General features: G+C 58.6%; 54 protein-coding genes and 2 rRNA genes (1 of these 56 running past the window's edge). 24 read left to right on the forward strand and 32 right to left on the reverse strand.

The window, feature by feature from the left end; genetic code table 11:
- Positions 1-342: 342 nt before the first annotated feature.
- A 23S ribosomal RNA gene (locus ACL2XM_RS00005) occupies positions 343-3335 on the forward strand.
- A gap of 124 nt (positions 3336-3459) precedes the next feature.
- Positions 3460-3575, forward strand: a 5S ribosomal RNA gene (rrf, locus tag ACL2XM_RS00010).
- A 189-nt stretch (positions 3576-3764) separates the two neighbouring features.
- On the opposite strand, the gene ACL2XM_RS00015 is transcribed toward rrf, so the two are convergent.
- The 6 genes from ACL2XM_RS00015 to trxC form a co-directional block, all read right to left on the reverse strand.
- Positions 3765-4244 (reverse strand): GNAT family N-acetyltransferase, encoded by a 480-nt coding sequence (locus tag ACL2XM_RS00015; RefSeq protein WP_413732048.1) that lies wholly within the window; start codon positions 4242-4244, stop codon positions 3765-3767.
- A gap of 166 nt (positions 4245-4410) precedes the next feature.
- Positions 4411-4779 (reverse strand): YfiM family lipoprotein, encoded by a 369-nt coding sequence (locus ACL2XM_RS00020; RefSeq protein ID WP_410013746.1) that lies wholly within the window; start codon positions 4777-4779, stop codon positions 4411-4413.
- A 158-nt stretch (positions 4780-4937) separates the two neighbouring features.
- Positions 4938-6293 carry a CDP-diacylglycerol--serine O-phosphatidyltransferase gene (gene pssA, locus ACL2XM_RS00025; protein ID WP_410013747.1) on the reverse strand — a complete coding sequence of 452 codons (1356 nt, stop codon included), beginning with the start codon at positions 6291-6293 and terminating at the stop codon, positions 4938-4940.
- A 136-nt stretch (positions 6294-6429) separates the two neighbouring features.
- Complete coding sequence (locus ACL2XM_RS00030; RefSeq protein WP_410013748.1) at positions 6430-9102, reverse strand: bifunctional acetate--CoA ligase family protein/GNAT family N-acetyltransferase; 2673 nt, start codon at positions 9100-9102, stop codon at positions 6430-6432.
- A 42-nt stretch (positions 9103-9144) separates the two neighbouring features.
- A complete protein-coding gene (locus tag ACL2XM_RS00035; protein ID WP_410013749.1) occupies positions 9145-9852 on the reverse strand; it encodes a tRNA-uridine aminocarboxypropyltransferase in 708 nt (235 codons plus the stop codon).
- Between the two features lie 148 nt (positions 9853-10000).
- Complete coding sequence (gene trxC, locus ACL2XM_RS00040; protein WP_410013750.1) at positions 10001-10438, reverse strand: thioredoxin TrxC; 438 nt, start codon at positions 10436-10438, stop codon at positions 10001-10003.
- A 222-nt stretch (positions 10439-10660) separates the two neighbouring features.
- Between trxC and ACL2XM_RS00045 the strand changes: the two genes are divergently transcribed.
- A complete protein-coding gene (locus ACL2XM_RS00045) occupies positions 10661-11821 on the forward strand; it encodes a tRNA/rRNA methyltransferase (protein WP_413732050.1) in 1161 nt (386 codons plus the stop codon).
- 118 nt (positions 11822-11939) lie between these two features.
- Here ACL2XM_RS00045 and mprA read toward each other — a convergent pair whose 3' ends face one another.
- From mprA to ACL2XM_RS00105, 12 genes are all read right to left on the reverse strand, one after another.
- A complete protein-coding gene (gene mprA, locus ACL2XM_RS00050) occupies positions 11940-12458 on the reverse strand; it encodes a transcriptional repressor MprA (RefSeq protein ID WP_413732051.1) in 519 nt (172 codons plus the stop codon).
- Between the two features lie 94 nt (positions 12459-12552).
- A complete protein-coding gene (gene ygaH / locus ACL2XM_RS00055) occupies positions 12553-12888 on the reverse strand; it encodes an L-valine transporter subunit YgaH (RefSeq protein ID WP_410013753.1) in 336 nt (111 codons plus the stop codon).
- A gap of 3 nt (positions 12889-12891) precedes the next feature.
- Positions 12892-13632: an AzlC family ABC transporter permease gene (locus tag ACL2XM_RS00060; RefSeq protein ID WP_413723490.1), complete on the reverse strand. Its 741-nt coding sequence runs from the start codon at positions 13630-13632 to the stop codon at positions 12892-12894.
- Positions 13633-13712: 80 nt separating this feature from the next.
- Positions 13713-14912 (reverse strand): MFS transporter, encoded by a 1200-nt coding sequence (locus ACL2XM_RS00065; RefSeq protein WP_413732052.1) that lies wholly within the window; start codon positions 14910-14912, stop codon positions 13713-13715.
- Positions 14913-15038: 126 nt separating this feature from the next.
- Positions 15039-16040, reverse strand: a complete 1002-nt coding sequence (gene proX / locus ACL2XM_RS00070; protein ID WP_413729544.1) for a glycine betaine/L-proline ABC transporter substrate-binding protein ProX — start codon at positions 16038-16040, stop codon at positions 15039-15041.
- A gap of 80 nt (positions 16041-16120) precedes the next feature.
- Positions 16121-17323, reverse strand: coding sequence for a glycine betaine/L-proline ABC transporter permease ProW (gene proW, locus ACL2XM_RS00075; RefSeq protein ID WP_413732054.1), 1203 nt, complete (start codon positions 17321-17323; stop codon positions 16121-16123).
- Positions 17316-18518, reverse strand: a complete 1203-nt coding sequence (proV, locus tag ACL2XM_RS00080; RefSeq protein ID WP_410013757.1) for a glycine betaine/L-proline ABC transporter ATP-binding protein ProV — start codon at positions 18516-18518, stop codon at positions 17316-17318. The genes proW and proV overlap by 8 nt, the downstream gene beginning before the upstream one ends.
- 479 nt (positions 18519-18997) lie before the next feature.
- A complete protein-coding gene (nrdF, locus tag ACL2XM_RS00085; RefSeq protein ID WP_413732055.1) occupies positions 18998-19969 on the reverse strand; it encodes a class 1b ribonucleoside-diphosphate reductase subunit beta in 972 nt (323 codons plus the stop codon).
- A 20-nt stretch (positions 19970-19989) separates the two neighbouring features.
- Entirely contained in the window at positions 19990-22140 is a 2151-nt protein-coding gene (gene nrdE, locus ACL2XM_RS00090; RefSeq protein ID WP_413732057.1) for a class 1b ribonucleoside-diphosphate reductase subunit alpha, read from the reverse strand.
- Positions 22122-22535, reverse strand: coding sequence for a class Ib ribonucleoside-diphosphate reductase assembly flavoprotein NrdI (gene nrdI / locus ACL2XM_RS00095; protein WP_413729549.1), 414 nt, complete (start codon positions 22533-22535; stop codon positions 22122-22124). Before nrdI ends, nrdE begins: the two co-directional genes overlap by 19 nt.
- A 6-nt stretch (positions 22536-22541) precedes the next feature.
- Positions 22542-22781 (reverse strand): glutaredoxin-like protein NrdH, encoded by a 240-nt coding sequence (gene nrdH / locus ACL2XM_RS00100; RefSeq protein ID WP_410013761.1) that lies wholly within the window; start codon positions 22779-22781, stop codon positions 22542-22544.
- A 325-nt stretch (positions 22782-23106) separates the two neighbouring features.
- A complete protein-coding gene (locus tag ACL2XM_RS00105) occupies positions 23107-23421 on the reverse strand; it encodes a YqjD family protein (RefSeq protein WP_410013762.1) in 315 nt (104 codons plus the stop codon).
- A 272-nt stretch (positions 23422-23693) separates the two neighbouring features.
- On the opposite strand from ACL2XM_RS00105, the gene ACL2XM_RS00110 reads away from it, so the two are divergent.
- The 12 genes from ACL2XM_RS00110 (at position 23694) to ACL2XM_RS00165 (ending at position 35948) form a co-directional block, all read left to right on the forward strand.
- Entirely contained in the window at positions 23694-24029 is a 336-nt protein-coding gene (locus ACL2XM_RS00110; RefSeq protein WP_410013763.1) for a DUF2002 family protein, read from the forward strand.
- 344 nt (positions 24030-24373) lie between these two features.
- Positions 24374-25270, forward strand: coding sequence for an ABC transporter substrate-binding protein (locus tag ACL2XM_RS00115; protein WP_410013764.1), 897 nt, complete (start codon positions 24374-24376; stop codon positions 25268-25270).
- A gap of 11 nt (positions 25271-25281) precedes the next feature.
- Positions 25282-27012: an FAD-dependent oxidoreductase gene (locus tag ACL2XM_RS00120; protein ID WP_413732059.1), complete on the forward strand. Its 1731-nt coding sequence runs from the start codon at positions 25282-25284 to the stop codon at positions 27010-27012.
- Entirely contained in the window at positions 27009-27782 is a 774-nt protein-coding gene (locus tag ACL2XM_RS00125) for an SDR family NAD(P)-dependent oxidoreductase (protein WP_413732061.1), read from the forward strand. Before ACL2XM_RS00120 ends, ACL2XM_RS00125 begins: the two co-directional genes overlap by 4 nt.
- Positions 27783-27795: 13 nt before the next feature.
- Positions 27796-28578 (forward strand): amino acid ABC transporter ATP-binding protein, encoded by a 783-nt coding sequence (locus ACL2XM_RS00130; RefSeq protein ID WP_410013767.1) that lies wholly within the window; start codon positions 27796-27798, stop codon positions 28576-28578.
- A gap of 184 nt (positions 28579-28762) precedes the next feature.
- Positions 28763-29671, forward strand: a complete 909-nt coding sequence (locus ACL2XM_RS00135) for an amino acid ABC transporter permease (RefSeq protein ID WP_410013768.1) — start codon at positions 28763-28765, stop codon at positions 29669-29671.
- A 47-nt stretch (positions 29672-29718) separates the two neighbouring features.
- Positions 29719-30777, forward strand: coding sequence for an LLM class flavin-dependent oxidoreductase (locus ACL2XM_RS00140; RefSeq protein ID WP_413721310.1), 1059 nt, complete (start codon positions 29719-29721; stop codon positions 30775-30777).
- A 55-nt stretch (positions 30778-30832) separates the two neighbouring features.
- A complete protein-coding gene (locus ACL2XM_RS00145) occupies positions 30833-31996 on the forward strand; it encodes an aromatic ring-hydroxylating oxygenase subunit alpha (protein ID WP_410013770.1) in 1164 nt (387 codons plus the stop codon).
- A 43-nt stretch (positions 31997-32039) separates the two neighbouring features.
- A complete protein-coding gene (locus ACL2XM_RS00150; protein WP_413727774.1) occupies positions 32040-33026 on the forward strand; it encodes an aldo/keto reductase in 987 nt (328 codons plus the stop codon).
- Between the two features lie 38 nt (positions 33027-33064).
- Complete coding sequence (glnT, locus tag ACL2XM_RS00155; protein WP_410013772.1) at positions 33065-34423, forward strand: type III glutamate--ammonia ligase; 1359 nt, start codon at positions 33065-33067, stop codon at positions 34421-34423.
- A 91-nt stretch (positions 34424-34514) separates the two neighbouring features.
- On the forward strand, positions 34515-35501 hold the full coding sequence (locus tag ACL2XM_RS00160) for a PDR/VanB family oxidoreductase (RefSeq protein WP_413721307.1): 987 nt from the start codon (positions 34515-34517) through the stop codon (positions 35499-35501).
- Positions 35502-35522: 21 nt separating this feature from the next.
- Entirely contained in the window at positions 35523-35948 is a 426-nt protein-coding gene (locus ACL2XM_RS00165; RefSeq protein WP_413721306.1) for a VOC family protein, read from the forward strand.
- A 73-nt stretch (positions 35949-36021) separates the two neighbouring features.
- Here ACL2XM_RS00165 and ACL2XM_RS00170 read toward each other — a convergent pair whose 3' ends face one another.
- Positions 36022-36657 (reverse strand): TetR/AcrR family transcriptional regulator, encoded by a 636-nt coding sequence (locus ACL2XM_RS00170; RefSeq protein ID WP_410013775.1) that lies wholly within the window; start codon positions 36655-36657, stop codon positions 36022-36024.
- Positions 36658-36816: 159 nt separating this feature from the next.
- Between ACL2XM_RS00170 and ACL2XM_RS00175 the strand changes: the two genes are divergently transcribed.
- Entirely contained in the window at positions 36817-37824 is a 1008-nt protein-coding gene (locus ACL2XM_RS00175; protein WP_413732062.1) for an alpha/beta fold hydrolase, read from the forward strand.
- On the opposite strand, the gene ACL2XM_RS00180 is transcribed toward ACL2XM_RS00175, so the two are convergent.
- From ACL2XM_RS00180 to ACL2XM_RS00190, 3 genes are all read right to left on the reverse strand, one after another.
- A complete protein-coding gene (locus tag ACL2XM_RS00180; protein ID WP_162366696.1) occupies positions 37814-38239 on the reverse strand; it encodes a hypothetical protein in 426 nt (141 codons plus the stop codon). The genes ACL2XM_RS00175 and ACL2XM_RS00180 overlap by 11 nt on opposite strands.
- A 44-nt stretch (positions 38240-38283) precedes the next feature.
- Positions 38284-38760, reverse strand: a complete 477-nt coding sequence (locus tag ACL2XM_RS00185; protein ID WP_410013777.1) for a hypothetical protein — start codon at positions 38758-38760, stop codon at positions 38284-38286.
- A gap of 193 nt (positions 38761-38953) precedes the next feature.
- Positions 38954-39769 carry a shikimate 5-dehydrogenase gene (locus tag ACL2XM_RS00190; RefSeq protein WP_410013778.1) on the reverse strand — a complete coding sequence of 272 codons (816 nt, stop codon included), beginning with the start codon at positions 39767-39769 and terminating at the stop codon, positions 38954-38956.
- Between the two features lie 332 nt (positions 39770-40101).
- On the opposite strand from ACL2XM_RS00190, the gene glgX reads away from it, so the two are divergent.
- The 3 genes from glgX to ACL2XM_RS00205 all read left to right on the forward strand — a co-directional run bounded on the left by glgX (position 40102) and on the right by ACL2XM_RS00205 (position 43998).
- Complete coding sequence (gene glgX, locus ACL2XM_RS00195) at positions 40102-42399, forward strand: glycogen debranching protein GlgX (protein ID WP_410013779.1); 2298 nt, start codon at positions 40102-40104, stop codon at positions 42397-42399.
- 274 nt (positions 42400-42673) lie between these two features.
- Positions 42674-43507: a hypothetical protein gene (locus ACL2XM_RS00200; protein ID WP_410013780.1), complete on the forward strand. Its 834-nt coding sequence runs from the start codon at positions 42674-42676 to the stop codon at positions 43505-43507.
- A 20-nt stretch (positions 43508-43527) separates the two neighbouring features.
- A complete protein-coding gene (locus tag ACL2XM_RS00205; RefSeq protein ID WP_410013781.1) occupies positions 43528-43998 on the forward strand; it encodes a GNAT family N-acetyltransferase in 471 nt (156 codons plus the stop codon).
- A 92-nt stretch (positions 43999-44090) separates the two neighbouring features.
- Here ACL2XM_RS00205 and speG read toward each other — a convergent pair whose 3' ends face one another.
- The 7 genes from speG to ACL2XM_RS00240 all read right to left on the reverse strand — a co-directional run bounded on the left by speG (position 44091) and on the right by ACL2XM_RS00240 (position 50384).
- Positions 44091-44636: a spermidine N1-acetyltransferase gene (gene speG, locus ACL2XM_RS00210; RefSeq protein WP_413732064.1), complete on the reverse strand. Its 546-nt coding sequence runs from the start codon at positions 44634-44636 to the stop codon at positions 44091-44093.
- A gap of 62 nt (positions 44637-44698) precedes the next feature.
- Positions 44699-45028, reverse strand: coding sequence for a DMT family transporter (locus tag ACL2XM_RS00215; RefSeq protein ID WP_410013783.1), 330 nt, complete (start codon positions 45026-45028; stop codon positions 44699-44701).
- A 193-nt stretch (positions 45029-45221) separates the two neighbouring features.
- Positions 45222-46337, reverse strand: a complete 1116-nt coding sequence (locus tag ACL2XM_RS00220) for an ABC transporter ATP-binding protein (RefSeq protein WP_410013784.1) — start codon at positions 46335-46337, stop codon at positions 45222-45224.
- 33 nt (positions 46338-46370) lie between these two features.
- Positions 46371-47198 carry a carbohydrate ABC transporter permease gene (locus ACL2XM_RS00225; protein WP_410013785.1) on the reverse strand — a complete coding sequence of 276 codons (828 nt, stop codon included), beginning with the start codon at positions 47196-47198 and terminating at the stop codon, positions 46371-46373.
- Positions 47191-48051, reverse strand: coding sequence for a carbohydrate ABC transporter permease (locus ACL2XM_RS00230; protein ID WP_410013786.1), 861 nt, complete (start codon positions 48049-48051; stop codon positions 47191-47193). The genes ACL2XM_RS00225 and ACL2XM_RS00230 overlap by 8 nt, the downstream gene beginning before the upstream one ends.
- Before the next feature lie 19 nt (positions 48052-48070).
- Positions 48071-49336, reverse strand: a complete 1266-nt coding sequence (locus tag ACL2XM_RS00235) for an ABC transporter substrate-binding protein (RefSeq protein ID WP_410013787.1) — start codon at positions 49334-49336, stop codon at positions 48071-48073.
- 34 nt (positions 49337-49370) lie between these two features.
- On the reverse strand, positions 49371-50384 hold the full coding sequence (locus tag ACL2XM_RS00240) for a Gfo/Idh/MocA family protein (protein WP_410013788.1): 1014 nt from the start codon (positions 50382-50384) through the stop codon (positions 49371-49373).
- A 372-nt stretch (positions 50385-50756) separates the two neighbouring features.
- Between ACL2XM_RS00240 and ACL2XM_RS00245 the strand changes: the two genes are divergently transcribed.
- Together ACL2XM_RS00245 and ACL2XM_RS00250 are read left to right on the forward strand one after the other, a co-directional pair.
- Entirely contained in the window at positions 50757-51440 is a 684-nt protein-coding gene (locus ACL2XM_RS00245; protein WP_410013789.1) for an N-acetylmannosamine-6-phosphate 2-epimerase, read from the forward strand.
- A gap of 2 nt (positions 51441-51442) precedes the next feature.
- The gene (locus ACL2XM_RS00250; RefSeq protein ID WP_410013790.1) at positions 51443-52330 is read left to right on the forward strand and encodes an ROK family protein; all 888 of its coding nucleotides are present in this window, start codon (positions 51443-51445) and stop codon (positions 52328-52330) included.
- A gap of 33 nt (positions 52331-52363) precedes the next feature.
- Here the strand turns inward: ACL2XM_RS00250 and ACL2XM_RS00255 are convergent, their stop codons facing one another.
- Entirely contained in the window at positions 52364-53125 is a 762-nt protein-coding gene (locus ACL2XM_RS00255) for a GntR family transcriptional regulator (protein ID WP_410013791.1), read from the reverse strand.
- A gap of 256 nt (positions 53126-53381) precedes the next feature.
- On the opposite strand from ACL2XM_RS00255, the gene ACL2XM_RS00260 reads away from it, so the two are divergent.
- Positions 53382-54938 (forward strand): methyl-accepting chemotaxis protein, encoded by a 1557-nt coding sequence (locus ACL2XM_RS00260; RefSeq protein ID WP_413721296.1) that lies wholly within the window; start codon positions 53382-53384, stop codon positions 54936-54938.
- Positions 54939-55081: 143 nt separating this feature from the next.
- Here ACL2XM_RS00260 and yedA read toward each other — a convergent pair whose 3' ends face one another.
- Complete coding sequence (gene yedA, locus ACL2XM_RS00265; protein ID WP_410013793.1) at positions 55082-56029, reverse strand: drug/metabolite exporter YedA; 948 nt, start codon at positions 56027-56029, stop codon at positions 55082-55084.
- A 150-nt stretch (positions 56030-56179) separates the two neighbouring features.
- Between yedA and ACL2XM_RS00270 the strand changes: the two genes are divergently transcribed.
- Both ACL2XM_RS00270 and ACL2XM_RS00275 read left to right on the forward strand, forming a co-directional pair.
- Positions 56180-56641 carry an Lrp/AsnC family transcriptional regulator gene (locus ACL2XM_RS00270; RefSeq protein WP_413732067.1) on the forward strand — a complete coding sequence of 154 codons (462 nt, stop codon included), beginning with the start codon at positions 56180-56182 and terminating at the stop codon, positions 56639-56641.
- A 433-nt stretch (positions 56642-57074) separates the two neighbouring features.
- Complete coding sequence (locus ACL2XM_RS00275; protein WP_410013795.1) at positions 57075-57590, forward strand: DUF1097 domain-containing protein; 516 nt, start codon at positions 57075-57077, stop codon at positions 57588-57590.
- Here ACL2XM_RS00275 and cho read toward each other — a convergent pair.
- Positions 57587-57671, reverse strand: the 3' end of a protein-coding gene (gene cho / locus ACL2XM_RS00280; protein ID WP_410013796.1) for an excinuclease Cho. 779 nt of this gene lie beyond the right edge of the window; 85 of the gene's 864 nt are visible here — the last part of the coding sequence; the start codon falls outside the window, past its right edge; it ends in the stop codon at positions 57587-57589. The two genes, ACL2XM_RS00275 and cho, sit on opposite strands and share 4 nt — an antisense overlap.

Genomic DNA, 57671 nt, shown 5'->3' on the forward strand with positions numbered 1-57671 from the left:
CCGCTGTCTATTTCAGAGCACACTCTTATGAGTATGCTGCGAAATACATGCTCTTTAACAATCCGGAACAAGCTGAAAATTTGAAAAAAAACATGCTGAGCAAAATCAGTATGCGATTCTCTCAAAGCAAGCAAACCTAATGATTGCCGTGTCGATGGCAATCTCTGTAGCTCAGGCGAGGGTTTACCCTCACCAGGGTGAGACTGTGCGAACAGTGTCAGGGCAAGGCGCACGGCGCGCAGCCAGCGGAGTGGACTCAATGTCCATGAGCATGGCGAGCACCGCGCAACGATGCCCTGGCAGTGTGCAGCCAGTCGCAACACAGACACTTTAGGGTTGTGAGGTTAAGTGAATAAGCGTACACGGTGGATGCCTAGGCAGTCAGAGGCGATGAAGGACGTGCTAATCCGCGAAATGCGCCGGTGAGCTGATATGAAGCGCTATCAGCCGGCGATGTCCGAATGGGGAAACCCAGTGCAATTCGTTGCACTATCATTACGTGAATCCATAGCGTATTGAGGCGAACCGGGGGAACTGAAACATCTCAGTACCCCGAGGAAAAGAAATCAACCGAGATTCCCCTAGTAGCGGCGAGCGAACGGGGAACAGCCCAGAGTCACCATCAGCATTTGCATCAGGAGAACGGTCTGGAAAGTCCGGCAACACAGGGTGATAGCCCCGTATCCGAAGGTGCAAGTGCTGTGAGCTCGATGAGTAGGGCGGGACACGTGATATCCTGTCTGAAGATGGGGGGACCATCCTCCAAGGCTAAATACTCCTGACTGACCGATAGTGAACCAGTACCGTGAGGGAAAGGCGAAAAGAACCCCGGCGAGGGGAGTGAAATAGAACCTGAAACCGTGTACGTACAAGCAGTGGGAGCCTTGATTTATCAGGGTGACTGCGTACCTTTTGTATAATGGGTCAGCGACTTATATTCTGTAGCAAGGTTAACCGTTTAGGGGAGCCGTAGGGAAACCGAGTCTTAACTGGGCGTTAAGTTGCAGGGTATAGACCCGAAACCCGGTGATCTAGCCATGGGCAGGTTGAAGGTTGGGTAACACTAACTGGAGGACCGAACCGACTAATGTTGAAAAATTAGCGGATGACTTGTGGCTGGGGGTGAAAGGCCAATCAAACCGGGAGATAGCTGGTTCTCCCCGAAAGCTATTTAGGTAGCGCCTCGTGAATTCATCTTCGGGGGTAGAGCACTGTTTCGGCTAGGGGTCCACCCCGGATTACCAACCCGATGCAAACTGCGAATACCGAAGAATGTTACCACGGGAGACACACGGCGGGTGCTAACGTCCGTCGTGAAGAGGGAAACAACCCAGACCGCCAGCTAAGGTCCCAAAGTCATGGTTAAGTGGGAAACGATGTGGGAAGGCACAGACAGCCAGGATGTTGGCTTAGAAGCAGCCATCATTTAAAGAAAGCGTAATAGCTCACTGGTCGAGTCGGCCTGCGCGGAAGATGTAACGGGGCTAAACCATGCACCGAAGCTGCGGCAGCGGACATATCACTTAAGACAATTGTACGGAAAACGATTGACGGAGCGCAGCGACGTCAATGCGTTCATCACGTCGAGTTGACTTAAGGATATGTCCGTTGGGTAGGGGAGCGTTCTGTAAGCCTGCGAAGGTGGCCTGTGAGGGCTGCTGGAGGTATCAGAAGTGCGAATGCTGACATAAGTAACGATAAAGCGGGTGAAAAGCCCGCTCGCCGGAAGACCAAGGGTTCCTGTCCAACGTTAATCGGGGCAGGGTGAGTCGACCCCTAAGGCGAGGCCGAAAGGCGTAGTCGATGGGAAACAGGTTAATATTCCTGTACTGGGTGTGACTGCGAAGGGGGGACGGAGAAAGCTAGGTTCGCCGGGCGACGGTTGTCCCGGTTTAAGCGTGAAGGTGGAAAGAGCAGGTAAATCCGCTTTTTCATTCAACACTGAGGCGTGATAACGAGCCACTACGGTGGTGAAGGAATTGATGCTACGCTTCCAGGAAAAGCCTCTAAGCTCCAGGTCACATCGAATCGTACCCCAAACCGACACAGGTGGTCAGGTAGAGAATACCAAGGCGCTTGAGAGAACTCGGGTGAAGGAACTAGGCAAAATGGTGCCGTAACTTCGGGAGAAGGCACGCTGGCATTAGGTGGAGGGACTTGCTCCCCGAGCTGAAGCCAGTCGCAGATACCAGCTGGCTGCAACTGTTTATTAAAAACACAGCACTGTGCAAACACGAAAGTGGACGTATACGGTGTGACGCCTGCCCGGTGCCGGAAGGTTAATTGATGGGGTTATCCGCAAGGAGAAGCTCTTGATCGAAGCCCCGGTAAACGGCGGCCGTAACTATAACGGTCCTAAGGTAGCGAAATTCCTTGTCGGGTAAGTTCCGACCTGCACGAATGGCGTAATGATGGCCAGGCTGTCTCCACCCGAGACTCAGTGAAATTGAACTCGCTGTGAAGATGCAGTGTACCCGCGGCAAGACGGAAAGACCCCGTGAACCTTTACTATAGCTTGACACTGAACATTGAGCCTTGATGTGTAGGATAGGTGGGAGGCTTTGAAGTGTGGACGCCAGTCTGCATGGAGCCAACCTTGAAATACCACCCTTTAATGTTTGATGTTCTAACTCCGGCCCGTAATCCGGGTCGAGGACAGTGTCTGGTGGGTAGTTTGACTGGGGCGGTCTCCTCCTAAAGAGTAACGGAGGAGCACGAAGGTTAGCTAATCACGGTCGGACATCGTGAGGTTAGTGCAAAGGCATAAGCTAGCTTGACTGCGAGAGTGACGGCTCGAGCAGGTGCGAAAGCAGGTCTTAGTGATCCGGTGGTTCTGAATGGAAGGGCCATCGCTCAACGGATAAAAGGTACTCCGGGGATAACAGGCTGATACCGCCCAAGAGTTCATATCGACGGCGGTGTTTGGCACCTCGATGTCGGCTCATCACATCCTGGGGCTGAAGTAGGTCCCAAGGGTATGGCTGTTCGCCATTTAAAGTGGTACGCGAGCTGGGTTTAGAACGTCGTGAGACAGTTCGGTCCCTATCTGCCGTGGGCGTTGGAAGATTGAGAGGGGCTGCTCCTAGTACGAGAGGACCGGAGTGGACGCACCACTGGTGTTCGGGTTGTCATGCCAATGGCATTGCCCGGTAGCTACGTGCGGAAGAGATAACCGCTGAAAGCATCTAAGCGGGAAACTTGCCTCGAGATGAGTCTTCCCTGTGGCTTTAAGCCACCTGAAGGGACGTTAAAGACGATGACGTTGATAGGTCGGGTGTGTAAGCGCAGCGATGCGTTGAGCTAACCGATACTAATGACCCGTGAGGCTTAACCTTACAACACCTAAAGTGTTTGACGCGAAGAGAGCGTCGCCCCCAGGGGCGGCGAGAGAATTTTCAGCGAAGTTCCGGATAAACGGACGTGGCATAGAAGGATATGCGGCGGACGGTAACGAATTTGCCTGGCGGCACTAGCGCGGTGGTCCCACCTGACCCCATGCCGAACTCAGCAGTGAAACGCCGTAGCGCCGATGGTAGTGTGGGGTCTCCCCATGCGAGAGTAGGGAACTGCCAGGCATCCAATTGACGAAGCCCTCTGTGAAAACAGAGGGCTTTTTCATGTGCGTAACCCTGGCGGTTCGCTACTCGAGTAAGAGAGTAGGACCACCGGCAACGCCGGTGGAACGGAGCCGCAGGCGACGGCCCACGGTGATCTGGAAAGCGCTTAGTTTACCGTGGCGAGGTAATTTGAATGTATAATAGACATTAAACTGACTTCTCAAATCGAATATCACCATCCGCTAAGTATTCCTTAGGGTGCCACCCGAGCTGGCGATAAAAACCGCTGGCGCGGCTGTTGCCGTCTGTTACCAGCCATATTTTTTGATGGTGCTTGAAAAGATAGGATTCGGCGTTGGCCAGCAGAACGCGGCCTAGTCCAAGCCCTTCAAATTCAGGGCGTATGAACAGGGCAAATACGCTTGCTTCAGCGGTGCAGGCCATAGAAAAACCAGCAGGAATTTGCCCTATCTCGGCAATCCAGACGCAGGGGGAGGCAAGAATCGCGTCCCTGATGGCAACAGCAGTAATTCCCATTTCCGTAAGCTGAGCGCGTGAGATCTGGTTCTCTCTTACGCTTAAGCGAATAGCAAAAATAGTATCGATATCCGTGATCTTGGCCAACCGGACACGTATTTTATCATGATTTTCGCCAGGTAAATTGTCTGGCGTTTCATGTCGCGACATCAATGCCTCCCTGCGGATTAATCCAAATATGAACTTATTATAATAGAAGTCTTAATTTGCGGTCCGCGCAGACGAAAATTGCTGGGAACAGGTCCAGATGCAACGTCTTGGCCTGTTAGCATACGGCAATATCCTCGGTTATTGAGTATACAGTTATTTTAGTTAATCATTTATTGAGATAATACAGACTATAACCCGCCGAAGCCCCCGCCACATCCCAGGCGAAGTCCTTCCAGCTCCAGCCGCTGCCGGCGGCGCGGCTGTCGAACGTTTCCTTCAGCGCGCCCAGCGAAAGGGCGAAGGCAAACCCGATATTGCGGCTGCGGGCCGGGGAGGCATTTTGGTGTTCCGCCACCGCGCTACCCGCATAGGCCAGTGTGGCGGAAGAGATAAAATGCGCTGTTTTATCGCGCCCTGTCCAGTTGTCCTGCGCCATATGGGCGCAGGCGCTGCAAAAAATCAGCGGAAGAATAATAACCGTGCGACAAGCGAGATGACTGACGTGATGAAATGGCTGCCTGGGGCTTTTTGACATGGTTGCGTTCCGCTGGTTCAAACCGTCGGCCTGGCGGACACTACGGCATCCCTGAACTGACGGCGCCGATTGGGTCCACGGCGGGTCATTGTAAGGCGGCCGCCGGGGACAAACCGCTATGATGCCGGAATGACATTACTGCGTGCCCAAGGGCGAATCTATAAAATACGGCTGATAAGGCGATCGATACGGATACGCCGCAGCCGGCGGATCAGCTTGCGTACTTTGACCGGATAGTCGCCGATACCTTGCAACTCGGTATAGTGCGTGACCACTATGGTATGGGTACGGATAAGTTCGAGTTCATGCTCGCGCTGCGCGCGCAGTTCGCCCTTCGGGTCGTGGATCAACAGCGCGTTTTCCAGATCCAGGCGCCATGCGCGGGGATTAAGGTTATTGCCGGTCAATAACTGCCATTCGTCGTCAACCCACATGCCTTTGAGGTGATAGGTATTATCGCCGTCTTTCCATAACCTGACCACCAGTTGCCCATTGTCCACATAACGCTGCAACCTTCCGAGAAAACGGCGCAGGTTGATTTCATATAAATAGGGCAAGGCGCCGATAATCTTAAACGGCTGATCTTCGGGAATATAAAAATCATTGGCCGTTTTATCGCCGACGATGATTTCCACCTGCCTGTTCTGGCGCAGCAGAGAAATGATATTGCGCACCAGCAGCGCCGGCATATTAAAATAGGGGGTGCACAGGGTCAGTTTACTGTCGGCGCACGACATCAGGTGATGAATGGTTTTATTCAGCGGACTTTGCTTGCCTAATCCCACCAGGGGCGTGATGGTCAGTTCGTCATCGCCGGCCGAGCCGTTGCAGGCATAATCGGCATCGCGCAAAGACTGGCGGAACATGCGCGTATCGTTTTTGATTTCAATACTTTTGGGACGATTTGGATTATCCAGCCGGTTGACCGCGGGCGCCGTCAGCAGGTGTCGCTTAATATAACCCAGCATGCACTCGGCAAGCTGAGGGTTGTGGATCAGTTGATAACGATCGTAGCGGTATTTATCCAACTGATGCAGGTAGACATCGTTCAGGCTGGCGCCGCTGTAAATAACGGTATCGTCGATAATGAAGCCTTTGAGATGCAATACGCCCAGGGCTTCGCGGGTATTGACCGGTACGCCGTACACCGGTACCGACGTGCCGGGATGATCCTGCGCCATGCGGCAATACCAGTCGGCGTTGGTGTTTACCGCCGCCGCGCCTATGCGCCCACGCTGCGCGCGATGCCAGTCGACCAGCACACAGATCTCAAGCTCCGGCCGCAGCTCGCGGGCCTGGTAGAGGGCCGAGAGCACAGCCTCGCCACCTTCATCCTGCTCAAGATACAGCGCCACCAGATAAATACGCTTCTTGGCACCCGCAATGGCGTTAAGCAAGGCGATACGGAAATCTTCAGGACTGTACAGCGTTTGTACGTCAGCAACCGTCTGGGGAATTTTGGGCAGTTGTGCAAGGTGTTGTTGGTGTTTGGTACGTCTAAAGTTTGACAACATCACAGTGCGCTTCTTCTCTTGTCATCGTATGGTGGAATGACCATATGCAAAAACACAAATGTGTGGAATCGGCCATAATAACATTACTTTTCTCCATTGTGGCTATGTTTCGCCGCAGGTTGATGCGCGCTTGATGTTAGACCGGGGGTGGTTGCCGGGTTTCGCCCGCAAGCGACAGCGATAGCGCGACAATGCCGTCTTCCAACTGCAGATCGACGGTAAATCCCAGTTTTTTTGCCAGTGAAATCATGCCGTGGTTGCTGGGCATGGTGATGGCGTTCAAGCGTCTGAGCCCGTGATCGCGGGCGTAGGCAATCATTTTTTGCAGCAGCAGGCGGCCTAAGCCCATTTTTTTGAGATCGGACCTGACCAGTACCGAAAACTCGGCCTCGGTATTGTCCGGGTCGGAAAAAACGCGCGTGACGCCGATAATGGTGTTTCCCGCGTCGTTTTGTCTGATCGCGACAAACGCCATTTCTCGATCGTAGTCGATTTGGGTCATATAAGCCAAATCTTCATGGGTAAATTCTGTGATCTCACTGAAGTAACGATAATAAAGATCTTCCGGCGTGACCGCGCCGATAAACTGCTTTAGCAGCGGTTCGTCTTCGGGCAGGATGGGCCTGAACAGGCATTGCTCGCCGTTTTTCAGCGTGACCACCGATTCCAGCGCCTGCGGATAAGGACGGATCGCCAGGCGCGCCTCGGGGTCGCCCGGGCGTTCGGCCAGTTCAAGGCTGACATCCAGCACCGTCATATCGCCGCCGCAGGCCAGCAGCGGATGGATATCCAGATGGACGATTTCCGGGCAGTCAAGCAGCAGGTTGGAGACCTGCACCAACAGGCGGCTTAACGCGACAATATCCAGCGAATAGAGCGGACTATGGGTGCGGATAGCGCCTTTTTTCAGGCCCTGGCGCACCATATTCTGCGCCAGCGTCATATTAAGCGGCGGCAGGGCTACCGCCGTTTGGTCGGCCTGTCGCCATTCATGCCCGCTTTCACCCAGCAGGATTAGCGGGCCGAACACCGGATCCTGTTCGACCAGGATGCGCAGTTCCTGGGTGCCGGCCCGGCTGGCCATGCTTTGTACCAACATGCCCTCGATGCGCGCCTGAGGAAAGGTTTGCGCCACGCGTTCCGCCATGGCGTTGGCCGCCTGGGCCACTTCCTGCGCATTGCGCAGCGACAGCATCACGCCCTGGACCTCGGATTTATGGGGGATGTCCGGCGAGCGCAGCTTCAGCGCCACAGGGTAACCAATACGGTCGGCAACGGCGACGGCCTCGGCGGTGTCGCCGGCGATCCAGGTGGGCAGGGTGGTTAAGCCATAAGCCTCGATAATGGGGCGCACCTCGTGGGTCGCCAGCCGGGTAATGCCCTGTTCCAACGCCTGGCGGATCAGGGCGTGCGCCTGGGCGGTATCCACCGTCAGGCCGACCGGCAGGGCCGGTGTTTCCATCAATTGCTTTTGATTGCGCCGGTATTCCGCCATATGCATAAAAGCGGTGACCACGCCTTCAGGGGTGCGATAGGTGGGTAGCCCCGCCTCCGTGAACAGGCGTCTGGCCTCCCGGGAGGAAAATTCGCCGCTCCAGTTGGTCAGCAGGGTGACCTGCCGGCCGCGGGGGTGAAGCTTGGCCAGCTCGATAACCTGCTGCGCCGTCTCGCTGCTGGGGGCGGCGGCGCTGGGGGCGTGGATAATCAGCAGCGCGTCGTAGTCGGTGCTGTCAAGCAGCGCCGTCAGGGCGGCGCGATAGCGGGCCGGAGTGGCGTCGTCCGCCAAATCAAGCGGGTTGGCGGCGGGCAGGCCCTCCGGCAATACCGCCTGCAGGGCCTGACGGGTCGCGGTGCTCAACGTCGCCAGCTTGCCATGACGGCTGAGCAGCTCATCCAGCGCCAGGGCGGCCGGGGCAATGCCGTTGCTGACGATCATCAGCCGTTCACCGCGCAACGGGCGCATATGGCTTAGGGTTTCCACCGCTGAAAATAATTCGTGGGTATCTCGCACCCGCAGCAGCCCGGCACGCTGGATTGCGGCGTCGTAGGCGGCATCCCTTCCCTGGGGATAGTTCAACAGGCGCTGCGCCTGCGGGCTGCGCCCGCTTTTGATGACCAGTATAGGCTTGTTGCGCGCGGCGCCCCGGGCGGCCGACAGAAAGCGCCTGGCGTCGCTGAGGTGCTCCAGGTGCAGTAAAATGGCGCTGGTTTTGCCGTCGCGCGCCAGGAAATCAAGCACATCGTCCACATCGATATCGATACTGTCGCCGAGCGCGATAAAATAGGAAAACCCGATTTCGCGCTGCTGCGCCCAGTCCAGCACGGTATTGGATACCGCGGCGGACTGGGAGATAAATGCCAGCTTGCCTTTATGGATGGGCACCGGGGAAAAACTGGCGTTCAATCCTTGCCACGGCGCCAGTACCCCCAGGCTGTTCGGCCCGAGCAGACGCATGCCGTGACGGGCGGCGCAGGCTTTCAGCTCGGTAAACTGGGCCGGTGGCGCGGAGAGGATAATCGCCGTTTTGCAACCCAGCCTGCCGAGGTCGTCGAGCAAACCGGGATTGCGGCTGGCGCGGGTGCACAGGATCGCCAGGTCCGGCGCCAGGGGCAGGCTCGCCACGTCCGGATAGCTTAAAACGCCGCAAACCGCGGGATAGCGCGGCGTTACCGGCAATATCGGGCCGCCGAACCCGCCGTTCAGCAGATTACGCATCATCAGGTTCCCGGCCCGGCCCGGTTTGTCGGACGCCCCCAGCACGGCGATGGATTTTGGTCTTAGCAGCGCTTCCAAACCTCGTTGACTCATCGGTGGTCTCCTATCCAGCCGCATCCGACAAGTGTAAGCGCATTAAGGCCGGGGTGTTGTGATGGCGGAAGATATTTGCGCGGTGTTATGGTGCGATTTACCCAATAGGTAGCGGCTGCGAAACAGCGCAAAATGCGCGCCCAGGCGATCCGCCGCCGCCGCGTCCCCCGTCTGGCGCAGCAGGGTGGCGGCCACCTCGGCGGTGCAGTGGTGGCCTTCGCCGTGCGCTTCCCGCAGACGATAGGCGGAGACGGTAGCCAGGTTAAGGGATAATATCGGAAAATCCGCCAAATAGGGGCTTTTGCGAAACATCTTGCCGGCCTCGGACCAGGTGCCGTCAAGCAGAATAAACAACGGCGGCTTGCCGCAGGCATCGATTTGCGGCACCACGCGCCGGTCCGGGGCGACGTTGTGCGCCGGGAATACCACATAAGGCTGGCGGGCGGGGTCGGCAATAGCCGATAGCAGTGCCGTATCCGGCTCGGTGCGCGACCAGAGAAAAGCCTGGGTATCCGGCAAGATATCGGCGATCAGGCGTCCGGTATTGCTGGGTTTCAGGGGCTCGGAGTCAAACATGATCAGGCAGAAACGGCTGACCGACGTCATGGGGATAATGCGATCGCACAGGCAAACGGGCTGCGGCAGCAGGCAGTGTTCGCAGCGCACGACCCGGCAACCGCGCGCGCGGTACGGCCGGGTGGCGCGATCGAGACGATATTGGCGTAGCGCCAGCACGGCGTTGTTTGTCATGGGAAGCCCGCAAGAAAAGAGAGAGTTTACCGGAGCGGGCGGGGAAAGCGGACAACTATTTACCGACGGAGCTGTCGGGAAACGCAGTGTCGCGGCGCGCCGGGCCACCCGCCGCCACAGCATGTGCGGGTGGCCCGGCGGCGGCCGCTTAAGACGGGCTCGGAATGGACAGGCCTTCGTCCAGCCACTCTTCAAACGGCCCTTTGGGCATAGCGCCGTGCAGCGAATCCACCATTTTACCGTGCCTGAACACCATGATGGTGGGAATGCTGCGGATGCCGAAACGGGTGCTTAACTGGGGCTCCGCTTCGGTATTCACCTTCAGGAAACGTACCGAGCCGCGGCGCTCCGCGGCAACCGCCTCGAAAATCGGCGCGAAGCCGACGCAGGGGCCGCACCAGGGCGCCCAGAAGTCGACCACCACCGGCAGATCGTCTTGCAGCAGCTTATCGAGGGAGTCGGTGGTGGCATGCACCACTTTGCCGTCCAGCAGCGCCTCGCCGCAACGGCCGCATTTCGCGCCGTCGTTGACCTTCTGTTCCGGCAGCCGGTTGGTGGCCAGACAGGATGCACATACTGTATTCATACAATTGCCTCTTATGGGTGGAGGTTAAACCGGCAACAGGGCGGCCGGGCGATGAGATCCACGCTTTATCGAAATGATGTTCTGAAGTATGGTGAAAGAAATGTGAAGGTACAAAATGATTTATCCGATGGCTTCGATAGTTGCTGGCTTTTACCTCTACCCGGTAGCTAAAAAAGACAAGATCAGGTAATCTTCGCGCCCAGCATATGGGTGGAGAGACAAATGAGCGATTCATTAAAGGGTAAAAACGGCAAGGTCCGTGTTATGTACGTGCGCAAAGAAGAAGAAGAGCAGCCTCGTCGTCCTTCTCGTCCACCCCAGCCGGGCCGCGATGCGCCCCGGGGCGATGCCCGCCGCGGCGACGCACCCCGCGGTGATGCCCGCCGTGGTGACGCGCCCCGCGGTGATGCCCGCCGCGGCGACGCGCCCCGCGGTGATGCCCGTCGCGGCGACGCGCCCCGGGGTGACGCCCGTCGTGGTGACGCGCCCCGCGGTGATGCCCGTCGCGGCGACGCGCCCCGCAGGGACAGACCGTCCACCGCGCCGGACTCCCCCTGGAAGACCCTGTACCAAAACGATGAGACCCCCGCGGTGGCCGATCACGGCGGCATCAGCGGTAAAAGCCTGATCGACCCCGAACAGCTGCGGCGCCAGCGGGCGGAAGAAACCCGGGTTTACGGCGAAAATGCCTGCCAGGCCTTATTCAAAAGCCGTCCCGATTCCATCGTGCGCGCCTGGTTCGTGCAATCCGTTACGCCGCGCTTTCGCGACGCCCTGCGCTGGATGGCCGCCAATCGCAAAGCCTACCATGTGGTGGAAGAGGACGAGCTGGCGCTGGCATCCGGCACCGATCATCACGGCGGCGTCTGTTTCCTGATTAAAAAGCGCATCGGCCTGGATGCCGTTACCTATCTTGATAAAGCCCTGGATAAAGATTGCGTGCTGGCGCTTGAGGATGTCTCCAATCCCCATAACCTCGGCGCAATGTTGCGCAGCTGCGCGCATTTTGGCGTGAAAGGCGTCATGACCACCGACAGCGCGGCGCTGGAGTCCGGCGCCGCGGTACGTACCGCCGAAGGTGGCGCGGAGCATATCAGCGCCATACATACCGATGATTTATTCGGCGATTTGGACCGTTTCCGCCAGGCGGGTTATACCATCGTCACCACCTCGAGCCACAAAGGCGCGTCGCTTGGCCGGGTCAATATGCCGGTGAAGATGGTGCTGGTGATAGGCCAGGAGCGGGCAGGGTTGTCCGACGCCATCGTGGAACAGGCGGATCTGGCGATTTCCATCGGCGGTACCGGGCGGGTGGAAAGCCTGAACGTGTCGGTGGCTACCGGCATACTGCTGGCGGAGTGGTGGCGGCAAAACCACGCTTGAGTGTGCGGCGGGTTTGCCGGGCAAAAAGAATAACGCGTAGCGCGCAGGGACAAAAACGCCGCACTCATTGACGCGCAGGGAGGCTCACAGGGAAGTGAGCCATAATCGCGCGCGCAGGTCAGGCTTTTTCGTCTTCGACAATTAATTCGTCCAGTTTGGTCAGCAGCTTGCGCGTGAGCGTTTCAAGCTGCTTCTGCTCGTCGGTATTGAGGGTAGACCAGAGCGTTACCAGGCACTTATGCTGCGGCGGCAAGAGATTATTAAGAAAGTTTTCGCCGGCGTCGGTCAGTTGCAAATGCAGGCAGCGGCGATCGTTCTCACTCTCTTTACGCACAATCCAGCCCCGTTTTTCCAGCTCATCCGCGATGCGGGTGGCGTTGGTGCGCGACGATCCCAGGGCGGAACTGAGTTCAGAGGGCTGGATACTGTGATTTTCCTGGGACTCCAGGGTCAGCAGGGCCATAAACAACGTTTCATTGATGCCCTGGGCTTTCAGCATGCGGTTTCTGTTTTCCAGCAATTTACTCTGCATATGCATGCATAGCCGGGTCAGCAGGATTTCCTGGTAGGGAAACTCGGGACGCTGCTTAGCGCGTTGCGCCAACATTTGCTCAATGGGGGTGAAGGAACTGTCCATGATGATTTATGCCTCATTAGTTTCTATGGATATAATAACTAATGTAATCACTCGAGTAAATATTGTCGTCCTGAAAAGTTTAGAGAGCTATAGATTAGGGCATGACTAATTTATATACCAAGCCAAAGCACAGCGCCCCGGCCAGGGTGGCGATGACGATGCTGCGGGTGCGGTAAAAACAGGCCGCCAATACCGCGAAACCCGCCAGGGTAGGCAGTAGTTTCGCCGGCGCGCGCAGCACCTCCGGCACACTGGAGACCACCAGTAGCGCGCATATGGAGGCCAAACCTATGCCGTCCAAAAGACGTCCGGCCCAGGCGCCGGCGGGGCCGGCTGATTTACGCCCGCCGCCAAAACGCAGGGGCAGGTAACGGAACAGATAATTCGCCGCGCCGACCACCAAACCGATGATAATCACGCTGGTATGCATTTATTATTCCTCCCTGGCGGCGCGCGCCGGGCCCAGCAAGGCCCCCAGGCACCCGCCGCCGATGCCGGCCAGGATCGCCATCGGAATCGACAGCAGCAGCAGCCCGGCCAGCGCGCCGGCCAGCGCCGCGGCCAATACCAGGCTTTGCCGGCGCTGAAATGACGCCAACAGGAAACTGAGGAACAGCGCCGGCAGCATGAAGGACAGCGCGGCCTCAACCGCCGGATAGTCGTTCAGCGGGCCGTTGCCCGACAGCGCGCCGACGGCGGTGCCGACGACCCAGGATAGCCACGAACAGACCGCGACGCTTATCATCCAGCGTTCCGACCAGCGGCGGTTATCCTTAATCAGTTTGGCGATGGCCGCGGCAAACACCTCATCGGTCAGGCCGAAGGCCCATAGCGCCGTGGCGCGCCGCGACAGGGCGCCGGGAATACGGTGACGCAGCGCCGGGCCGTACAGCAGATGGCGCACATCCATGGCCATGACGGTCAACGCCGCGACCCACAGCGATATCCCGGCGCTGAGCAGGGTGGTTATCACGAACTGGCTGGCGCCGGCATAGATAACGCAGGAAATGAAGAGGCTTTCGAGCGGCGTAAAGCCCAGCTTAACCGCGTTCAGGCCAAAAGCGAACGCCACCGGCAGGTAGCCGATGACGATGGGCAGGCTGTCCTTGATGCCCTCGCGAAAGGTGGCCGGCGTCCCTGGGGCCGCCGGTAGGTGATCCTGGCTTGCATCCATGTGCGTATCTCCCATGGCGACACTTCCGGCGACTATCGCCCGCCGGAACGCCGCGACAGTCATCCCGCCGTGCGACGCCCTCAGGCGGCCGCTACGCCGCTATCCTCATGATGCTGGCCACGCCACCATAACAGCAGGTTGAGCACGCCCAGCGCCCCGCCGGCGGCGCATACGCCGGTCCAGCCGGCCATCTGGTAGGCCGAGGCGGAAATCAGCGAGCCCAGGGCGCCGCCGATAAAATAGCTGGTCATATAGCCGGAGGTGAGACGGTTACGCGCTTGCGGCATGCGGCGGTAAATGACGCTCTGGTTGGTGATATGCACGCCCTGCACCGCCAGATCCAGCACGACGATGCCGGCGATAAGCGCCATCACCTGATGCTGGCCGTACCAGATAAAGGCCCAGGAGACCAGGAGCAGCAGCAGGCCATAGCGGGTGGTGATTTTTGCCTTGCCCCGGTCGGCCAGATGCCCGGCCCTGGATGCGGCCAGGGCGCCGGCGGCGCCCGCCAGGCCGAACAGGCCGATTTTAGCCTCGGAGTAAAAAAACGGCGGCGCGGCCAGCAGGAACGCCATGGAAGTCCACAGGTTGCTGAAGCTGGCAAAGGTCACGCAGCCTATCAGCGCGCGGGTGCGCAGTACCGGCGTGGTGACATACATGCGCAGGATGGAGGCCAGCAGCTGCGGGTAATTCAGATCGGAATACTGTTTATAACGCGGCAGGGCGAACCACAGTATCAGCGCCATGACCGCCATCAGCGCGCTGGCGAACCAGTACACGGTGCGCCAGCCACCGAAGCTTGCCAGAGCGCCGGCGACGGTACGCGCCAGCAGGATACCCAGCAGCAGACCGGTCATGATCATACCGACCACTTTGCCCCGCTTCGCAGGATCGGCAAGCGTCGCCGCCAGCGGCACCAGGATCTGCGCCACTACCGAGAATAGACCGGTCAGCGCCGTGCCGGCTATCATCAGCCACAGGCTGCCGGCCGAGGCGGTGACCAGCATACCGGCGGCGGCCAGCAGCGTCATGACCACTATCATGCCGCGCCGTTCGAACTTATCCCCCAGCGGCACGATAAACATCAGGCCGCAGGCATAACCCAGCTGGGCGGCGGTGACGATAAACCCGGCCTGGTTCACCGACAGGTGATACGACTGGGCAATGGTGTCCAGCAGGGGTTGCGCGTAATAATTACTCGCGACCGACAATCCGGTGGCGATAGCCATGATAATAATCAGCGCCGGACTTAAACTTGGGTGATCTGTTTTTGTTTTCATTGGTGAGTCTGTTTACCAATCGGGGGGCTATTATTCCCCATAAGCGCCAAAAAAACGAGGGGCGAATGCCCCCCGTCGGTTAACGTGACCTGTTTTCGCGCCATAAACGGGCGCGAAGACGCCGTATCATTTAGCGGCGGCGGCCGTGGCGGCGCTTATCCAGCCGTCGAATAGCGCCTGGTGCGCGGCAATCCAGCCGTTGGCGTGGCGTTCGATATCCGCCTCCGAGGCCTGGCCCTCATGCATACGCAGGTTCTGCGCGTTCACATCGCTAATGGGCAGACGCATGATGGCGAACAGTTTCGCCGCCGCGGGATTGGCCTTGGCCCACTCTTTATTGGCGACGATACGCATGGTGTTTACCGGGAAGCCATAGTCGGCGCCGTTGGGCAGTTTGGTACTGATGTCCTTCTGCTTGCCGGGCAGGGAAGAGAACGGCACCTGCAGCCATACCACGTCCCGGCCCGGAACCAGCACGTCGCTGACCCAATAGGGCGTCCAGGTATAATACAGGATCGGCTTGCCTTCCTTGAAGCGCGCCATGGTGTCGGCAATGATGGCCGCGTAGTTGCCCTGGTTGTGCTCCACGGTATCGGCCAGGCCGTAGGCCTGGATCTGGTGGTTGATCACCGCCTCGCAGCCCCAGCCTGGGGTGCAGCCGGTCAAATCGGCCTTGCCGTCGCCGTTGGCGTCGAACAGTTTAGCCAGCTTGGGATCCTTAAGCTGATCGATGGTTTTGATATGGTATTGATCGGCGGTCTTTTTGTCGATCAGGTAGCCCTGGGCCGCGCCCTCGACATAGTTGCCCTGGCGATAGAACCTGGCGTCGCCGCCGGCCGCCTGATACTGGTCCGCGTGCAGGGGATCCCAGTTAACCGCCATAAAGGTAGCGTCGCCGGAGGCGATGGAAGTATAGGCGACGTTATAATCCACCTCACGGCTCGATTTGACATCGTAGCCCAGCTTTTCCAGCGCTTTGTTGACCAGCAGCGTTTGGAACGTCTCTTCGGATATCGTGCTTTGCAGGGGCTGCACCTGCACGCCCTTGCCCGGCAGATCGGCGGCAAAAGAGAGTGGCGCGGCAAGCGCCGCGGTGAGCGCTAGCGCCCAGATTCCGGTGTGATGCATGGAATATCCTTCTCGTTGATTTTCATCATGTATTTTAACTTTCAGACGCCGGGGGCGGGGAGCCCGCGCCCGGCAAAGGGTCAGGCTTTTTTGGCAAACGGGCGGGTGAACAGGCCCAGGGGACCGGCGGCGTACCAGCGGCGGTTGCCGCGGCTGCGGCTGTCGCGTCCCAGGGATTGCGTCAGACGATCGAGGATTATGGCCAGTATCACGATGCCGACCCCGCCGATGGTGGCAAGCCCCATATCCAGGCGGCCGATGCCGCGCAGGACCATCTGGCCCAGGCCGCCGACGGCAATCATCGAGGCGATGACCACCATCGAGAGCGCCAGCATCAGCGTCTGGTTAATCCCGGCCATGATGGTCGGCATCGCCAGCGGCAACTGTACTTTGAACAGCAGCTGGCCGGGGCTGGCGCCGAACGATTCGGCGGCTTCTATCAGGTCTTCCGGCACCTGTTTGATACCCAGGATGGTCAGGCGCACCACCGGCGGCAGGGCGAAGATAATGGTCACCACCACCCCCGGCACATTGCCGATGCCGAACAGCATGACGATGGGCACCAGGTAGACGAACGCCGGCGTGGTCTGCATGGCGTCCAGCAATGGGCGGATGATTTTGGCCGCGCCATCGCTGCGCGCCAGCCAAATGCCCAGCGGCAGGCCTATCACCACGCAGAAAAACAGCGAGGTGAGCACCAGCGCCAGCGTGACCATGGCCTGCGCCCAGGCGCCGATGGCGCCGATAATCGCCAGCGAGACCAGGGTGGCGATGCCCATGCCCAGGCTCGACATCTGCCAGGCCAGCAGGGCGAACACCAGGATGGCCACCGGGGCGGGCATGCCCAGCAACAGATGCTGGAAGCCGCCGAGGATGATATCCACCGGCACGCGGATACCCTGGAACAACGGCCGGAAATGCAGCACCACCCAATCGATGCCGTGGGTGACCCAGGTATCGAGCGGGATCAGGGTAGTGTGAAACGGATCCAGCAGATTAAAATGCTCAGGCGCGGGAGTCGGCCCGCTGTTGAGCCAGTCGGCGCCCTGCTGGGCGGTGTGCGCCCCGGCGCCGTCGGCGGGAGGCGTGGCGGTATTGCCCCAGGCGTCGGCGGCGCTGCCCGCTCCGTTGGCGGGGGCGGTCTGCGCGACGGCGTCATGCTGCTGCGCGGCGGCCCCGCCCCAGGGATCGGCGGACTGCGGCGCGGCGGACTGGGCCTGGCTGGCGTCGGCTGCGGGCGCGGCCTGCGCGCCGCCCCATGGATCGGTGGTTGGCTTACTCATTGGTCGCCCCTTCTTTGTCTAATGCCTGTAGCAACATGCCCTTGGAAATAATGCCAATATATTGATTCTCCTCGCCGACCACCGGTACGGCGCAAGGCGCCTGGGCGACGGTGGAGATCAGCTCGCTGAGCGGCATATCTCCCGGCACGGGCACGGGGCTCTCGAGCAGCGCCTGTTCCAGGGGAAGATTGGCCGCAAGGGCGGCTTTCAGCGAATCGATGGACACCACGCCGATAAATTTCTGGCCGCGCTCCAGGACATAACCGAAATCGCGGTCTTCATCCTGCAGCAGCTTAAGGGCGGAGCGGGGGCCGAACCCCGGCGTCTTGCGGATAAGCGTTACCGGACGACGGCGCGCGATATCCTTGGCGCTGAAAACATGGCTGACGTCTACGCCGCGAAAGAACGTGCGCACATAATCGTTGGCCGGATTGTTGAGAATTTCATCCGGCGTGCCCACCTGCACCACCACGCCGCCCTGCATGATGGCGATGCGGTCGCCGATGCGCATCGCTTCGTCGAGATCATGGGAGATAAATACGATGGTGCGCTGATGGCGGGATTGCAGCTTCACCAATTCGTCCTGCATTTCGGCGCGGATTAACGGGTCGAGCGCCGAAAAAGCCTCATCCATCAGCAGGATATCGGGGTCGTTCGCCAGCGCCCGCGCCAGGCCGACGCGTTGGCGCATGCCGCCCGACAGCTCGTCGGGCCAGGACAACGCATGCTTATCCAGCCCCACCTGCGTCAAGGCTTCCAGCGCCTTGGCGTGGCGTTCCTGCGCCGGTATGCCGGCCAGCATCATGCCGAACGCGGTATTGTCCAGCACGTTCAGATGCGGCATCAGCGCAAAGGACTGGAACACCATGCTGATTTTTTTTCGCCGCACCTCGCGCAGGGCGTTGTCGGATATCCGGGCGATATCGACGCCGTCGATCAGCACCTCGCCGCGGGTCGGTTCTATCAGACGATTGAGAAGGCGTACCATGGTGGATTTACCGGAACCGGATAATCCCATGATGACGAATATCTCGCCTTCTTCAATGGCCAGACTGGCATCTTTTACGCCCACCGTCAGACCGGTCTTGGCGAATAGGGTATCCTTATCGTGCCCTGCCTGAATTAGCTTAAATGCCCGTTCGGGATGTTCGCCGAATATTTTATAGAGGTTTTTTACTTCAAGTTTAACAGCCATGCAATTATCAAATTCCCGTATGGTTTTCTAATATATTTAAGGGTCCTGCCAAAATAAAAACGCTGTATACCCTAACATACTGAGCATTTGAGACAACCCCCAAGGACTTATCCAGTTGAATATCCCGTCCTTGAGTCGCTATCGTTTCAGCCATTTCGGCTAAACGTGACAAGGGTTTAGGGAAATAAACGGTCGTGCGAATTTTTTAATGCGCAGGCACGATTTTGGCGTGAATTTCATGCGTCAAGGGCTAAGAGTGAATAATTTTACGGCAGAAAAAACGATAGGTCGTGCGGGGCAGGAGGTGATACGCAGGGAACCGCGGGGATGAACCCTGGATATATAATTCCCTCCCAGGGGAGGGAAACAATTAAATCGGGAGGGCGGAATTTATAATAAATAACGGCATGGGTAAGCCGTTATCAGCGGAAATAGTCTCTCACCGGGCGCGGAAAAATAGCGCCTGCGCGCCGGGGAGATTAAAAGGCCCAGTCCTCGTCCTCGGTATTGACCGCGCGGCCCATCACATAAGACGACCCGGAACCGGAGAAAAAATCGTGGTTTTCGTCGGCGTTGGGCGACAGCGCGGATAGGATTTCCGGATTGACGTTGGTCATCGATGCCGGGAATAATGCTTCATAACCCAGGTTCATCAAGGCTTTATTGGCATTGTAATGCAAAAATGTCGTAACGTCCGCTGTCCAGCCGACCCCGTCATACAGCTGCGCGCTGTAAAGCAGTTCGTTCTCATACAGGTCCTGCAGCAGGTCGTAGGTAAAGGTCTTGATCTGCTCGCGCCGCTCGGGCGTGGCCCGTTCCAGCGCACGCTGGAATTTATAGCCGATATAATAACCGTGCACCGCTTCATCACGGATAATTAACCGGATCAGGTCGGCGGTATTAGTGAGTTTTGCCCGGCTGGAATAATACATCGGCAGGTAAAAACCGGAATAAAATAGAAAGGACTCCAGAAAGACGCTGGCGACTTTTTTCGTCAGCGGATCGTCATGGCGGTAATGACGCAGAATAATGGCCGCTTTATTTTGTAAGGCTTCGTTCTGCTCGCTCCAGCGGTATGCCGCATCCACCTCCGGCATGGCGCACAGCGTGGAAAATATCGAACTGTAGGAGCGCGCATGCACCGCCTCCATAAAGCTGATATTGGAGAATACCGCTTCCTCGTGCGGCGTTACCGCATCGGCCATTAATGCCGGCGCGCCGACGGTATTTTGCACCGTATCCAGCAATGTCAGCCCGGTAAATACCCGGATGGTCAGTTCCTGTTCCTGCGCGGATAATGTCGACCACGAGGGGATATCATTGGACAGCGGTAATTTTTCCGGCAGCCAGAAATTCGCGGTCAGGCGGTTCCACACCTCCAGATCCTTATCGTCTTCAATCCGGTTCCAGTTTACCGCCTGGACGCGGGAGATCGGTTGAGCGGTGGTCATGGTGATAGTCTCCTTTACCGTTACAGCGCGCACGAGACGCAGCCGGCGACTTCAGTGCCTTCCAGCGCCAACTGGCGGATACGGATGTAGTACAGCGTCTTAATGCCTTTTTTCCAGGCGTAGATTTGCGCCTTGTTGATATCGCGGGTAGTGGCGGTATCCCGGAAAAACAGCGTCAGCGACAGGCCCTGATCGACATGGCGCGTGGCGGCGGCGTAGGTATCGATGATTTTTTCCGGCCCGATTTCATATGCGTCCTGGTAATAGTGCAGGTTATCGTTGTCCATAAAGGGCGCCGGATAATAGACCCGGCCGGTTTTACCCTCTTTGCGGATCTCGATGCGCGAGACAATCGGATGGATGCTGGATGTGGAATGATTGATATAGGAAATGGAGCCGGTCGGCGGCACCGCCTGCAGGTTCTGGTTGTAGAGTCCATGCGCCATCACCGACGCGCGCAGCGCCAGCCAATCCTCGCGGGTGGGCAGGGCGATGCCGGCCTGGGCGAACAGCGCCCGCACCCGTTCGGTTTTAGGCCGCCATTGCCGTTCGACATAGGGCGTAAAGTAGTCTCCGCTGGCATAACGGGAGTCGGCGAAACCCGCGAAGGTCACACCCCGTTCGATGGCCAGGCGGTTTGACGCCCGCACCGCATGGTAGGTGACGGCGTAAAAGTACATATCGGTAAAATCCACGCCTTCCTCCGAGCCGTAGTAAATATGCTCGCGCGCCAGAAAGCCGTGCAGGTTCATTTGCCCAAGGCCGATGGCATGGGAGGCGTCGTTGCCTTTGACGATGGAGGGCACAGAATTTATCCGGCTCATGTCGGATACGGCGGTCAGGGCGCGCACGGCGGTTTCCACCGTATTGCCCAGATCCGGTTCGTCCATGGCGCGGGCGATATTCAGCGAGCCCAGGTTGCAGGAGATATCATGGCCGACCTGCCGGTAGCTGAGATCCTCGTTATATTCAGTCGCGCTGTTGACCTGCAGGATCTCCGAGCACAGATTGCTCATATTGATGCGGCCTTTGATGGGATTGGCGCGGTTTACCGTATCCTCGAACACCATATAGGGATAACCCGACTCAAACTGGATTTCCGCCAGCGTCTGGAAAAACTGCCGGGCGTCGATGCTGGTCTTGCGGATGCGGGGGTCGGCCGCCATCTCATGGTATTTTTCACTGATGCTGAGCTGCGAAAAAGGCTGGCCGTAAATCCGCTCGACGTCGTAGGGCGAGAATAGGTACATCGGCTTATTGTCGCGCGCCAGCTCGAAGGTGACATCCGGAATGACCACGCCCAGCGACAGGGTTTTGATACGGATTTTTTCATCGGCGTTTTCCCGTTTGGTGTCGAGGAAACGCATGATGTCCGGATGATGGGCATGCAGGTAGACGGCGCCGGCGCCCTGGCGCGCGCCAAGCTGGTTGGCGTAGGAAAAGGCGTCCTCCAGCATTTTCATCACCGGAATAACGCCGGACGACTGGTTTTCGATACGCTTGATCGGCGCCCCGGCCTCGCGCAGGTTGGTGAGCATAAAGGCTACGCCGCCGCCGCGTTTGGACAACTGCAGCGCCGCGTTGACCGAGCGGCCGATGGATTCCATATTATCCTCGATGCGCAGCAGGAAACAGGAGACATACTCCCCGCGTTGCTGTTTGCCGCAGTTGAGAAAGGTGGGGGTCGCGGGCTGGAAACGTCCCGACAGCATTTCATCCACCAGCCTGGACGCCAGGGCGCCGTCGCCGGCGGCAAGCGTCAGCGCCACCATGCATACCCGGTCCTCGAAGCGCTCCAGATACTGTTTGCCGTCAAATGATTTCAGGGTATAGCTGGTATAGAATTTCAGCGCGCCCATAAACGTCTGGAAACGGAACTGGCGCGCGTCGGCCTGCCGGAACAATGCCTCCAGGGTGTCCTGGGAGTAGGGGGCCAGTACCTGCGCCTCGTAGTAACCCTCATCCACCAGATAGCGCAGCCGGGCGGCCAGGGAGGGAAACCGCCGGGTGTTGGGCACCACGTGCTGCTCGAAATAGCGCTCGACGGCCTGCCGGTCCTTATCGAACTGAATATTGCCGTGCTCGTCATAGAGATTGAGCATGGCGTTCAGGGCATGATAATCCGCCAGCGCCGGACCGGGTTGAGTGATGTTCAGTTCTGTTGTTGCCAAAATGTGGTTACTCCCATACGTACCCGCGCCACGTCTTCCGCCGTACCCAATAGCTCAACGCGATCAAGGAACGGCACCTGGCATTTCCTGGCGATAATATCGCCCGCCAGACAGAAGGCTGCGCCAAAGTTACGGTTACCGGCACCGATGACGCCGCGGAGCCAGGAACGGTTAGTTGCATCGTTAAGAAAGCGGACGGCCTGGGGCGGCACGGCGCCGTGCTGGCTGCCGCCGCCATAGCTCGGCACTATCAGAATATAGGGCCGGTCCACCTGCAGTTTCTGGCTGGTCGCCAGGGGAATGCGCAGCGCCGGCAGCGTTAACTTGCCGACAAACCGATGCGTATTTTCCGAGCTGCTGGAAAAGTACACCAGCAGCGGTTGCGCAGATAACATGATGGCTCACGACGCCAGGGCGGTGGCGGCAAGCAGGTTGATTTTATCCGGCCTGAAGCCGCTCCAGTGCTCGCTGGGCGTCTGCACTACCGGAACCTGCTGATACCCCAACGATTTCACATGGGCCAGCGCCTGGCCGTCTGCCACCAGATCCACTAACCGATAGCTGATGCCTTTTCTGTCCAGCGCGCGGCAGGTGGCGTGACATTGGACGCAATCCGGTTTAGTGTAAATAGTAATAGTCATGATTCGCATTCCCCTTACGCGTTAACATTATAGTGGTAATATCGCCCAGGCGGTGCTGGCCGGTAGGGTGGCTTGCCTGGAACTAATACTATATGTAGATATTATTTTTATCAACCACACAATATATGGGATGATGCGACATTTTTTTACTGAGGGCGGGGAACAGGCGACAAAAAAGCCCGCGCTCCTTGGGGAGCGCGGGCTGCGGTACTGCAAAGGATACGGCTGGCGGTGCAAGAAAATAGTGATGTCTTGAAAATCACCCGGCACGGTTACCAGGTAGGAGGTCCTGCATCACCCCCGCGTCTCTTATTGCCCATCGGCCTTAACGGCGCGAGAGCAACACGCCGAGCACGATACCGACCGCGGTAGTGATGCCAAGGCTCTGCCACGGTTTCTCGACCACGTAATTTTTGGTCTGGACCGCGGTGTCGCGGGCATACTGTCCGATACGGCTGGTGCCGCCGGCGCGCGCGCGCGCGTCTTTCAAAACGTCTTTAGCTTTACTGCGCAGCGCGTCCAGCTGTTCTTTGGTGGTTTTTTCAGACGTACTAAGCAATTCATCCAGTGTATCGGCTAACAGAGAAACATCGTCTTTAATATCTCTTTGCAGATCATTTTTTTCAGCTTTCGTAAACATTTGTTTCTCCCTTTTGGCTAATGATAGTTTAACTGTAGACTATCCACGCCATTCCTGCCGCGGCGGTAAGGCCGCCTGCCGTCGTCGGGACAGGCGTCGGCGGGGCCGGAACAAGCGCGACGGGCGGCTTGGCGCGGTCTGGCGCGTTGCCGGAACCCGGCCGGAGCCGGTTTTTGGATTAATCCGAAATCACGCGCTGCGTCTACTGACCGGACGCTTAACTGATTACATTAGCTGGGATCACTTCACTGTGACTGAAGAGAGGACAAATAATGTATTTAAGACCCGATGAAGTCGCTCGCGAACTGGAAAACTCCGGATTCGAAAGAGATTATATCACCCGACAATGTTACGGTTACCGTAAAGGTCACCACTATGTCTATGTGAATCGGGAGGCTAAACTGGGCCGAACCGCCCTGGTCGTTCATCCTTCGCTGCGCGATAAAAGCAGCCTGTTTGCCGCCCCGACGTCGCCGGTACGCTCCAGCGACAACTATCAAGTCTTTCCTTCCGACCCGGACGGCAAGCCCGACAGCCATTACGGCATCCCCCATGGTTTTTCTTCACGCGCCTCGTTAACCCGCTATTTGCAGAAAATGTTCAATTAACCCGATCCCCTCCACGGTGGATTCATCACGCTATACCGGCGTTTGGTCATGCCATCAATCGCCGGTGGACGCGCACTACTATGATGAAAAATTGCAACATCTGCACTTTCATAGGTCATTTTTCCCGCATTATCCCGGCGGACGGATCGATTCGCACGGCGGGATTGAGCCATTAATCAGTTAATTAATTGATTAGTTAACTGATGGCACGCTAGTTGCTACTTCCCCTTTATCGGTACGCTACCACGGCCGGCCATCGCCGCAGGCGTCATGACGTGTCTGCCGGTGTTTACGCCCAGATCATCGGGTAAACCAGATAAAGACCTTTCGGGAGTATTGCAAGCATGAGAATGACACCATCCCTGCTCCACGCTGTGTTGTTGTGCGCCGGCCTGACTCTGTGCGGCGCGGCGAGCGCCGAGGACCCGGCGCCGATCGCCATGGACAACGCCCTGCACGCGCTATTGCCGGACAAGATCAAAACCCAGGGCGTTATCAATTTGGTGACCGATGCCCATTACCCGCCGTGCGAGGTGTTCGCCGATGATAATAAAACCATGGTGGGGTTTGAGCCGGATCTGTGGAACGCCATCGGCAAAGTGTTGGGGGTGGGCATCAATCCGGTCTCCATCGATTTCGCCGGCTTGATCCCCGGCGTGAAAAGCGGACGTTACGATATGGCGATGGAATGCATTTCCGACAGCCTGGAGCGTGAAAAGCAGGTGACCTTCGTGAACTATGCCTATGCCACCAATGAAGTTTATACCCTGGCCAGCAACAAAAGCATCGTCAACGATCCGTTATCGCTGTGCGGCCTGAAGGTCGGCGTGCAGTCAGGCACCGATTTTGAACATGCCATCAGCGAAATTTTTTCACCTAACTGCACGAAGAATAATAAACCGGCCATTAAGGTGACCACCCTGCCGTCGGCGGACGCCGTGCTGCTGGCGCTGTACGCGGGACGTATCGATTTTGTGCTCAACGACGCCGCCGCCGCCGCCGAAATCAAAAAAGTGGCGCCCCGGCCGATTCGCACCGTGACCATGCCGCTGATGCCGAAATATTATCTTGGCATCGTGGTCAAGCCCGATAACCAGCAACTGGCCCAGGCCCTGCTTGGCGCGCTGAAGGTACTGTGGTCCAACGGCGAATACGCCCGCATCATGAAAAAATGGGATTTGGAACCCGTGATGCTGGAACAGCCGGGTATTAATCTGTTCACCACCCGCCCGATGCAATAAGCGCGCAACCGATGATGCGGGCGGATAAACAGACCGGGACAGCCCCTGTCCCGATTGCCGACAGCCAGCTGCGGTGCGATGTGCTGGTGGTGGGGTCGGGCAGCGCCGCGTTAAGCGCGGCGCTGAGCGCGGCGGCGGCGGGACTGGCGGTGCTGATCGTGGAAAAAGCCGCTGTCCTGGGCGGCACCTCGGCCATGTCGGGCGGCGCGGTATGGGTGCCCGCCAATCATCACGCCCTGGCCCGCGGGGTCGAGGATAGCCCCGCGCAGGCGCTGGAATACCTGCGCGCCGCCGCGCCCGCGGGTTGGCGCGCCGGCGAAGACCGGCTGTGGGCACAGTTTGCGCGTTCCGCGCCCGAGATGCTGCGTTTTCTGGAAACCCATACGCCATTGCGTTTCAGCCTGACGCCGGAGGCCGATCCGCTGATGGACTGCGCCGGCGCCAAGGCCTTCGGCCGTATGCTGACGCCCGATCCGCTGCGGGCCGGGGTGCTGGGCAAAAGACGCTGTCCGGTCAGGCGTTCCCCCCTGCCTCAGGTCTATACCTACCAGGAAGTCATCGGCGAGGATATCTATCATCATCCGGTCAGGGTAGCGCTCAAGCTGGCGCCACGGCTGCTATGGCGCGCCATCACCCGCACCCGCACCAAGGGCGCGGCGCTGATTACCGGGCTGCTGGCCGGCTGCCTGGCCCATGGCTGCCGGATTGAAATGTCGGCCAGGGTCGTTGATCTCATCACCGACGCCGCGGGGGCGGTCACGGGCGCCTGGTTCAGCCGCGACGGCCGTCTGACCCGGATTACGGCCCGGCGCGGCGTGGTGCTGGCCAGCGGCGGTTTTGAATGGGATGCGCTGCGGCGCGCGGCGCATTTTCCCGGGCCGTTTGACGCCATTTCCAGCCCGCGCACCAACGAGGGCGACGGCCACCGCATGGCCCAGGCCGTGGGCGCGCGGCTGGCGCACATGGATCAGGCGAATATGAGCGGATCGCTGCCGACCCGCTACGAAGGGCGTCCCTATGGCCTGTCGGTGTTTTTCCAGTACGAACCCAACGCCATCCTGGTTAACCGGGAGGGCCGGCGTTTTACCAACGAGTTTGCCTTTAACCTTGGCGAAGCGCTGGATGCGCGCGATGGGCAGGACGGATTACCGCGGCATCTTCCCGCCTGGCTGATTGCCGATGCCCGCCTGCTGTGGCGCGCGCCGTTTTTGCTGGCCTGCGCCCTGCGCAGCCGGGGATGGATGCGCAGGGCCGGCAGCATCGGCGCCCTGGCGGACCAGCTTGGTTTGCCGCGGGCATCCCTGGAGGAAACCGTTGCGCGTTTTAACGATTTTTGCGCCCGCGGCGTGGATGAGGATTTCCAGCGGCATCTGGCCGCGGGCCATGGGCGGGGCGATCGGCGTTTTCACGGCGGCCTGCGGCCTATCCAGCGGGCGCCGTTTATCGCCGTGCCGTTTAACCGCAGCTTCACCGCCACCAAAGGCGGCCCGCGCACCGATGAGTTCGGCCGCGTGATCCACCTTGACGGCCATGTGATCCCCGGGCTGTTCTGCGCCGGCGTGGCCATGGCCAATCCCATCGGCACCCGCGGCGTCGGCGCCGGCACCACGCTTGGACCTAACCTGACCTGGGGCTATATCTGCGGGCGGACCCTGGCCGCCGGTCCGGCGTCGGGAGGCGGGGATGATGTTTTACCGGCCGCGGGCGTCGCTTCCCCAACCACCACCACGGAGTTGTCATGATACCTGATATCACACCCGCGCCAACCGCCCTGGTCACCGGCGGATCCAAAGGCATCGGCCGCGCCGTTTCCCTGGCGCTCGCCCGATCTGGCGCCAATATTGCATTGCTGCTCAGGCGGGATCGGGATTCAGCCGATCGGCTGGTGGCGGAGATTCGCCAAACCGGGCGCCAGGCGCGCGCCTATTATGGCGACATCACCGATCGCGGCGCGGTTGGTTCTCAGGTGGCCGCGATCGCCGCCGAGTTCGGCGGGATCGATATGCTGGTGAATAACGCCGGCGCCACCGCCGCCGGCGAGTTACTCAGCCTGGACGATGACGCCTGGCTGCAGGTGGTGAATATCAACCTGACCGGGTGTTTTGTGGTGGGCACCGAAGTGGCGAAGATCATGCGCGCCCGGGGCGGGGGCGGCATCGTGAATATTGCCGGGGCGTCGGCCCATCGCTGCTATCCCGGCGCCGGGGCCTTCGGCCCGAGCAAGGCGGCGGTGGTCAATCTGACCCGGCAGATGGCCGTGGAATGGGCGGACTATGGCATCCGGGTCAATGGCGTCAGTCCAGGGCCGATACGATCCGCGGCCGGCGACTGGCAACGGCGTGAACCGCAGCTGGCCGCCGAGGTGGCGCGCCTGCCGCTGCGGCGCGCCGGCTTGCCGGAGGAGGTGGCCGCGGCGGTGGGGTACCTGCTGTCCCCCGGCGCCGCCTATACCACCGGCCAGATGCTGGTGGTGGACGGCGGCGGGCTGTGTACCTGGTATATGACGAGATAGAGAGGCGGTAACGATGTCAGAACACGATACGCCGGCGGTGGCCGCTTATCAGGTGGTAAAACGATTTCACGGCCAGGAGATCCTCAAGGGCGTGGATCTGCAAATACGGCAGGGGGAAGTGGTCTGCCTGATCGGACCTTCCGGTTCCGGCAAATCGACCTTTCTGCGCTGTATCAATCACCTGGAAAAAATTGACGGCGGCGCGCTGTACGTCGGCGGGGAATTGATGGGCTATCGCCGGGTGGGCGATAAGCTCTATGAACTGAAAGAGGCGGAAATCGCCCGCAAGCGCGCCGGCATCGGCATGGTGTTCCAGCGCTTTAACCTGTTCGGCCATATGACCGCGCTGGAAAATGTGATCGAAGCGCCGATGCGGGTGCGTAAAGTGCCGCGCGCCGAGGCGCTGGAGCAGGGCAGGAGCCTGCTTGCGCGGGTGGGATTGTCGCATCGGCTGAATGCTTATCCCGCGCAGCTTTCCGGCGGCCAGCAGCAGCGCGTCGCCATCGCCCGGGCATTGGCGATGAAACCCGCGCTGATGTTGTTCGACGAACCGACCAGCGCCCTGGATCCGGAGCTGGTCGGCGAAGTGCTGGATGTCATGCGCGGCCTGGCCGAGGAGGGCATGACCATGGTGGTGGTGACCCACGAAATGGCCTTTGCCCGCGAAGTCGGGGATAGCGTGGCGTTTATGGATAACGGGGCGATCATCGAAAAAAGCCCGCCGGCGGAAATGTTTCAGCGCCCACAGCACTCCCGGACGCGTGCTTTCCTGGCTAAACATCTTGCCGGCAAATGAATTTAACTAACGAATTGTTTTATATGGATTTAATTTTAATTAAAAAATTAAATTGCGTCGGTTTTTTTATTGACAGTATCAGAATGCAGGTGCATATTATTAATTAACTGATTAATTAATACCGTTGCCGGCGCCGTATCCTGCCTGTGTTAACAGAAGTCAGCGAGCATGAATGAGAGATAACATGACAGATAACCAGCAATATCAGGCCGTGGGGCAACACCCGCGCGATAAGGGCCATGACGCGCCGGCCTTTCCCCACGACGCCCTGACCGTGGTGCCGACCCGCTATCCGGGGCGCTGGATTTCAGTGGCCGTCTGTACGCTGCTGCTGATCATGCTGGTGCATTCGATGGTAATGAATGAGAACTTCGGCTGGCCGACCGTCGGACATTATCTGTTTTCGCCGACCATCCTGACCGGCTTATGGGTCACCCTGTGGCTGACGTTGACGATTATGCTGCTGGCGATTGTGCTGAGCGTGGTGATAGCTACCCTGCGCCTGTCCGCCAACCCATTGCTGGCGCACTTCAGCTCCGGTTATATCTGGTTTTTCCGCGGCACGCCGGTGCTGGTGCAGTTGATTTTCTGGTACAACCTGGCGGCGCTGTATCCAGAGGCCTATATCGGGATACCTCATGTGTTTACCCTCTACCAGGGCAGCATGAACGATATCATTACCCCCTATACCGCCGCCATCCTGGGGCTGGGGCTGAATGAAGCGGCGTATATGGCGGAGATTATCCGCGCGGGCATGTCCTCGGTGGATAACGGCCAGCAGGAAGCGGCCCGCGCCCTGGGCATGAATAAAGCGCAATGGCTGCGGCGGGTTATTCTGCCCCAGGCGATACCTTTTATTATTCCGCCCACCGGCAACCAGGTGATCGGCATGCTGAAAACCACGTCGCTGGTGAGCGTGATTTCATTATCGGATTTATTGTATTCAGCGCAGTCGATTTATTCGCGGACGTTTGAAAATATTCCGCTATTGATCGTGGCCTGTATTTGGTACCTGATCGCCACCACCGTGCTGAGCTGGCTCCAGGGGCGGATTGAAAAATATTTCCGCAAGGGCCAGGGTGCGCCGGCATGATCATAAATAGCGTTGACATCGGTTGATATTATCTTCAGGGGATTGTGATGAAATTAGGCCTGTTTAATTTAATGTCTTACCAGGATAATCCCCAGGGAATACAAGGGGTGATTAAAGATACGCGCGTGATGGTGGCGCTGGCTGAAGAAATGGGTTTTGAAACCGCCTGGTTTGCCGAACATCATTTTACCAATTATTCCATCAGCGTCTCGCCGTTATTAATGGCGGCCCATATGGCGGGATATAGCCGGCGCATCAAGCTCGGCACCGCGGTTATCGTCCTGCCGTTATACCAGCCGATGCGCCTGGCGCAGGAAATCGCCCTGGTGGATCGCCTGACCGAAGGGCGGCTGGTGCTGGGCATCGGCAGCGGCTACCAGGCCTATGAATTCGAACGCTACAATATTGATGTTGAACAGCGCAATCGCGTCCTGCTGGATAACTGGCAATTTATCGAGACGGCGCTGACCGGCGGCAAGGCGGCATCCTTATCCCATAACGGCGAGCGGGTGGAAACGGACTTTTTACTGACGCCTCTCCAGCAGCCGCTGCCGCCGCTGTTTATCACCACCACCAATCCGGCGTTGTTGCAGCGGTTTACACGCTGGGGCGCCACCGCGTTTATCACCGCCGGCTGGCGCGGTTCGCCGCGCCTGAAGGAGATGGCCCTGGACGCCAGGCGGCAATGGCGCGAGGCCGGCCTGATGGCGTCCACGCCGCTGGCGGTGCAGCAGTATATCCACGTCACCGACAGTAAAAAAGCGGCGCTGGACGCGGCGGAACGCGCATTATTCGTCGCCAGGATGATAAGCGCCCTGCACGGTAAGACGCTGGAGACCCAGGGCGCGTTTATCACCGCGCCTAAATTCCCCGATGAACCGGACGCATCGGTGGTGCGTGATAATTTGATTATTGGCGACGCGCATTATGTCGCCGAGCGGATTATTAACGAAGTAACGGATATTAATCCTTCGCACTATAACTGTTTTTTCCAATTTGGCGATATGCCGATCGAGGCCGCCAGGCAATCTTTGGAGAAATTCGGGCGTGAGGTGATTCCGCTATTGGAAAAAGCGCTGGGTAAGGTCACGGTGGATATTCATTAAAGACTATCCCGTATAACCTCTTACCCACAATATTTGTTAATCGAGGGGATAAATCATGCCTGACTATTCACGGCGGATTGACTGCGCAATTGACGACAGCGCCACTATCGTGGAAAAAATTAAACAGCAGCGTTCCGATGATGCCGCCTTATCATCGACGCTGCCGCCGGAAGCCTATAATAGCGATGCGTTCTTTTCCCATGAAATGGAAAAAATATATCGGGGGGATTGGATTTTTGCCGGCCATATATCGCAAATACCCCATGCCGGAGATTATTTTACCCTGGATATCGTTAACGAACCGCTGGTGGTGACGCGCGACGCGGAAGGGATAAACGTGATGTCCGCCGTCTGCCTGCACCGCTGGGCGCCTATCGTCTCGGGCAGCGGCAACGCCAAGGCCCTGGTGTGCCCGTTCCATAACTGGACTTATGATCTGACCGGCAACCTGATCGGCGCGCCTTATATGAACCAGGCGGCGGAATTCGACCGTAAGCAATGCAAGCTGCCGCGGATCAGGCACGAGATTTTCCACGGCCTGATTTTTATCACCTTTTCGGATCAGGTGGAATCGATAGCGCAACGGCTCAAGCCGCTCAACGCCATGTTCGACAAGTACCAGGTGGCGGAGCTGGATACCGCTTATACCCTGGATTACGACTGTCCGTTCAACTGGAAAATGGCGGTGGAAACTTTTATGGAGTGCTACCACCATTCCGCCGTTCACCGCACCACCCTGGAAGACAGCTTTCCCGGACGCCTGAGTTATATCGGCGAGGACGGTCCCGGCTGGACCTTGTGCCACCAGCCGCTGCGCAAGAATGGCGAACTCTCGGAGGTGCTGACCGAGGGACTGATCCCGCTGTCGGGGTTCAGCGAGCAGGATATGCGCCAAATCGACCTGATGCTGATCTACCCCAGCTGCCTTATCGGCCTCAATCCCGACCGGCTGAGCATCAGCCAGCTGCTGCCCATCAATAAGCATATGACCGTTTGGCACCGCCTGGTGCTGGTGTCGAAAGCGTCAAGCAGCCAACCCGGTTTTGCCGACACCGCCGCCGCCATGAAGGCGTCCAGCCTGTCGATTATCGATGAGGATCTGGCCATCAACGCCGCCCAGCAGCGCGGCAGCCTGTCTTCGCTGGCGCGGCCGGGACGACTGGGACATTTGGAAACCACGGTCTGGCATCTGGCCAATTATATCCGCACCCGCATCTAGGGCGGACGGCGCGTGGCGCCGCACGATAACGAAAGGACGTCGCATGAAAATGGTAAAACTCGGCCGGTCGGGGCTTGAGGTCTCCGCACTGTGCCTGGGCTGCATGACCTATGCCCGCCCGGAAAAAAGCGGTTACGCCTGGACGCTGGATGAGCGGCAAAGCAGGCCGTTTATCCAAAAGGCGCTGGAGCTGGGGATTAATTTTTTCGACACCGCCAACGCCTATGCCAAAGGAGACAGCGAGGAAATCCTCGGCCGCGCGCTGCGGGATCTCGCCCGGCGCGAGGATGTGGTGATCACCAGCAAGGTGTTCAACCCCATGCGCCAGGGACCGAACAGTAAAGGACTGTCGCGCAAATGCATCATGACCGAAATCGATGCCAGCCTGAAACGCCTGGGAACGGATTATATCGATCTCTACCAGATCCACCGTTGGGATTATGACACCCCGCTGGAGGAGACGCTGGAGGCGCTGCACGACCTGGTGAAGATGGGCAAGGTGCGTTATCTGGGCGCGTCCTCCATGTATGCCTGGCAATTTTGCACGGCGCTGCACGTGGCGCGGGAAAACGGCTGGACGCCGTTTATCGCCATGCAGAACCATCTCAACCTGCTCTATCGCGAGGAAGAGCGGGAAATGATGGGGCTGTGCCGGGCGCAGGGCATCGGGGTAACGCCGTGGAGCCCGCTGGCGCGCGGACGCCTGACCCGGCCATGGCAGCAGGCGGCCGCCACCGGACGCGGCGCCAACGATGCGTATGCCGGCTTTTTATACTCGGCCACCGAACAGGCCGACCGGGCGGTGATCGAAGCGGTCACCCAGGTGGCCGCCGCGCGCGGCGTACCCCAGGCCCAGGTGGCGCTGGCATGGTTGTTTACCAAACCCGAGGTGGCGGCGCCCATTATCGGCGCCACGTCTTTCCGTCACCTTGAGGACGCGGCCGGCGCCACGGAAATGACCCTGACGCCTGATGAAATCGCGGCGCTCGAGGCCCCTTATATTCCCCATGCGATCGTCGAGCACACCTGATCCGATACGCGATATTTACCTACAGAGCAGAGCCTATTATGAAAAAAAGTCAGCAGCAGATAGCGGAAATTGCCCAGCAGTTAAAGCAGAAAGGGGTGGAATATTGCATGGGCGCCTATGTGGATATCCACGGCGTGCCCAAAGGCAAGGTGGTGCCCATCGGCCATTTCAGCCAGATGGCGGCCGGATCGGAGCGCTACACCGGCTATGCGCTGGACGGACTGGGCCAATTGCCCAATGAGGATGAGCTGACCTCGATACCGGATTTGGATCATATCATCCAGCTGCCCTGGGAGCCGAAAATCGCCTGGATGCCGGCGGACAACGCCTTTAAGGGCGAACCCTACGCCCTTAATACCCGCGTGGCGCTGAAAAACGTGCTGGCGCAGGCGAAAGAAATGGGATTTGGTTTTAACCTGGGCATCGAATGCGAAATCTATCTGCTCAAACGCGGCGAGGACGGCGGACTGTCGGTGCCGGAAAAAGACAATAAGCTGAATAAGCCCTGTTACGACCTGCGCGGCTTTGTCGATCAGTTCGCCTGGCTGGATAAGGTCTCCACCACCATCAACGATCTGGGCTGGGACCTCTATTCCCTGGATCACGAGGACGGAAATTCGCAATACGAATTTGATTTCAACTATGCCGATGCGCTGACCAGCTGCGACCGGTTTATCTTTTTCCGCTTTATGGCCAAACATTACGCCAAGGAATTGGGCCTGGTGGCGACCATGATGCCCAAGCCCTTTGCCAATAAAACAGGCACCGGCGCCCATTTCAATATGTCGTTATACGATATCGGCAGCGGCGCCAATATCTTTGCCAGCAAAGACGACCCGCGCGGCCTGGGCCTGTCCGATACCGGCTATTATTTTATCGGCGGCCTGCTCAAGCACGGCCGGGCGCTGTGCGCGGCGTTCGCCCCCACCGTCAACAGCTATAAACGCCTGGTGCGCCAGGGCGCGATGAACTATTTCTCCTGGGCGCCGGTGTTTAACTCCTATGGCTCCAACAACCGCACCAACTCGGTACGGGTGCCCGCCGGCGGCGGCCGCTGCGAATCGCGCAACGCGGACGGCGCGGTCAATCCTTATCTGGCGGCCACCCTGGCGCTGGCGGCGGGCCTGGAAGGCATCCGCGAAAAAATCGACCCGCGCGAGCCGAACGAGGACAACCTGTATGCCATCAGCGAACAGGAGCGCCGCGCCCGCGGCATCGATTTCCTGCCGCAAAACCTGCAGGAAGCGGTGGAGGCGTTCGCCGCCGATCCCTTTATCGAAGCCACGCTCGGCACCGCGCTGCGCGATGAGTTCGTGAAATATAAAACCCAGGAATGGAACAACTACCATCTGCACGTCAGCCAGTGGGAAATCGATCAATACAGCACGATATTCTGAGGCGGGGCCTGTATTGCCCGTTACGCGATACCGTTAAACCACGCGGCGGCGGATGCGTTCCACCGTCGCGATGCCGGCAGGGCGGCGATTTATGAACGTATCACAGCATTTTTTTGAGGTCATGGTGGTGGCGAAAAGCCACCGGGGCGACGGGGTGGTGTTTCTCACCCTGGCCCGTTCCGACGGCGCGCCGCTGCCGCCGTTTTCCGCCGGGGCGCATATCCAGCTGCGCCTGGCGGACGGACTGCTGCGGCAGTACTCGTTATGCGGCGATCCGGCGCGGCGCGATAGCTACCGGCTGGCGATCCTGGCCGCCCGCCGCTCCCGTGGCGGCGGCAGCTATATCCGCGATAGCCTGCAGCGGGGGGATAGCCTTTGGATATCCGCGCCGCGCAATGATTTCCCGCTGGCGGAGCGGCGGGAGCCGGCGCTGCTGCTGGCGGGCGGTATCGGCATTACACCGCTGCTGGCGATGGCGCTGACGCTTAGGGCGCAGGGGCGGGAGTTCGGGTTGCACTATTACGGCAGGCCCGACACCCTCGGCGCCTTTATGGAACAGCCGGATTATACGCGGCTTGCGCGGCATATCGTCCCCCATTGCCGGGACGGCGCAGCCCCTGCCGACGCGGATTATCAGCAGTCCCTGGCGGTGGTGATCCGCGACTGGCAACGGCGGCACGGCCGGTTCAGTCTGTACTTCTGCGGCTCGCTGCCGTTTATGCAAAGCGTGCGCGATCAATGCGCCGCGGCGGAAATTCCCGCCGAGGCGTGTTTTTATGAGTCCTTTACCCCGCCGGAGGTGCGCGGCGAGACCACGTTTGACGTCGAGATTTTCAGCACCGGCGCGGTTATCCCGATACCCGCCGATCTGAGTATTGCCGAGGCGCTTAACCAGGCGGGGGTGGCGGTGGAAGTATCGTGCGGACTGGGGGTTTGCGGCACCTGTCTGGCCGGGGTCAAGGCGGGCATACCGGATCACCGGGATGAGTACCTTAGCGCCGCGCAGAAGGACGCGAACAACAAAATCATGCTGTGCTGCTCACGGGCGCGCTCTACACGTTTAGTGATCGATCTTTAATACCATCAGAGGAGTCTAGCTATGTCCGTTGCACCCTTTCACCTGGCAATTCCTGTTTACGACCTGAACGCCGCGCGCCATTTTTATGGTGAAATTTTTGGCCTTGAAGAAGGACGCAGCAGCGAGCAGTGGGTGGATTTTAACTTTTTCGGCCACCAACTGGTTATCCACGAGCACCCTAAAACCCCGAGCCAGGAGCACGCGCATACCAATCCGGTGGACGGCCACGATGTGCCGGTGCCGCATTTTGGCGTGGTACTGGCCTGGGACGACTGGGAAGCGCTGGCGGCCAGGCTGACCGCCCACGGCACCGCCTTTGTGATTGAACCCTATATTCGTTTCAAAGGGCAAATCGGCGAGCAGGCGACGATGTTTTTGCTCGACCCCTGCCAGAATGCCCTGGAGTTCAAGGCGTTCAAGGATATCGGCCAGCTGTTCGCGCACTGAGGTCCGGCGCCGCCGGCGTTCTTTAATAACCCGATTATCCCCGCGCCGCCGTGTGGCCGGCGGCGCGCCGGGTTTATTTCGTCTTGACGTCCAGATGCTCGAAGACAAAGTCCCGCATACAGTTAATGGCGTGTTTATATTTAAAGGTAGGAAACATGACGGTGCGAAATAACACCCCATCGAGAAAGGTGGAGATAAACATCGCCATATCCACCGGATTGACCTCGCGGAAAACGCCGGCGGCGATGCCGTCCTTAATGGTGTTTTTCAGGATCACCGACTCTTTTTCATAAAATTTCTTCACGGCTTTGTCGATATCGGGCGTACGCCCGTTGGTGCCGGCGTAATCAAGGCTAATCTTGGCTAATTTCTGCAGCAGGTAGAATTGCAAAATGTGGATTTGGATCCACAGGAACAGTACGTCCTTGGGATTATCCGCATTCATTTTGATGGAATCAAATTGCTCGAAGGCCTTTTCCACCGTGGATTCGATGACCTTAAGAAATAGGTTTTCCTTGGAGCCAAAATAATAATAAATCAATGCGGAATTAAGCCCGGTCGCTTCGGCGATATCCTTGATGCGGACCGAGGAGTAATTTTGTTTGGCAAACAATTCCAGCGCGGAGTCCTGCAGGGCATGAGCGACATCGTTTTGCAAATTCTTACCATTTTTAGCCGCGACTTTTTCTTTTATGTCATTGGTTTTCATACATTGCGTCCGGGCAGCCCAATTCTTTGAATGGCGTTATTGCAGCATGGGGATAATCAGTTTTATTAGGTGAATACTACCACAGGCGGGAAATCAGCAACAAGTTAACTAGCTGATTAATTAACATCTATCATACCGGCTACGCCGGAGGGAGGCATCATGCCGGATTACCACGTCTGCGACCTGGGCGCGTTTGCGCTGGAAGGCGGCGCAACGCTTTATGACGCCACATTGACCTATGAAATCCACGGCCGGCTTAACCGGCGGCGCGACAATGCCGTGCTGTTGCCGTCGTGGTACACCGGCACGCACCGATCCTACCGCGCGATTATCGGCGCGGGGCGGGCATTGGACCCGGCGCGCCATTGCATTATCGCCGTCAATATGTTCGGCAACGGCATTTCCACCTCGCCCAGCAACTCCCCGCGCCAGGGCGGACCGCTGTTTCCGGCGGTGACGGTAGGGGATAACGTGCGGGCGCAGCACCGGCTGATTACCGAGTATCTGGGTATTGAGCAACTGGCGCTGGTATGCGGCTGGTCGATGGGGGCGATGCAGGCCTGGCACTGGGCCGCGGCCTATCCGGCGGCGGTTCGGGCGCTACTGCCCATTTGCGGCAGCGCGCGCTGCTGGCCGCTGAATCATGTGTTTCTGGAAGGGGTGAAGGCGGCGCTGCGCGCGGACCCGGCGTTCAATGACGGCCATTATGCCTCCCCGCCGCTGGCCGGGCTGGCGGCGTTCGGCCGGGTCTATGCCGGGTGGGCCTATAGCGCGGCCTTTTACCGCGACGCGCTGTATCAGCGGCTCCACTTCGCCACGCGCGAGGATTTGTTGCGGGACTGGGAGCGTGATCATCAGGCGTGGGATGCCAACGACTTGCTGTGCATGCTGCGCACCTGGCAGGATGCCGACGCGGGACGGGCGCCGGGATATGGCGGCAGCCTTCAGGCGGCGCTGGCGGCGGTTACCGCCAGGACCATTGTGATGCCGTGCAATACCGACCAGTATTTCACCCAGGAGGAGGCGTTTAAGGAGTTTTCATGGCTTAAACAGGGGAAATGGCGGCCGCTTACGTCCGACTACGGCCACTGCGCCGGCGCGCCCGGACGTTTTGCCGCGGAAACCGCCGTTATCGAGCAAGCGATACGCGAACTGCTTACTCAATAATCTCCAGTTCCACCACCCGGCCCTGGTCAAACCAGGTTTCCAGGCCGGTGACGCGCAACTGCAGGTCGCCTTCGATAACTTCGCCGATATACGAAATAGGCAAAGGCTCTTCGGCGGTATCATCGCCGTACACGACGCAAAATTGCTGGCGCGGGCTGTAAAAACACACCGACCCGGTAACCTTGCCGTATTTTTCCCGGCGCATTTTGCCCACTTCTTCGGTTTTGAATTTATTTTCCCACGGGGCGACGATGGGCATGGTGAAAAACACCATATCGCCGATAAGCTTACCGTGCTGCAAGACGCTTTTCATCGGCAATTTGGCCCGCAGTTCTTTAACCAGGTTGGGCACTTTATCTTCCCATACCTCGATAATGCAAATAGGTTCGTCCGCAACGTTCATTCTGAGTTTCATTCTGGCACCTGATGATAACGTAAAAGGAAATAAGATAAGGGAGGTCAGGCCGGTTTAACCCGGCGGAAGCCGTCGCCAAGGCCCCATGGCAGAATAAAATCAACCCACATATGCAGGCGGTTGGCGTAGGACAGCGCCGCATGCGACAACCGGCACAGGTCATGCAGGGTGGTGCATTGGCAGGCGGTATCCACATACAGATGGATCATGGCGGCCGCGTGGGGCAGGCTGACAAAATCAAAAAAGTCCGCTTTATAGCCGATGATTTCCTTAATAATGGCTTGCAGCGTCGCCAAATCGGCGTCGGTATCCTCCGCCACGCGGATCAGGCCCCACAGCATTTCGTCGGCCATGGTGCGCGCTTCCCCCTCGGCGAAAATAATAGTGCTCAGGTATTGCCCGCGCGCGCCGGTACCGCGCGGCACGATACCCTTGCCCAGATCCCGCACTTCGTCCGGCTGCTCGAACCATATTTTTTCGCGCTCCTGCTCGAAACGCGCGATTACTTCGTCGACGGTCATTCTGATACTCTCCGGTTGGCTTGATAAAGCTATCTAAAGCTTATTAATTAATTAACTAATTAATAAGCAAGTAATATGCCAACAGAGAAACAGCGATGAGCTCTAGAATAATCAATATGTTGCAAAGGATCCGCGCTGACCGTCTTTTCCCGCCGTTCAGCGCGAACGATAGTGGTGCATGGGTTGCACCACGTTAACCGCGGGCGTAGGCGGCCGCGCGTTCCACCAACGCGTCGTCGGGACGCACGCCGGTATACAGCACAAACTGTTCCAGCGCCTGGATGGCAATCACCTCGGCGCCGGTAATCACGGCTTTGTCATGCAGGCGCGCATATTGAATCAGCGGCGTTTCCGCCGGCAGCGCCACCACGTCGAACACCCGCCCGGCCCGGGCGATATACGGCTCGCTGAAGGACAGCTCTTCGGCCCCGGCGCCGCCCGCCATGCCCACCGGCGTGACGTTGATCAGCAGCGCGGCGTCCAGCCCGGTTTCATCGGCCTGCCAGCGGTAGCCGTAGAGTTCCGCCAGATGACGGCCGGTTTTTTCATTGCGGGCGATAATCACCCCCTGGCGGAACCCGGCATTATGCAGCGCGCCGGCCACGGCTTTCGCCATGCCGCCGCTGCCGCGCAGGGCAAAGGCGCTGTCCGGGCTGACCTGATGCTTTGCCAGCAGGCGCTCAATGGCGATGAAGTCGGTGTTATAGGCTTTCAGATAGCCGTCGGTGTTAACGATAGTATTCACCGACTCGATGGCGCGCGCCGAGGAGTCAAGCTCGTCCAGGTAGGGGATGCAGTCCTCTTTAAACGGCATCGACACCGCGCAGCCGCGGATGCCCAGCGCCCTGACGCCGCCGATGGCGGCGGCAAGATCGCGGGTGGTAAAGGCTTTATAGATATAGTTCAGACCGAGCTTTTCATAGAGATAATTATGAAAACGCGTGCCGAAATTGCCGGGGCGGGCGGCCAGAGACATGCATAACAGGGTATCTTTATTGATATTCATCATAGGGTCCTATTGCCTGAGTCGTAAACAAATGCCGTTACGCTGTGGATAAAAGGATATCACATCATGGCGCCGTCATCCGGTGGTTACCGGCGCGGATGGCCGGGCTGAAACATTGCCGTGCGCTTCTGGCATAACCGCGAACCGGTACTACACTCCAATAAGGCGTGTCTTACCACTCCAATTTCCCCGGCCGTCGTGCCGTTTACCTCATGCCTTCACCGGCAGGAACTATATTGATTATCTGACTGTCCATCGCATGCTGGCAGACCTTGCGGGCGGCGGTCGGCATTGTGACTGGATATACTAAAAATTATGCGCAGGAGACGAGTTTGATGGCTAAGGGATCGTCGAAGAAGGTTAACGAAATTGTTATTCCGACCACTACCACCACCATGGCGAGCAAAGTGGATAATCAGGTGGTGGTGACCATTGATAATAAAGGGGTGCGCATTGCCCATCCCAATAGCGATCATGACATTATCAGCCGCCTGGACGCGGATCGCAAAACGCGCGTCAGGGAAGGCATGCCGGTACCGCTGGGAGCAACCTGGGACGGACTGGGCGTCAATTTCGCCATTTTCTCCGCCCACGCCACCAAGGTGGAGCTGTGCCTGTTCACCGAGGAGGGGGAGGAGTATGACCGGATAGAGCTGCCGGAATATACCGACGAGGTCTGGCATGGCTACCTGCCCGACGCGCGTCCCGGCCTGCTGTATGGCTATAGGGTGCACGGTCCTTATGCCCCCGAGGAAGGACATCGTTTCAACCCCGCCAAACTGCTGCTCGATCCCTATGCCAAACAGATCTGGGGCGAGCTGAAGTGGGATGACGCGCTGTTTTCCTACGATTTCGAGGCGGAAGATAAGGATCTGAGCCTGGATGAGCGCGACAGCGCGCCTTTTATGCCGAAATGCCGGGTGATCGACCCGGCGTTTTCCTGGCCGTCCAACGGCAAAAGTTTTATCCCCTGGGAAAAAACGCTTATTTATGAAACCCATGTGCGCGGCTATACCATGCGCCACCCGGCGGTGCCGGAGCATCAGCGCGGCACTTTCTCCGGCCTGAGCACGCCGCAGATTGTCGATTACATTAAATCACTCGGCGTGACCGCCATTGAACTGATGCCGATCCACGCCTTCGCCGACGATCGTCATTTGCAGGAAAACGGACTGCATAATTTCTGGGGCTACAATACCCTGTGCTTTTTTGCGCCCCATCCGCAATATATGGCCACCTCGACGGTCAATGAATTTAAACAGATGATCGCCACGCTGCACGCCGCGGGCATCGAGGTGATCCTGGATGTGGTGTACAACCACACCGCCGAAGGCAACGAGCTTGGGCCTACGCTGTCGCTCAAAGGTATCGATAATGCCAGCTACTATCGCCTGTTCCCCGAGGAGAAGCGTTATTACATTAACGATACCGGCACCGGCAACACCATTAACCTAAGCCACCCGCGGGTACTGCAGATGGTGACGGATTCCTTGCGCTACTGGGCCACCGAGATGCAGGTGGATGGCTTCCGTTTCGATTTGGCGACTATCCTTGGGCGCGAGGCGTACGGCTTTGACGAGGGTTGCGGCTTTCTGGACACCTGCCGCCAGGACCCCATCCTGAGCCAGTGCAAGCTGATTGCCGAACCCTGGGACTGCGGCCCGGGCGGCTACCAGGTGGGTGGTTTTCCGCCGGGCTGGTCGGAATGGAACGACAGATATCGCGATTCGGTACGTAAATTCTGGCGCGGCGACGAAGGGCAACTGGCGGACTTTACCACCCGTTTGGCCGGATCCGCCGATATCTTCAATCATCGCGGCCGTAAACCCCATGCGTCGGTAAACTTTATCACCGCCCACGATGGTTTTACGCTTAACGATTTGGTGTCCTACGAGCATAAGCATAACGACGCCAACGGCGAGGATAACCGCGACGGCCACAGTGATAATATTTCAGCCAACTATGGCGTCGAAGGCCCCACCGACGACCCGGCGATTAACGAGCTGCGGCTGCGCCAGATGCGCAATATGCTGGCGACGCTGATGTTCTCGCAGGGTACGCCGATGCTGCTGGCGGGAGATGAGTTTGCCCGTACCCAACAGGGTAATAACAATGGCTATTGCCAGGATAGCGATATCAGCTGGGTAAACTGGGAGATCAACGATAAGGGCGAATCGCTGATTTTATTTACTTACCGGCTGATTGCCCTGCGCAACCGTTTTCCGATTTTGCATCGCGGGCGTTTTCTCAGCGGCAAGCTCAATGAGAAGCTCAATATTAAGGATGTGACCTGGGTGCAGCCCAACGGCGAGGAAATGTCGGAGGAGGCCTGGGGCGACGCCAATCTGAAGAGCATCGGCATGCTGCTGGACGGTCGCGCGCAGCCTACCGGGCTGCTGAGGGTGGGATCGCAGAGTACCGTGCTGTTGTTGTTCAGCGCCTCGCACGAGAATCTGGTCTTTACCCTGCCGGAGGTGGCGCACGGGTACGGCTGGCGGCATATATTTGATACCTTTCAGCCGGATGATATCAATGAGCATAGCTTTGGTTTCGGCCATGCCTATACCTGTCCGTCGCGGACGGTGGTGCTGTTTGAACTGGTGAATACCAAGACCACGATGGTGGTGGCTTAAGCCGGCCTTAAGCAAGTAAGGCGTTAGCGGGCCTGCCACGTCGCGGGGCCCCGGTCGGGCGGGGGAAACCCGCCCGCCCCCCTGGCCACGTTTCCCCATCACGACCTCTGCTGTCAACCCTGCGCACTCTTTTCACGTTTTTTTGCTAAATATTCACGCCCCGCTGCCGATACTCCTTAAACGCAAACCCTTTGGAACGAGTTAATCGGAAGGATAACCGTTGCCCTGTTGTGGCTACCGAACAACGGCAACATGCCATGGGACTTGAGATGAGATGAATACGTTCCCCCACAGCGCCTTAAGATTTATCCGCCAGTTTGACTTTGGCGACGATCTGCTGCTGGACGCGGTCTATTTGATGCTGCGCAATCCTTTTCTGACGCAGGCGACATTAGCGCGCGAATTCAATCTGAGTTTTATCCAATCGGATGTGTTATTCAAAAAGTTGATTGAAGTTAATAAATTCCTAAAGACTAATTATTATGCCATGTCTTATGTAGCCAATAACAGAATCGCTGATGCCGTTAAGCTTTGGTCTAACCATCACCGCTCGGATCAGGGCGCGGCGTTGAAGCTTGATGCGCAGATCCATGATAAATTAATTGACCTGGCGCCGATTTTTTTTGATAAGCGGCAGGAACTGGTCTTTACCGACGGTTACGGGTCCTATTTCCAGTTCAATAAAGATACTGAAATCACGTTGATGGTTAAAGGGGTGCTGAGTAAAATTCTTGAACCTTATCAGAAGGTTATTTTAGATGCCGATTCAGTCAAGGCCTTTATTCTTGAGCAGGTCGACATCATGCGCGATGTGGCGGCGGTGTCCGGCCAGGATGTTGATATCCGGACCACGGTGATCAAGGCGGGCTGGAATGTAAACCTTATTACGCCGGAACGGGTGATTATCGCCGATAAATGCGGCTGTAAGGCGGCGATCACCTGTATCAATAAGACCCTGCCGACCAATACCCTGCAAAAAAGCAAAATTAACTACGGTTGCGATATTTCAGTTTATCTGGATAACGCGATGTCTTTGGTGGATGATTTTTACGTTAACTGCAGTTCTGAGGTGTTCAATACCAGGGAATTTTATAATATAAATATATAAAAGTCACCGCAAGGAAGGGTATGGACGTGCGCATCATGCCGGTTGAGGCCAGCGACCCGGAGTTTGCCCGCCTGGTCGCCGCGCTCGACGCGTATTTAATACCGCTGTACCCGGCGCAAAGCAATCATGGCCTGCCGATCGGCGCGCTGCGCGCAGCCGGGGTGCGGGTTTGGCTGGCGCGGGCGGGCATGCGGGCCGCCGGCTGCGTCTGCCTGTTTGTGGGCGAGGATAAGCTGCCGGAGATCAAACGCCTGTATGTCGATCCGGCTTTTCGCGGCTGCGGTATTGCCTCGGCATTACTGACGCGGCTGGAGGGTTGGGCGCGCGGCCAGGGATTTCGCGACCTGTATCTGGAAACGGGCATTTACCAGATGGATGCCGTGGCGCTGTATGAAAAACAGGGCTTCAGCCGCGTCGGCCGTTTTGGCGCTTACCCGGATGATCCCCTGAGCCTCTATATGCATAAGCCCATTGCGGATAATGTCTTTTAAGCGCCCTTCGCGCCAGGCGCCGCATTTTGGGTTCGCTTGCCGCGACAGGCGGCTCCCCATGGCGCGGGCGGCGCCAGCCGGGTAGCATCCTGTTATCTTTTCTTACTCGCCAGATATTCGTTCTGGAAAATACACATCCGGATGGTGTTGCGGTATTCGCCGTTGACAAAATATTCTTTCAGCAATACGCCTTCGACCTTGAAACCCAGCTTGCCGTAGATATGGATGGCCTTCTCGTTTTCCTGATCGACAATCAGATACAGCTTATGCAGGTTAAGCACCATAAATCCATAGTTCATGGCCAGCTGCGCGGCAATGCTGGCATAGCCGTGCCCCTGATGGGCCGGGTCGACCAGGATCTGGAACTCGGCGCGGCGATGGATATGATTGATTTCAACCAGTTCCACCAGGCCGATGCCCATACCTTCCTTATCGATGATAAACCGCCGTTCGCTTTGGTCATGGATATGCTTGTCATAAAGGTCGTTAAGTTCGACAAAAGCCTCGTAAGGTTCCTCGAACCAATAACGCATGACAGTTTCATTATTATCCAGCTGATGAACGAAATGCAGATCTTCCCGTTCTAATGGACGAAGCTTAATATTATAACTATGCGATATTTCATTTTCCACAATCATGATGGCTGCCAGGCATGCTTGATTATATTCCCCATAATAAAAATAATGATATTATAAGCTAATTAATGATTAGTGGTTTTAGAAATAACATTCATGACCAAAACACCACCAATGATCATGAACATACCGAGTATGGCATAGATATCGAGCTTTTGGTCAAAAAAGAAATAACCTGAAACGGCAACAAATACAATGCCTAAGCTTGCCCATGCCGCATAAGCGACGCCCACGGGCATGGTTTTGAGTACTTGGGAAAGCAATATAAAAGAAATACAATACCCGACAATAACGATAATGGAAGGGTACATTTTGGTAAAACCCGCGGAGGCTTTTAACGAACTTGTGGCTATGACTTCAGAAATTATTGCTATTAACAGGTACAGATAGGTCATAAGATTATTCTTTCGGTTTCTAAATGGCTACTGATATTATCATAGCCCGCCTGCAGAAGAAAATTGGCAATATTATGACAAATTCAGTGAATAATCTCTGTAATCATTGCTCTAACGTGGACGTGTTACGGGCAACGGTAACGGATGGGCGCGGGGGTCGCCGCCGCCGCGCCGCCGCCCACGCCGCCGCAGGCTAAATATCCACGGTGCGCCGGAAAGCGTTGCCCGCGCCGTCAAACAGGTGCGCCTTGTCGGCGGGGATGGCGAGATCCACCGTATCGCCCAATGCCAGGCGCCGGTCTTCCCCGTGCCGGAGTATCACCGGCTCGCGGTCCGGCAGTGCAATGTATAAATAAGCCGCTTCGCCCAGATGTTCAATGTGCTGGATACGCCCCGACAGCTGCCGGTCCTGCGGCGCGCACAGCCGCAGGTGCTCGGGACGGATGCCCACACAGACGTCGTCGCCGTCGGCGAGCCTGGCGTCGACGCAAAGCTCGACGGCGTCGGTTCCGTCCAGGGTGACCGTCGCCCGGTCGGCACCGGCGCCGGTTAACCTCGCCGCCAGGAAATTCATTTGGGGCGACCCGATAAAACCGGCGACAAAGCGATTGACCGGGTGGTGATACAGCGCCAGCGGATGGCCGACCTGGGCAATGGAACCCTGGCTGAGCATGGCGGCGCCGCTGTTGAGCAACACGATTTTATCAGCCAGCGTCATGGCCTCCACCTGATCATGGGTGACATAAATCATGCTGTTGCCCAGCTCATGATGCAGTTTGGCAATCTGGACCCGGGTGGCGACGCGCAGCGACGCGTCCAGGTTGGATAACGGCTCGTCGAATAAAAAGACCTCCGGGTCGCGCACGATGGCGCGGCCAATGGCCACGCGCTGGCGCTGGCCGCCGGACAGGGCCTTCGGCAGGCGGTCGAGCAGCGGGTCAAGCTGAAGGATGCCGGCGGCGTCGTGCACCCGCCGCGCTATCTCCCGCTTGTCGACCTTGGCCAGCTTCAGGCTGAAGGCCATATTGTCGAAAATGGACATATGGGGGTACAGGGCATAGCTCTGGAACACCATGGCCACGCCGCGCTCCGAAGCCGGCAGGCGGTTGACTACCCGGTCGCCGATAATAATATCTCCCGAACTGATGGTTTCCAGCCCGGCTATCATGCGCAGCAAGGTGGATTTGCCGCAGCCCGAGGGGCCGACAAACACACAGAACTCCCCATGCTCGATATCCAGGTTGACCCCGTTGATGACCTGGGTGTTGTGATAACTTTTAAAGACATTGCGTAAGCGTATGGCAGCCATCGTCCGGCTCTCCTGTTGTAGGGTGGTCGGGCGTTATTTCACGCCGCCCATGGTTAAACCCCGGACCAGATGTTTTTGCACCAGCAGTCCCAGCACCAGCATCGGCAGCATAACCAGCGTGCCGGCGGCGGTGAGCGGCCCCCATTCGGTGCCCTGGAAGGTGAGGAACGAGGTGATGGCCACCGGCAGGGTCTGGGTGGATTCGCCGGACAGGGTGAGCACGATCTGGAACTCATTCCAGATAAAAAACAGCGTCAGCACCCCGGACGCGGCCAGCCCGGTACGGGCCAGGGGAAGAATGATCCGGGCGAAGACCTGCCATTCGCTGGCCCCGTCCACCAGCGCCGCCTCGCGTAATTCCGGCGGAATATCCTCGAAAAACGTGGTGATCATCAGGATGGTGAAGGGCACGTTGGCGAGGGTATAGACCGCAATCAGCACCAGGTAGCTGTCGGTCAGGCCGAGGGACGTCACCAGGTAGTAGGCCGGCAGCACCAGCATGATCACCGGGGCAAAACGCAGGCTCATGATAAATTGCTTGGCGCGCGCCTTCTTGATGACAAAAAACACCAGCCCGTAGGAGAACAAGGCCCCCAGCAGCAGGCACAGCAGGGTGGCGGCCAGGGAGATCACCACGCTGTTAAAGAAGGCGCGGATAAAATCGCTGTTACCGAGTACGGTGGCGTAGTTGTCCAGGATGGGCGTAAAAAACAGCCTGGGCGGCATGGCGAACGCGTCGATATAGGTTTTGAACGACATCGACACCAGCCAGAAAATCGGCAGCAGGAAAAATGCCAGGATAAGCAGTAACAGGGCATAAAACCCCGCCCAGCGGCCGGTGCGTTTCAGAGAATCAGGCATCTTTCATAATCCGGTTGCTTGCCATGGAGAGCACCAGGATAACCAGCAGCGTGTTGATGATGGCGATCACCACCGCTTCGCTGATGCGAAAATCCTGAAAGCCGGTCAGGTAGGCGAACATGTTGGTGGTTTCGGTGGCCAGCGCCGGCCCGCCGCGCGTCATGACATAAATCAGATCGAACGACTTAAAGGCGTCAATCATGCGCAGGAACAGGGCGATGAGGATAATCGGCTTGAGCATCGGCAGTTTGATATAGGCCAGCAGGCGCCAGCCGCGCGCGCCGTCCAGTTCCGCCGCCTCCAGCGGCTCTTGCGGCAACGAGTCCAGGCCGGCCGATACCAGCAGGATGATAAACGGCGTCCATTGCCAGACGTCGGCGACGATAAGCGACGCCATGGCATAGGACGGATTGCCGAGCCAGTCGACGGGGGCGATGCCCAGCAGGCCGGCCAGGTAATTAAACAAGCCGGCGTTGGGATCGTAAAAAATGCGCCAGATAAGGCCGCCGACGATGGGCGTGACGATCATCGGCAGCAGCAGCAGCGCCCGCGTCAGTTTGCGGCCGGGAAAATCGCGGCTGATAAACAGGGCGACGGCGCATCCCAGCGCCAGCTCGATAAGCGTTGCCGCCGCCACGTACACCAGCGTATGCCACAGCGAAAACCACAGGCGCGGCTGCTGCAGCACGTCGATAAAATTGGCCAGCCCGACAAACCCAAACGGCGGCGGCGCCATCATGTCGATATCGTGCAGCGCCAGGTACAGCGAATAGCCCAGCGTGTAGACCGACACCGCCATCAGTGCCGCCAGCAGCGGCACCGTAAACGCCCAACGTGTAAACGTTGCTTTCATGTTGACTCCGGTCCCGGTTTCACCGCGCGAGGGCTTTATCGTTCTGGCGGTTTGCCGCCGCCATGGCGTCCTCGGCGGACAGGGTGCCGGCCAGGGCCTGGGACAGCGCGATGCCGGTGTTATTGATCAGAATGGTGGCCTGCGGCACCGTGGGCAGGTAGTTGGGATTGCCGTTTTTCAGCGCCGCCAGCATGCCGTCCTTAAACGCGCCGTACTTACGCACGAAGGCCTCGCTGTTAATGGCGCTCAGGGAGCTGACGCCCGCGTTGGGATTAAGCTCCACCGATTTCATCTGCGTTTGCTTGTTGGTGGCCCAGCTGATGAATTGCCATGCCGCCTGCTGGTGCTTGCTGGCGCTGGCCAGGTACAGGCCATGCACCTGCAGCGCCGAGCTGCCGCCGGGATGACTGCCCGGCTGCGCCGGAACCGGGGCGTAGCCGACCTTGCCGACCACCGTCGATTCCCGGGCGTCCTCGTTATAGCCGCCGTTGACCGTGGAATCGATAATCATGCCCGCTTTGCCCTGCTGGAACACCAGGCGGTTTTCCTGCCAGCCGAAATTGGCCGCGCCGATGGGGCCGTAATTCTTCAGGATATTAACGTAGGCCTTGGTGGCCTCGATGGCTTCGGGACTGTCGACGGCGGATTTGCCGTCCTTGATCCATTGCCCGCCATAGCCCCACAGGAATGCCGCCCAGGAGAAGGTGTTATGGATGCCCTGGCCGCCGCGCAGCGTGATGCCGGCCATGTGGCCGCCGCTTTTTTCCTTGAGGGTTTTGGCCGCCGCCAGCAACTGGTCAAAGGTGGTCGGCACCGCGATGCCGTATTGGGCGAACAGGTCCTTGCGGTACATCAGAAACGTGCTTTCGCCGTACACCGGCACGCCGTAATAACGGTCTTTATAGCGCAGCGTATCGGCATAGCTTTTGACGAAGTCCGCGCGATCAAAACCCGCGTCGGCTTTCATCAGCGGGTCGAGCGGGGCGATGTAACCCGCCGAGGCGTAGCCCACCCCATGCACCCAGTCGTCCATGACGACGTCATAGCGGCCGCTTTTGGAGGAAAAGGCCAGCAGCGCCTTGGACGTCAGATCTGCGTAGGGGACGATTTCCGCCTGTACCTTGATGCCAGTCGCCTTTTCAAATTCCGGCAGCATGGCCTTGATGGAGTCGCTGGTGCTATGGCCTTCCAGCAATACGCGCAGGGTATCCTGCGCGTGGGCGCCGCCGGCGCAGAACAGCCAGGTGCAGACGAGCGCGGTAAACCGGGAGAGCGTCGTTTTCATGCGTAAATCCTTATTCAGTGGATAAATGAGGCGATCAGACGGCAACGACCTGACCGGTACGGGCGGATGCCATGATCGCAAGCGTAATCCGTAACGCCTCGTTGGCCTCTTCTCCCGTGGCGACCGTGGTACGGTTGCTGCGGATATCGCTGATAAAGGCCATCAGTTCCTCGCGCAGGTCGCCTTTGATTTCGCCCTGGCTCAGCGGCCAGTGCTGGGTATCGATATAGCGGTTGGCGGTTTCGGATGCATGATAAAGGCCGGACTCGCCGCACTCGATTTCAAACAGGCCGGCGGTGGTCAATATTTCCATCTTGGCGTCCAGCAGGGTCCGTGAACCCGCCGGCAGCGCCCAGGCGCTTTCCAGATTGACCACCGCGCCGTCGGCAAAGCGGATGATGGCGAAAACCGCGTCCTCGGTCCCCAAATGCCCGAGGCGCTTATTGGTGGTCTGGGCGTAAACGCTCACCGGTTTGGTGCGGTGCAACAGCCAGAGGACCATATCCACGTCGTGCACGGTGACATGCAGCGGCAGCGGCAGGCTGCCGCCGTAGCGCGCCGGTCCCTCAATGGCCGGGCTATTGCGCCGCGCCGCGATATGGCTGATCTCTCCCGCCTCGCCGGCTTCAATGATGTCCCGCGCCCGTGAATAGCGCGGGTCGAAACGCAGCAAAAAGCCGATGCCGAGCTTGACGCCGGCGGCATGGGCCGCGCCGACAATCTCCTCGCCGTCGGCCAGGGCGGCGGCGATGGGTTTTTCCAGGAAGATATGCTTGCCGGCCCGGGCGGCGGCCAGGGCCGGCGCCAGATGGAAATCATCCTTGGTGCAGATGCTGACGATATCCAATCCCTCAAGCGTCAGCATGTCCTGATAATCGCTAAAACATTGGATGCCGGGAATAAACGCCTTTACCGCCTCGCAGCGCGCCGGATCCGGATCGGCGATGGCGATCACTTCCACGCCGTAGAGCTGGCTGAACACCCTGGCATGCATGGTGCCCATAAATCCCGCGCCCACCACGGCGACTTTCAGTGTTCCGTCTTTCATCGACTGGCCTCTTGGTTTTTTGTTGGGCGGCGGCCCGGCCGGGTGGCTTCGGGGCCGCGGTCCGCCGCTGTCGCTATTGGTTTTTATAGGATAAGCAATACAATAAGCATGCCAGTTTAAGTCCAGATTAGAGCCAGATGCTTAAAAGGGTTCTATATTATTAACTTAACGAAACTGTTGCGTTTTTATTCCTGAGTATCAGGCTGTTAATCTCACGCTACGCATAACTATTAGCACAATTATTGTGCACTTGAATAGCTTTAAGCACCTTTTTTGTGCGTTGCTCGATAAAATAAAATACCAGTTTACATATTTGGTATTGTTGTGGTTAGCTGGCGGTGCCGAGGTTATTTTTTAAGGAAAACGACGCAGATGACCCTGAATGAACTTAAGCACCGCCTGGTGGTATCCTGCCAGCCGGTGACCGGCGGACCGATGGACCGGCCGGAGATTATCGTCGCCATGGCGCAAAGCGCGCAGTCGGCCGGCGCGGCCGCGGTAAGGATCGAGGGCGTGGAGAATGTGCGTCGGGTGGCCGCCGCGTTGACCATCCCGGTGATAGGCATCGTAAAACGTGATTTAATCGATTCACCGGTGCGTATCACACCTTTTATAGCGGATGTGGAGGATCTGGCGCGGGCGGGCGCGTCGATTATCGCCTTTGACGCCACCGACCGGGTCAGGCCCGTGCCGGTGGCGGAACTCTACCGGGCGGCGCGGGCGTGTCAACGCCTTATCATGGCGGATTGCGCCTGCCTGGCGGACGGCGTGGCGGCGGCAGATCTGGGCTGCGATCTGATTGGCACCACGCTGTCCGGCTATACGGCCGGCACCGCCGATCAGCCGATGGCGCGCCCCGATTTGGCACTGATTGCCGCCCTGGCGGCGCGGGGTTATAACGTGATGGCGGAAGGGCGCATCCGCACGCAGGATCATGCCGCCGCCGCCCTGGCGCAGGGCGCGTTCGCCGTAACCGTCGGCTCGGCCGTTACGCGCGTTGAGCATATTACCCAATGGTTTATCGAGGCGCTGGCACAGGCCGCAACCCGGAGCTGATTATGGCGACTATCGCGCTGGATATCGGCGGCACCAAAATCTCCGCCGCCAGGGTGGAGCAGGGGCGCTGCGTGGAACGGCGGCAAACGCCGATGCGTTTTGACGAGGCCGGGTTTATCACCGCCCTGCGCGAGGTGACCGCGTTTGGCGTCACGCCCGGCATGATCGCGGTAGCCGCCACCGGTTTCGTGCGCGCCGGGCGGGTTTATTCTGTCAATCTGGACACCATCCCCTTTTGGCGCGGATTCCCGCTGGAAGCGGCGCTGCGCCAACTGTATTCCTGTCCGGTAGTGTTGATGAACGATGCCCAGGCCGCCGCCTGGGGCGAGTATAGCGTCCGGCAGGGACGGGTGCGCAACCTGCTGTTTATGACGTTGTCCACCGGCGTCGGCGGCGGCCTGGTGCTTGACGGCGAACTGCGCACCGGCGGGCACGGATTGGCCGGACATCTCGGCCATGCCACGGTGAGCCGCCCGCCGGCCGATGTGATGCCCGGCCGCTGGGGGCCGTGCGGATGCGGCCGTTACGGTTGCCTGGAATCCGTTGCCTCGGGCACCGCGCTGGCGCGCCAGGCCGGGGCGCTGTTCGGGCGGGCCATCGACAGTCGCGCGCTGTTTGCGCTGGCTGCCACGAGCGCGCGGGCAAACGATATCATCGACAACGCGGCGGCGGCGGTGGCCGAGGCCATCGCCAATACGCATATGCTGCTGGATATTGATGAGGTGGTGATTGGCGGCAGCGTCGGGCTGGCGGCGGGCATGCTGGACAGGATCCGCCAGGCGCAGGACGCGTTGCCGCCGCTGGGCCGGGTCGCGGTATCAGGCGCCGCGCTGGGCGCGGACGCGGGGCTTATGGGCGCCGCCGGCTGGGCGCGGCGCGGCGCCGGTTAATGCCCGCCGGCTGTTCCCGGCGTCTGCCGCCCGTCAGTACAGGCCGTCGCGCTGCAGTTCCACCACAAAATCATAACTGTCGCCCCGATACCAGGTATGGGTATATTCAATCGGGCGTCCGTCCTCAAGATAACAGTGGCGTTCCACATGCAGCGCCGCGCTTTGCGGCGGCAGCTCCAACAGCAGCGCATTTTCGGCCGATAACGGTTCCGCGCGCATTCGTTGCAACGCCCGTTTCGGCATATGGCCGCTGCGTTGCAACACCGCGTACAGCGAGTCGCCAAGCCCGTCGAGCGACGGCAGGAAACCCTGGGGGATGACGGCGATTTCCACCGCCATCGGCCGTCCGTCCACGGTGCGCAGCCGTTTAAGGCGGTAGACCAGCGCGCCGGGAGAGAGATTCAGCGCAATGGTTTCCGACGGCGAGGACTGGATCAACTCGCGCTCCAGCCAGATGGCTCCCGGCTGATGGCCGCGCGACAACATGTCCTCGCTGAAGCTGGTTAACGACGATAAGGGTTTTTCCAGCCGGCCGGCAACCTGGCTGCGGGCGCCGCGCCGCTGGATAATCACCCCGTCTTGGGCCAGCTGGCTTAATGCCCGCCGCACCGTCACCCTGGATACCGCCAGGTATTCCGACAGCTCGCGTTCGCTGGGGATGGTATAGCCGCCTTTGATCAGGCCGCCGGCCACCAGTTCCCTGAAACCTTTTTCCAGCCGCTGGTACAAGGCTCCGCCGCTCTGGTTGCGCTCGTTGCAATAGGTCTTCAGTAACTCGATTAACTTATCATCCATAAGGGCGGGCCGCTGGTGCGTGTTTAACGATGTTCACTGATTGTAATCGAAGCCGCCGCGGGCGCATACCCTTACCCGGCATTGTCCTGTCCGGCGAATATCCCCTGGGGTGAAAGGCCGGGGCGAATTGGTACGATAGCTTTGCGTTCAAAAATGACAGGTTGATCACGAAACGCAACTAAACCCGCTGCGCAGTCTCATTATCGTCCTCTGCGTGCCGATAAACCCTTACTTCTCTTTTTAGATGGCTAAGGTCATGAAAAAATTACTCCATTTACCCTTTATGGTGCAGCTATTCAGCGGCTTCGCTATTATTATCGCGTTGATGCTTTGCCTGGGCGGCGTGTCCCTCTACCAGCTCAGCGCCAATAATGACCATATCGACGCCTATCGCAATAACTGGCTGCCCGGGGTGCGCTATACCCTGGAGATGCGCGGTACGCTAGCCGAACTGCGTTTGCAGCAGGTACAATATATTTCTTCTCCGACGGACCAGGATCGGGAGTCACACCGGCTGGAACTGATGCAGGCGGTGGCGAACTTCCTCCGCGCCCAGAATGCCTACCTGGCGCTGAATACGCCCTTAAGCTCCACGCCGTTATTCAGTCAGATCATGGCCAACTTCAATCAGTTCAGCCTGGCGAACGATAAGATGATCGCGGCCATGTCGGAAAATGATGTCACCGGGGCCATCCGCATCAGCGGCGATACCTCGCGCAAATACCGCACCCAGCTGATGGCCGACCTGGCCACCATGGTCGACCGGGAAGTGGGCGGTAGCCAGGAGGCGGCGAGACAGGCGGCCCGGGGCTATGATATCGCCAAATACAGCCTGATGGGCCTGTCGCTGTTCGCCCTGCTGATCTCCGGACTGTTGGCCACGGTGATTTCCCGTAATCTGTGGCGCCAGCTGGGCGGCGAGCCGGCCTATGCCACGTCGATTATGCGTAAAATCGCCGCCGGCAACCTGACCACCGGCATTAAGCTGAGCGCCAAGGACAGCAGCAGCCTGCTGGCCGCGCTCAACGCCATGAGCCAACAGTTGCGCGATACCATCAGCGGCATCATCAGCGGCAGCGAATCCATTTCGGTGGCCTCCGGTCAAATCGCCCAGGGCAATACCGACCTGTCGCAGCGCACCGAAGAGCAGGCGGCGTCGTTAATCCAGACCTCGGCCAATATGCAGCAACTCACGCAGACCGTACACCACAACGCCGATAACGCCAAGGAAGCCAGCGAACTGGCGGTCGCTACCTCGCGCACCGCCACCCAGGGCGGTAAAATCGTGGCGGAAATGCTGACGCATATGCGCGATATTTCCCAAAGCTCGAAAAAAATCGTCAATATCATTGCCGTTATCGAGGGCATTGCTTTCCAGACCAACCTGCTGGCGCTTAACGCCGCCGTCGAGGCGGCGCGGGCCGGCACCCAGGGCAAGGGCTTCGCCGTGGTGGCAAGCGAAGTACGCACGCTGGCGCAGAAGAGCGCCGACGCGGCCAAGGAAATCAAATCGTTGATCGAGGGCACGGTGGACAAAATCAGCGCCGGATCTGAACGGGCGGATAACGCCAGCAAGGCGATGACCGAAATCGTCGACTCGGTGGACAAGGTGGCCGCCATCATCCACGAAATCGCCACCGCCAGTAACGAACAGCATATGGGCATCCAGGAAGTGGGACAGGCGGTGGCCCAGATGGACCAGGTTACGCAGCAAAATGCGGCGCTGGTGGAGCAGGCCGCCGCCGCCGCCCGTTCGCTGACCGAACAGGGCCAGGAGCTGCGCCGGGCGGTGAGTTTCTTCCAAACCGCCTGATGCCGTCGGCGTAACACGCTCCCGCGGCTAAGACCTGGAGAGGGTTTTAGCCGGCGGGAGTTTTTTTATGGCGCTTGGGCATGCTTTCCCTATTTTCGCCGGCTTTGGCGTAAGACATCGTCATGGGATAAAACCGTCCGTCTTTATCCATCGGAGGAGCGGGCCGCCCCGGCGGGCGATTTAACGGCGCCGGCCGCGCCGGCCTTGCCGGAACCGCTGAAGGTTTTGCCGACCATGACGATCACCACCGCCAGGATAATGATGCCCAATGCCAGCCACTCGATGGGATTAAGGCGCTCGCCGGCAAACCCCATGCCGAGCAGCACCGCCACCACCGGATTGACATAGGCATAGCTGGTGGCCAGTGCCGGACGGGCGTGGGAGAGCAGGAACATATAGGCGTTGATGGCGATAATCGAGCCAAACACGATCAGATAGCCGATGGCCAGCAGCCCCGCGGTATCCGGCATCCGCGTCAGGCGCTCGCCGGTAAGCAGGCTGGCGACAAGCAGCACCGCACCCGCCACGATCATTTCCACCGCCCCGACCATCATGCCCTTGGGCAGATCAAGCCTTGAGCTCCAGATGGAGCCGAACGCCCAACTGACGGAGGCCACGATCACCAGCAGGGCGCCGAGCGGGTTGCCGGTCAGGTTACCGCCGGTATTGAGTAAAATAATGCCGGCCAGGCCGAGAACAATGCCGAACCACTCCAGGCGCGTGGCGCGCAGTCCCCAGATACTGCCGAAACAGGCGGCGAACAGCGGTACCGTGGCGACAATCACCGCGGTAATGCCGGACGGCACCTGCCTATGTTCGGCCACCGTCACCAGGCCATTGCCAATCGCCAGCAGCAGGATGCCGATCATGCCCGCGTTCAGCGCCTGGCGCGGCGAGGGCAGGGACTCGCCTTTCAGGCGCAGCACGGCGAACAGGATAATGCCGGCCGTTAAAAACCGTACGCCGGCCATCAACAGCGGCGGCCAGCTGTCCACCCCGACGCGGATAACAAAATAGGTCGAACCCCATATGATGTAGAGTGTAAACAGCGCCAGGACCAGCTTCAGTCCGTTTGAATCGCGTAATTGCATGTAGCTGCCTTTTAAGCCTAAACGTTCGGATGATTAGTAAACCTTTTTTTATGGCTGTTAATATATTCTTTTTGTCGTAATCCTCCAGTTAAACAACGAAAATAGCCGTATAACACCTTCGATTCAACAGCGGGCGCAACGGGGAAAGCTATGGATAAATATGATGAACTGATACTGCAGGCGCTGGTGGAAAACGGCAGGCTAACCTATGCCGAGCTGGCGCGCCGGGTTAATCTCTCGCCGCCGGCGGTGGCGGAGCGGGTGGCGAAGCTCGAGACCAAAAAAGTCATTACCGGCTACCACGCCCACGTCAACCTGGAAAAACTCGGCTTGCCGATCACCTTTATCGTCGAGCTGCGCCTTAACCATAACCACTGGCAAAATACGCTGAAAATGCTGACGCAGATCCCCGAAATCCTGCAATGCTACCGGGTAACCGGCGAAGCCTGTGTGATTGTCCGCGGCGCGGTCGGGGATATGGCGGCGATGGAAGCCTTTATCGAGCGGGTAAGCCAATTCGGCGCCACCAAAACGTCGATCATTCTCTCGGCGCCGGTGGAGCGTATCGCGCCGCCGGCGCTGATGGTTGCGGAGACGTTAAAAAAAGCGTGATAAGCTTCACAAAAAATTGACACGGCGGCTCATTTTGCTAAACTGCGAAAAGTGTGATGAACATCACATTAATGTCGGATCAATGTGAGGAATCAGCAATGAAAATTATACGTAAACTTAACAAATTTTTGAAAGAACAAGGCAATATCCACGCACAGGCGGCTAAATATAGCCTGTATTAAGCGTGGCGCATGCCCCGGGGGCCTCATCCGGTGTTGCCGATGCGCCGCCCGCCCTCTTTATCCCAGACGGCCCTTTTCAGGGCCGTCTGCCGTTGCAGGCAGACAAGCGCCCGCCTGAGATAGCCGCTTTCGCCTGCCGCCATACCGGCCCGGCGACGCAGGCAAAGATACTATAGATTTTACGACATCGACCGCCTCTCCCCCAGCGCCTATCTTGAAAGCAAGAGTCATCGCGCGTAAGGAGACCGGCCGTGAACACCCGCCGCACGCAACCTGTCCAACGTCAAACCCCCGGGCAGTTTATTCTTTACACCGTCATCGCCGCCTCGAGCGCGTCCCTGGCCGCCTGGGGCAGCGCGACGCTTGCGCTGGAGGTCTGGGTGATGTTCGCGGGCCTTATCACCTGGTTCACGCGCCCGACGTCCTGGCGCGCCGGGCTGTGCGCCATGATCTGCCTGTGGCTGGGAATTGGGCTGGGGGCCGTTACCCAGATAATACTGCCGGCGTTGTCGCCGGCTCTGGATCCGCTGGCGTTGCCGCTGGTGGTATTTTGGGTGGCCATCCTTATCGTAAGCCTGCGCGCGACCCGTATCGTCGATAACACGCTGGCCTGGTTCCTCGGCATGGTCACGTTCTATGCCTCCGGGCTGGAACCGGCGCCCGGCATGTTTAGGGATCTGTGCGGCGCATCCGCCATCGGCGGGTTCGCCGGTTGGGCTTGCCAGGCGCTGCACCGGCGTTGGAACACGGCCTGGTTTATCCCTTAGCCCAGTTCGATAATCTCATGGCGGCCGCTTAATATCGGCCCGCTGAGAATTTTATAGCCGTCGCGGTCGAACCCCTGCGCC

It is taken from the genome of Sodalis sp. RH20, assembly GCF_047324205.1.
Classification (GTDB): Bacteria; Pseudomonadota; Gammaproteobacteria; order Enterobacterales; family Enterobacteriaceae; genus Acerihabitans.

Coding starts and splice junctions, on each gene's coding strand:
- ACL2XM_RS00015 (WP_413732048.1), bottom strand. CDS start 4,244: ATGTCGCGACATGAAACGCCAGACAATTTACCTGGCGAAAATCATGAT.
- ACL2XM_RS00020 (WP_410013746.1), bottom strand. CDS start 4,779: ATGTCAAAAAGCCCCAGGCAGCCATTTCATCACGTCAGTCATCTCGCT.
- pssA (WP_410013747.1), bottom strand. CDS start 6,293: ATGTTGTCAAACTTTAGACGTACCAAACACCAACAACACCTTGCACAA.
- ACL2XM_RS00030 (WP_410013748.1), bottom strand. CDS start 9,102: ATGAGTCAACGAGGTTTGGAAGCGCTGCTAAGACCAAAATCCATCGCC.
- ACL2XM_RS00035 (WP_410013749.1), bottom strand. CDS start 9,852: ATGACAAACAACGCCGTGCTGGCGCTACGCCAATATCGTCTCGATCGC.
- trxC (WP_410013750.1), bottom strand. CDS start 10,438: ATGAATACAGTATGTGCATCCTGTCTGGCCACCAACCGGCTGCCGGAA.
- ACL2XM_RS00045 (WP_413732050.1), top strand. CDS start 10,661: ATGAGCGATTCATTAAAGGGTAAAAACGGCAAGGTCCGTGTTATGTAC.
- mprA (WP_413732051.1), bottom strand. CDS start 12,458: ATGGACAGTTCCTTCACCCCCATTGAGCAAATGTTGGCGCAACGCGCT.
- ygaH (WP_410013753.1), bottom strand. CDS start 12,888: ATGCATACCAGCGTGATTATCATCGGTTTGGTGGTCGGCGCGGCGAAT.
- ACL2XM_RS00060 (WP_413723490.1), bottom strand. CDS start 13,632: ATGGATGCAAGCCAGGATCACCTACCGGCGGCCCCAGGGACGCCGGCC.
- ACL2XM_RS00065 (WP_413732052.1), bottom strand. CDS start 14,912: ATGAAAACAAAAACAGATCACCCAAGTTTAAGTCCGGCGCTGATTATT.
- proX (WP_413729544.1), bottom strand. CDS start 16,040: ATGCATCACACCGGAATCTGGGCGCTAGCGCTCACCGCGGCGCTTGCC.
- proW (WP_413732054.1), bottom strand. CDS start 17,323: ATGAGTAAGCCAACCACCGATCCATGGGGCGGCGCGCAGGCCGCGCCC.
- proV (WP_410013757.1), bottom strand. CDS start 18,518: ATGGCTGTTAAACTTGAAGTAAAAAACCTCTATAAAATATTCGGCGAA.
- nrdF (WP_413732055.1), bottom strand. CDS start 19,969: ATGACCACCGCTCAACCGATCTCCCGCGTCCAGGCGGTAAACTGGAAC.
- nrdI (WP_413729549.1), bottom strand. CDS start 22,535: ATGTTATCTGCGCAACCGCTGCTGGTGTACTTTTCCAGCAGCTCGGAA.
- nrdH (WP_410013761.1), bottom strand. CDS start 22,781: ATGACTATTACTATTTACACTAAACCGGATTGCGTCCAATGTCACGCC.
- ACL2XM_RS00105 (WP_410013762.1), bottom strand. CDS start 23,421: ATGTTTACGAAAGCTGAAAAAAATGATCTGCAAAGAGATATTAAAGAC.
- ACL2XM_RS00110 (WP_410013763.1), top strand. CDS start 23,694: ATGTATTTAAGACCCGATGAAGTCGCTCGCGAACTGGAAAACTCCGGA.
- ACL2XM_RS00115 (WP_410013764.1), top strand. CDS start 24,374: ATGAGAATGACACCATCCCTGCTCCACGCTGTGTTGTTGTGCGCCGGC.
- ACL2XM_RS00120 (WP_413732059.1), top strand. CDS start 25,282: ATGATGCGGGCGGATAAACAGACCGGGACAGCCCCTGTCCCGATTGCC.
- ACL2XM_RS00125 (WP_413732061.1), top strand. CDS start 27,009: ATGATACCTGATATCACACCCGCGCCAACCGCCCTGGTCACCGGCGGA.
- ACL2XM_RS00130 (WP_410013767.1), top strand. CDS start 27,796: ATGTCAGAACACGATACGCCGGCGGTGGCCGCTTATCAGGTGGTAAAA.
- ACL2XM_RS00135 (WP_410013768.1), top strand. CDS start 28,763: ATGACAGATAACCAGCAATATCAGGCCGTGGGGCAACACCCGCGCGAT.
- ACL2XM_RS00140 (WP_413721310.1), top strand. CDS start 29,719: ATGAAATTAGGCCTGTTTAATTTAATGTCTTACCAGGATAATCCCCAG.
- ACL2XM_RS00145 (WP_410013770.1), top strand. CDS start 30,833: ATGCCTGACTATTCACGGCGGATTGACTGCGCAATTGACGACAGCGCC.
- ACL2XM_RS00150 (WP_413727774.1), top strand. CDS start 32,040: ATGAAAATGGTAAAACTCGGCCGGTCGGGGCTTGAGGTCTCCGCACTG.
- glnT (WP_410013772.1), top strand. CDS start 33,065: ATGAAAAAAAGTCAGCAGCAGATAGCGGAAATTGCCCAGCAGTTAAAG.
- ACL2XM_RS00160 (WP_413721307.1), top strand. CDS start 34,515: ATGAACGTATCACAGCATTTTTTTGAGGTCATGGTGGTGGCGAAAAGC.
- ACL2XM_RS00165 (WP_413721306.1), top strand. CDS start 35,523: ATGTCCGTTGCACCCTTTCACCTGGCAATTCCTGTTTACGACCTGAAC.
- ACL2XM_RS00170 (WP_410013775.1), bottom strand. CDS start 36,657: ATGAAAACCAATGACATAAAAGAAAAAGTCGCGGCTAAAAATGGTAAG.
- ACL2XM_RS00175 (WP_413732062.1), top strand. CDS start 36,817: ATGCCGGATTACCACGTCTGCGACCTGGGCGCGTTTGCGCTGGAAGGC.
- ACL2XM_RS00180 (WP_162366696.1), bottom strand. CDS start 38,239: ATGAAACTCAGAATGAACGTTGCGGACGAACCTATTTGCATTATCGAG.
- ACL2XM_RS00185 (WP_410013777.1), bottom strand. CDS start 38,760: ATGACCGTCGACGAAGTAATCGCGCGTTTCGAGCAGGAGCGCGAAAAA.
- ACL2XM_RS00190 (WP_410013778.1), bottom strand. CDS start 39,769: ATGATGAATATCAATAAAGATACCCTGTTATGCATGTCTCTGGCCGCC.
- glgX (WP_410013779.1), top strand. CDS start 40,102: ATGGCTAAGGGATCGTCGAAGAAGGTTAACGAAATTGTTATTCCGACC.
- ACL2XM_RS00200 (WP_410013780.1), top strand. CDS start 42,674: ATGAATACGTTCCCCCACAGCGCCTTAAGATTTATCCGCCAGTTTGAC.
- ACL2XM_RS00205 (WP_410013781.1), top strand. CDS start 43,528: ATGGACGTGCGCATCATGCCGGTTGAGGCCAGCGACCCGGAGTTTGCC.
- speG (WP_413732064.1), bottom strand. CDS start 44,636: ATGATTGTGGAAAATGAAATATCGCATAGTTATAATATTAAGCTTCGT.
- ACL2XM_RS00215 (WP_410013783.1), bottom strand. CDS start 45,028: ATGACCTATCTGTACCTGTTAATAGCAATAATTTCTGAAGTCATAGCC.
- ACL2XM_RS00220 (WP_410013784.1), bottom strand. CDS start 46,337: ATGGCTGCCATACGCTTACGCAATGTCTTTAAAAGTTATCACAACACC.
- ACL2XM_RS00225 (WP_410013785.1), bottom strand. CDS start 47,198: ATGCCTGATTCTCTGAAACGCACCGGCCGCTGGGCGGGGTTTTATGCC.
- ACL2XM_RS00230 (WP_410013786.1), bottom strand. CDS start 48,051: ATGAAAGCAACGTTTACACGTTGGGCGTTTACGGTGCCGCTGCTGGCG.
- ACL2XM_RS00235 (WP_410013787.1), bottom strand. CDS start 49,336: ATGAAAACGACGCTCTCCCGGTTTACCGCGCTCGTCTGCACCTGGCTG.
- ACL2XM_RS00240 (WP_410013788.1), bottom strand. CDS start 50,384: ATGAAAGACGGAACACTGAAAGTCGCCGTGGTGGGCGCGGGATTTATG.
- ACL2XM_RS00245 (WP_410013789.1), top strand. CDS start 50,757: ATGACCCTGAATGAACTTAAGCACCGCCTGGTGGTATCCTGCCAGCCG.
- ACL2XM_RS00250 (WP_410013790.1), top strand. CDS start 51,443: ATGGCGACTATCGCGCTGGATATCGGCGGCACCAAAATCTCCGCCGCC.
- ACL2XM_RS00255 (WP_410013791.1), bottom strand. CDS start 53,125: ATGGATGATAAGTTAATCGAGTTACTGAAGACCTATTGCAACGAGCGC.
- ACL2XM_RS00260 (WP_413721296.1), top strand. CDS start 53,382: ATGAAAAAATTACTCCATTTACCCTTTATGGTGCAGCTATTCAGCGGC.
- yedA (WP_410013793.1), bottom strand. CDS start 56,029: ATGCAATTACGCGATTCAAACGGACTGAAGCTGGTCCTGGCGCTGTTT.
- ACL2XM_RS00270 (WP_413732067.1), top strand. CDS start 56,180: ATGGATAAATATGATGAACTGATACTGCAGGCGCTGGTGGAAAACGGC.